Origin of the sequence: Candidatus Planktophila versatilis, from assembly GCF_002288345.1 — a bacterium.
Classification (GTDB): domain Bacteria; phylum Actinomycetota; class Actinomycetes; order Nanopelagicales; family Nanopelagicaceae; genus Planktophila; species Planktophila versatilis_A.
On record NZ_CP016781.1, the window covers coordinates 453,332 to 510,876 of the forward strand.

56 protein-coding genes (2 of these 56 running past the window's edge) are annotated in these 57,545 nt (G+C 49.4%); 37 read left to right on the top strand and 19 right to left on the bottom strand.

Annotation, left to right across the window (positions count from 1 at the left end; all coding sequences use genetic code 11):
• Nucleotides 1-661, bottom strand: partial view of an undecaprenyl-diphosphate phosphatase gene (locus tag A1sIIB142_RS02330; RefSeq protein ID WP_420021874.1) — the 5' portion only. Its footprint begins 155 nt before the window's first position; 661 of the gene's 816 nt are visible here — the first part of the coding sequence; the start codon lies at nucleotides 659-661; the stop codon falls past the left edge of the window.
• 13 nt (nucleotides 662-674) lie between these two features.
• Nucleotides 675-1,550, bottom strand: coding sequence for a DMT family transporter (locus A1sIIB142_RS02335; RefSeq protein WP_095693512.1), 876 nt, complete (start codon nucleotides 1,548-1,550; stop codon nucleotides 675-677).
• Between the two features lie 176 nt (nucleotides 1,551-1,726).
• Between A1sIIB142_RS02335 and A1sIIB142_RS02340 the strand changes: the two genes are divergently transcribed.
• The 3 genes from A1sIIB142_RS02340 to A1sIIB142_RS02350 are packed head-to-tail and all read left to right on the top strand — an operon-like array spanning nucleotide 1,727 to nucleotide 4,652.
• On the top strand, nucleotides 1,727-2,752 hold the full coding sequence (locus tag A1sIIB142_RS02340; protein ID WP_095693513.1) for a 6-phosphofructokinase: 1,026 nt from the start codon (nucleotides 1,727-1,729) through the stop codon (nucleotides 2,750-2,752).
• Between the two features lie 42 nt (nucleotides 2,753-2,794).
• Nucleotides 2,795-4,147: a class II 3-deoxy-7-phosphoheptulonate synthase gene (locus tag A1sIIB142_RS02345; RefSeq protein WP_095693514.1), complete on the top strand. Its 1,353-nt coding sequence runs from the start codon at nucleotides 2,795-2,797 to the stop codon at nucleotides 4,145-4,147.
• Between the two features lie 10 nt (nucleotides 4,148-4,157).
• Nucleotides 4,158-4,652, top strand: a complete 495-nt coding sequence (locus tag A1sIIB142_RS02350) for a methylated-DNA--[protein]-cysteine S-methyltransferase (RefSeq protein ID WP_190283285.1) — start codon at nucleotides 4,158-4,160, stop codon at nucleotides 4,650-4,652.
• On the opposite strand, the gene A1sIIB142_RS02355 is transcribed toward A1sIIB142_RS02350, so the two are convergent.
• The 9 genes from A1sIIB142_RS02355 to A1sIIB142_RS02395 all read right to left on the bottom strand — a co-directional run bounded on the left by A1sIIB142_RS02355 (nucleotide 4,626) and on the right by A1sIIB142_RS02395 (nucleotide 13,915).
• Entirely contained in the window at nucleotides 4,626-5,663 is a 1,038-nt protein-coding gene (locus A1sIIB142_RS02355) for a threonine aldolase family protein (protein WP_095693515.1), read from the bottom strand. The two genes, A1sIIB142_RS02350 and A1sIIB142_RS02355, sit on opposite strands and share 27 nt — an antisense overlap.
• 2 nt (nucleotides 5,664-5,665) lie before the next feature.
• Nucleotides 5,666-6,526 (bottom strand): DMT family transporter, encoded by an 861-nt coding sequence (locus A1sIIB142_RS02360; RefSeq protein ID WP_095693516.1) that lies wholly within the window; start codon nucleotides 6,524-6,526, stop codon nucleotides 5,666-5,668.
• The gene (locus A1sIIB142_RS02365) at nucleotides 6,523-7,374 is read right to left on the bottom strand and encodes a deoxyribonuclease IV (RefSeq protein ID WP_095684582.1); all 852 of its coding nucleotides are present in this window, start codon (nucleotides 7,372-7,374) and stop codon (nucleotides 6,523-6,525) included. Before A1sIIB142_RS02365 ends, A1sIIB142_RS02360 begins: the two co-directional genes overlap by 4 nt.
• 4 nt (nucleotides 7,375-7,378) lie before the next feature.
• Complete coding sequence (pknB, locus tag A1sIIB142_RS02370; RefSeq protein ID WP_095693517.1) at nucleotides 7,379-9,265, bottom strand: Stk1 family PASTA domain-containing Ser/Thr kinase; 1,887 nt, start codon at nucleotides 9,263-9,265, stop codon at nucleotides 7,379-7,381.
• 10 nt (nucleotides 9,266-9,275) lie between these two features.
• Nucleotides 9,276-9,812: a uridine kinase family protein gene (locus A1sIIB142_RS02375; RefSeq protein WP_095693518.1), complete on the bottom strand. Its 537-nt coding sequence runs from the start codon at nucleotides 9,810-9,812 to the stop codon at nucleotides 9,276-9,278.
• Nucleotides 9,778-10,368, bottom strand: coding sequence for a nicotinamide riboside transporter PnuC (pnuC, locus tag A1sIIB142_RS02380; RefSeq protein WP_095693519.1), 591 nt, complete (start codon nucleotides 10,366-10,368; stop codon nucleotides 9,778-9,780). The genes A1sIIB142_RS02375 and pnuC overlap by 35 nt, the downstream gene beginning before the upstream one ends.
• Nucleotides 10,369-10,466: 98 nt before the next feature.
• Nucleotides 10,467-11,345 carry a phytoene/squalene synthase family protein gene (locus A1sIIB142_RS02385; protein WP_095693520.1) on the bottom strand — a complete coding sequence of 293 codons (879 nt, stop codon included), beginning with the start codon at nucleotides 11,343-11,345 and terminating at the stop codon, nucleotides 10,467-10,469.
• Nucleotides 11,346-12,830 (bottom strand): phytoene desaturase family protein, encoded by a 1,485-nt coding sequence (gene crtI, locus A1sIIB142_RS02390; RefSeq protein WP_095693521.1) that lies wholly within the window; start codon nucleotides 12,828-12,830, stop codon nucleotides 11,346-11,348.
• The gene (locus tag A1sIIB142_RS02395) at nucleotides 12,830-13,915 is read right to left on the bottom strand and encodes a polyprenyl synthetase family protein (RefSeq protein ID WP_095693522.1); all 1,086 of its coding nucleotides are present in this window, start codon (nucleotides 13,913-13,915) and stop codon (nucleotides 12,830-12,832) included. The genes crtI and A1sIIB142_RS02395 overlap by 1 nt, the downstream gene beginning before the upstream one ends.
• A gap of 22 nt (nucleotides 13,916-13,937) precedes the next feature.
• Between A1sIIB142_RS02395 and metF the strand changes: the two genes are divergently transcribed.
• Entirely contained in the window at nucleotides 13,938-14,807 is an 870-nt protein-coding gene (metF, locus tag A1sIIB142_RS02400) for a methylenetetrahydrofolate reductase [NAD(P)H] (RefSeq protein WP_095693523.1), read from the top strand.
• Nucleotides 14,804-15,430 (top strand): CDP-alcohol phosphatidyltransferase family protein, encoded by a 627-nt coding sequence (locus A1sIIB142_RS02405; protein WP_095693524.1) that lies wholly within the window; start codon nucleotides 14,804-14,806, stop codon nucleotides 15,428-15,430. Before metF ends, A1sIIB142_RS02405 begins: the two co-directional genes overlap by 4 nt.
• On the opposite strand, the gene A1sIIB142_RS02410 is transcribed toward A1sIIB142_RS02405, so the two are convergent.
• From A1sIIB142_RS02410 to A1sIIB142_RS02425, 4 genes are read right to left on the bottom strand one after another with little or no spacing between them, the layout of a single operon-like run.
• Nucleotides 15,427-16,935: a phytoene desaturase family protein gene (locus A1sIIB142_RS02410; RefSeq protein WP_095693525.1), complete on the bottom strand. Its 1,509-nt coding sequence runs from the start codon at nucleotides 16,933-16,935 to the stop codon at nucleotides 15,427-15,429. The two genes, A1sIIB142_RS02405 and A1sIIB142_RS02410, sit on opposite strands and share 4 nt — an antisense overlap.
• Nucleotides 16,932-18,005, bottom strand: coding sequence for a glycosyltransferase family 2 protein (locus A1sIIB142_RS02415; RefSeq protein ID WP_095693526.1), 1,074 nt, complete (start codon nucleotides 18,003-18,005; stop codon nucleotides 16,932-16,934). Before A1sIIB142_RS02415 ends, A1sIIB142_RS02410 begins: the two co-directional genes overlap by 4 nt.
• 6 nt (nucleotides 18,006-18,011) lie before the next feature.
• Nucleotides 18,012-18,818: a carotenoid biosynthesis protein gene (locus A1sIIB142_RS02420; protein WP_095693527.1), complete on the bottom strand. Its 807-nt coding sequence runs from the start codon at nucleotides 18,816-18,818 to the stop codon at nucleotides 18,012-18,014.
• Nucleotides 18,819-18,832: 14 nt separating this feature from the next.
• The gene (locus A1sIIB142_RS02425; RefSeq protein ID WP_095694130.1) at nucleotides 18,833-19,531 is read right to left on the bottom strand and encodes a spheroidene monooxygenase; all 699 of its coding nucleotides are present in this window, start codon (nucleotides 19,529-19,531) and stop codon (nucleotides 18,833-18,835) included.
• 22 nt (nucleotides 19,532-19,553) lie between these two features.
• Between A1sIIB142_RS02425 and A1sIIB142_RS02430 the strand changes: the two genes are divergently transcribed.
• Together A1sIIB142_RS02430 and A1sIIB142_RS02435 are read left to right on the top strand one after the other, a co-directional pair.
• Nucleotides 19,554-20,219, top strand: coding sequence for an aquaporin (locus tag A1sIIB142_RS02430; RefSeq protein WP_095693528.1), 666 nt, complete (start codon nucleotides 19,554-19,556; stop codon nucleotides 20,217-20,219).
• A complete protein-coding gene (locus A1sIIB142_RS02435; RefSeq protein WP_095693529.1) occupies nucleotides 20,220-20,618 on the top strand; it encodes an arsenate reductase ArsC in 399 nt (132 codons plus the stop codon).
• On the opposite strand, the gene A1sIIB142_RS02440 is transcribed toward A1sIIB142_RS02435, so the two are convergent.
• Nucleotides 20,615-21,103, bottom strand: coding sequence for a YbaK/EbsC family protein (locus A1sIIB142_RS02440; protein ID WP_095693530.1), 489 nt, complete (start codon nucleotides 21,101-21,103; stop codon nucleotides 20,615-20,617). The genes A1sIIB142_RS02435 and A1sIIB142_RS02440 overlap by 4 nt on opposite strands.
• A 29-nt stretch (nucleotides 21,104-21,132) precedes the next feature.
• On the opposite strand from A1sIIB142_RS02440, the gene A1sIIB142_RS06575 reads away from it, so the two are divergent.
• Nucleotides 21,133-21,282: a hypothetical protein gene (locus A1sIIB142_RS06575; protein ID WP_190283287.1), complete on the top strand. Its 150-nt coding sequence runs from the start codon at nucleotides 21,133-21,135 to the stop codon at nucleotides 21,280-21,282.
• Here the strand turns inward: A1sIIB142_RS06575 and A1sIIB142_RS02445 are convergent.
• Nucleotides 21,279-22,019: a sulfite exporter TauE/SafE family protein gene (locus A1sIIB142_RS02445; RefSeq protein WP_095693531.1), complete on the bottom strand. Its 741-nt coding sequence runs from the start codon at nucleotides 22,017-22,019 to the stop codon at nucleotides 21,279-21,281. The genes A1sIIB142_RS06575 and A1sIIB142_RS02445 overlap by 4 nt on opposite strands.
• A gap of 72 nt (nucleotides 22,020-22,091) precedes the next feature.
• Complete coding sequence (locus A1sIIB142_RS02450; protein ID WP_095693532.1) at nucleotides 22,092-22,514, bottom strand: DoxX family protein; 423 nt, start codon at nucleotides 22,512-22,514, stop codon at nucleotides 22,092-22,094.
• Between the two features lie 193 nt (nucleotides 22,515-22,707).
• On the opposite strand from A1sIIB142_RS02450, the gene A1sIIB142_RS02455 reads away from it, so the two are divergent.
• The 21 genes from A1sIIB142_RS02455 to A1sIIB142_RS02555 all read left to right on the top strand — a co-directional run bounded on the left by A1sIIB142_RS02455 (nucleotide 22,708) and on the right by A1sIIB142_RS02555 (nucleotide 44,797).
• Nucleotides 22,708-22,986, top strand: coding sequence for a DUF6504 family protein (locus A1sIIB142_RS02455; protein ID WP_095674681.1), 279 nt, complete (start codon nucleotides 22,708-22,710; stop codon nucleotides 22,984-22,986).
• A 2-nt stretch (nucleotides 22,987-22,988) separates the two neighbouring features.
• Nucleotides 22,989-26,225, top strand: a complete 3,237-nt coding sequence (locus tag A1sIIB142_RS02460) for a DNA polymerase III subunit alpha (RefSeq protein WP_095693533.1) — start codon at nucleotides 22,989-22,991, stop codon at nucleotides 26,223-26,225.
• Nucleotides 26,222-27,412, top strand: a complete 1,191-nt coding sequence (dinB, locus tag A1sIIB142_RS02465) for a DNA polymerase IV (RefSeq protein ID WP_095693534.1) — start codon at nucleotides 26,222-26,224, stop codon at nucleotides 27,410-27,412. The genes A1sIIB142_RS02460 and dinB overlap by 4 nt, the downstream gene beginning before the upstream one ends.
• A 36-nt stretch (nucleotides 27,413-27,448) precedes the next feature.
• A complete protein-coding gene (locus A1sIIB142_RS02470) occupies nucleotides 27,449-27,796 on the top strand; it encodes a DUF3040 domain-containing protein (protein ID WP_095693535.1) in 348 nt (115 codons plus the stop codon).
• A 192-nt stretch (nucleotides 27,797-27,988) separates the two neighbouring features.
• Nucleotides 27,989-28,420, top strand: coding sequence for a division/cell wall cluster transcriptional repressor MraZ (mraZ, locus tag A1sIIB142_RS02475; protein WP_095674685.1), 432 nt, complete (start codon nucleotides 27,989-27,991; stop codon nucleotides 28,418-28,420).
• Between the two features lie 201 nt (nucleotides 28,421-28,621).
• Nucleotides 28,622-29,563, top strand: a complete 942-nt coding sequence (rsmH, locus tag A1sIIB142_RS02480; RefSeq protein ID WP_095693536.1) for a 16S rRNA (cytosine(1402)-N(4))-methyltransferase RsmH — start codon at nucleotides 28,622-28,624, stop codon at nucleotides 29,561-29,563.
• Nucleotides 29,563-29,973 (top strand): cell division protein FtsL, encoded by a 411-nt coding sequence (ftsL, locus tag A1sIIB142_RS02485; RefSeq protein ID WP_095674686.1) that lies wholly within the window; start codon nucleotides 29,563-29,565, stop codon nucleotides 29,971-29,973. Before rsmH ends, ftsL begins: the two co-directional genes overlap by 1 nt.
• Nucleotides 29,966-31,771, top strand: coding sequence for a peptidoglycan D,D-transpeptidase FtsI family protein (locus tag A1sIIB142_RS02490; protein ID WP_095693537.1), 1,806 nt, complete (start codon nucleotides 29,966-29,968; stop codon nucleotides 31,769-31,771). The genes ftsL and A1sIIB142_RS02490 overlap by 8 nt, the downstream gene beginning before the upstream one ends.
• A 38-nt stretch (nucleotides 31,772-31,809) precedes the next feature.
• On the top strand, nucleotides 31,810-33,267 hold the full coding sequence (locus tag A1sIIB142_RS02495) for a UDP-N-acetylmuramoyl-L-alanyl-D-glutamate--2,6-diaminopimelate ligase (RefSeq protein WP_236849867.1): 1,458 nt from the start codon (nucleotides 31,810-31,812) through the stop codon (nucleotides 33,265-33,267).
• Nucleotides 33,264-34,643 (top strand): UDP-N-acetylmuramoyl-tripeptide--D-alanyl-D-alanine ligase, encoded by a 1,380-nt coding sequence (locus A1sIIB142_RS02500; protein WP_095693539.1) that lies wholly within the window; start codon nucleotides 33,264-33,266, stop codon nucleotides 34,641-34,643. The genes A1sIIB142_RS02495 and A1sIIB142_RS02500 overlap by 4 nt, the downstream gene beginning before the upstream one ends.
• Complete coding sequence (mraY, locus tag A1sIIB142_RS02505) at nucleotides 34,640-35,698, top strand: phospho-N-acetylmuramoyl-pentapeptide-transferase (protein WP_095693540.1); 1,059 nt, start codon at nucleotides 34,640-34,642, stop codon at nucleotides 35,696-35,698. Before A1sIIB142_RS02500 ends, mraY begins: the two co-directional genes overlap by 4 nt.
• Nucleotides 35,699-35,711: 13 nt before the next feature.
• Entirely contained in the window at nucleotides 35,712-37,109 is a 1,398-nt protein-coding gene (gene murD, locus A1sIIB142_RS02510) for a UDP-N-acetylmuramoyl-L-alanine--D-glutamate ligase (RefSeq protein ID WP_095693541.1), read from the top strand.
• A complete protein-coding gene (gene ftsW / locus A1sIIB142_RS02515) occupies nucleotides 37,099-38,262 on the top strand; it encodes a putative lipid II flippase FtsW (protein ID WP_095674692.1) in 1,164 nt (387 codons plus the stop codon). Before murD ends, ftsW begins: the two co-directional genes overlap by 11 nt.
• A complete protein-coding gene (locus tag A1sIIB142_RS02520) occupies nucleotides 38,259-39,341 on the top strand; it encodes a UDP-N-acetylglucosamine--N-acetylmuramyl-(pentapeptide) pyrophosphoryl-undecaprenol N-acetylglucosamine transferase (protein ID WP_095693542.1) in 1,083 nt (360 codons plus the stop codon). The genes ftsW and A1sIIB142_RS02520 overlap by 4 nt, the downstream gene beginning before the upstream one ends.
• Nucleotides 39,342-40,715 (top strand): UDP-N-acetylmuramate--L-alanine ligase, encoded by a 1,374-nt coding sequence (gene murC / locus A1sIIB142_RS02525; protein WP_095693543.1) that lies wholly within the window; start codon nucleotides 39,342-39,344, stop codon nucleotides 40,713-40,715.
• Nucleotides 40,708-41,379, top strand: a complete 672-nt coding sequence (locus tag A1sIIB142_RS02530) for a cell division protein FtsQ/DivIB (protein ID WP_095693544.1) — start codon at nucleotides 40,708-40,710, stop codon at nucleotides 41,377-41,379. The genes murC and A1sIIB142_RS02530 overlap by 8 nt, the downstream gene beginning before the upstream one ends.
• A 179-nt stretch (nucleotides 41,380-41,558) precedes the next feature.
• A complete protein-coding gene (gene ftsZ / locus A1sIIB142_RS02535) occupies nucleotides 41,559-42,689 on the top strand; it encodes a cell division protein FtsZ (protein WP_095693545.1) in 1,131 nt (376 codons plus the stop codon).
• Between the two features lie 31 nt (nucleotides 42,690-42,720).
• A complete protein-coding gene (gene pgeF / locus A1sIIB142_RS02540; RefSeq protein ID WP_095693546.1) occupies nucleotides 42,721-43,383 on the top strand; it encodes a peptidoglycan editing factor PgeF in 663 nt (220 codons plus the stop codon).
• Nucleotides 43,380-44,027: a YggS family pyridoxal phosphate-dependent enzyme gene (locus tag A1sIIB142_RS02545; protein WP_095693547.1), complete on the top strand. Its 648-nt coding sequence runs from the start codon at nucleotides 43,380-43,382 to the stop codon at nucleotides 44,025-44,027. Before pgeF ends, A1sIIB142_RS02545 begins: the two co-directional genes overlap by 4 nt.
• A gap of 9 nt (nucleotides 44,028-44,036) precedes the next feature.
• A complete protein-coding gene (locus A1sIIB142_RS02550; RefSeq protein WP_095693548.1) occupies nucleotides 44,037-44,504 on the top strand; it encodes a cell division protein SepF in 468 nt (155 codons plus the stop codon).
• Nucleotides 44,505-44,515: 11 nt separating this feature from the next.
• On the top strand, nucleotides 44,516-44,797 hold the full coding sequence (locus A1sIIB142_RS02555; RefSeq protein WP_095693549.1) for a YggT family protein: 282 nt from the start codon (nucleotides 44,516-44,518) through the stop codon (nucleotides 44,795-44,797).
• A gap of 13 nt (nucleotides 44,798-44,810) precedes the next feature.
• Here A1sIIB142_RS02555 and ileS read toward each other — a convergent pair whose 3' ends face one another.
• Nucleotides 44,811-47,927 carry an isoleucine--tRNA ligase gene (gene ileS, locus A1sIIB142_RS02560; RefSeq protein ID WP_095693550.1) on the bottom strand — a complete coding sequence of 1,039 codons (3,117 nt, stop codon included), beginning with the start codon at nucleotides 47,925-47,927 and terminating at the stop codon, nucleotides 44,811-44,813.
• A 275-nt stretch (nucleotides 47,928-48,202) separates the two neighbouring features.
• Here ileS and A1sIIB142_RS02565 point away from each other — a divergent pair, with 275 nt between their 5' ends.
• The 8 genes in view from A1sIIB142_RS02565 to hisH are tightly spaced (at most 52 nt apart) and all read left to right on the top strand, a layout consistent with a single transcriptional unit that may run on beyond the window.
• Nucleotides 48,203-49,000, top strand: a complete 798-nt coding sequence (locus A1sIIB142_RS02565; RefSeq protein ID WP_095694131.1) for a TraR/DksA family transcriptional regulator — start codon at nucleotides 48,203-48,205, stop codon at nucleotides 48,998-49,000.
• Between the two features lies 1 nt (nucleotide 49,001).
• The gene (locus A1sIIB142_RS02570; RefSeq protein ID WP_095693551.1) at nucleotides 49,002-49,466 is read left to right on the top strand and encodes a signal peptidase II; all 465 of its coding nucleotides are present in this window, start codon (nucleotides 49,002-49,004) and stop codon (nucleotides 49,464-49,466) included.
• A gap of 6 nt (nucleotides 49,467-49,472) precedes the next feature.
• Complete coding sequence (locus tag A1sIIB142_RS02575) at nucleotides 49,473-50,411, top strand: RluA family pseudouridine synthase (protein WP_095693552.1); 939 nt, start codon at nucleotides 49,473-49,475, stop codon at nucleotides 50,409-50,411.
• Nucleotides 50,412-50,430: 19 nt separating this feature from the next.
• Nucleotides 50,431-53,964 carry a DNA polymerase III subunit alpha gene (gene dnaE / locus A1sIIB142_RS02580; protein ID WP_095693553.1) on the top strand — a complete coding sequence of 1,178 codons (3,534 nt, stop codon included), beginning with the start codon at nucleotides 50,431-50,433 and terminating at the stop codon, nucleotides 53,962-53,964.
• Between the two features lie 52 nt (nucleotides 53,965-54,016).
• The gene (gene hisD, locus A1sIIB142_RS02585) at nucleotides 54,017-55,324 is read left to right on the top strand and encodes a histidinol dehydrogenase (protein ID WP_095693554.1); all 1,308 of its coding nucleotides are present in this window, start codon (nucleotides 54,017-54,019) and stop codon (nucleotides 55,322-55,324) included.
• Nucleotides 55,324-56,418, top strand: a complete 1,095-nt coding sequence (locus A1sIIB142_RS02590) for a histidinol-phosphate transaminase (RefSeq protein ID WP_095693555.1) — start codon at nucleotides 55,324-55,326, stop codon at nucleotides 56,416-56,418. The genes hisD and A1sIIB142_RS02590 overlap by 1 nt, the downstream gene beginning before the upstream one ends.
• Entirely contained in the window at nucleotides 56,415-56,999 is a 585-nt protein-coding gene (gene hisB, locus A1sIIB142_RS02595; protein ID WP_095684621.1) for an imidazoleglycerol-phosphate dehydratase HisB, read from the top strand. Before A1sIIB142_RS02590 ends, hisB begins: the two co-directional genes overlap by 4 nt.
• A 4-nt stretch (nucleotides 57,000-57,003) precedes the next feature.
• A protein-coding gene (hisH, locus tag A1sIIB142_RS02600; protein ID WP_223299214.1) for an imidazole glycerol phosphate synthase subunit HisH crosses the window boundary here: on the top strand, nucleotides 57,004-57,545 show its 5' portion. Its footprint extends 52 nt past the window's final position; the window shows 542 of its 594 coding nt (coding positions 1-542); its start codon is at nucleotides 57,004-57,006; its stop codon lies beyond the right edge, outside the window.

Genomic DNA, 57,545 nt, shown 5'->3' on the forward strand with positions numbered 1-57,545 from the left:
CGGCCAAGATCTCTGGCATGGAATAGGCCGAGACCGTTGAATCTCCCATGGCAGCTCTTAATTCATAGAGTCCACTTCCGAATACCGCCGGAATTGCGAGCAAGAATGAGTAGCGCAGAGCAGCTTCGCGTTTGTATCCAAGAAATCTACCGAGGGCAATCGTTGCACCAGAGCGGGAAACACCGGGAATAAGTGCAAGAGATTGAGCGAATCCGTATGCCAAACCATCTTTGATGTTAAGTGATTCCAGTGTTTTCTCACGCTTACCAATATGGTCGGCGTAACCCAGGATCAGTCCGAAGAGAATCAACGAGATCGCTACCACCCAGAGTGAACGGAAATGGTTGGTGATGTAATCCTGTCCGAGATAGCCAAGGATTGCGATGGGGAGCGAACCGATAATGATGAGTGTTCCTAGTCGAGCCTCCGGTGAACCATCACGAGTTACCCAAGCGCGGATAATTCGCGCGATATCTTTTCTAAAGTAGAGCAGCACTGCCAGCTCGGTACCAATCTGGGAGATTGCAGTAAATGCCGCCCCGGGATCACTGGCATTGGGCAAGAATTCACCGACGATGCGTAGATGCGCACTAGAGGAGACTGGAATGAATTCAGTTAATCCCTGAACTAATCCAAGAAAGAGCGCTTCCAGCATTGTCACAGTATGGCGTTAACTACGCCGTTGCTCGCTTCCGGCTCGCTAAGTAAGAACCAATCAGAACTAAAGGAAGGCCGAGTGCCATTCCCGTTGTGAAGGGTTCATTAAGAATGATGACGCCGAGCACGACAGCGAATGCAGTATTGAGATACGTCACCAGCGATGCGCGAGCTACACCAATGATGGCCGAAAGAGTAAAGAAGGCCACAAATGCTGCGCCTGTGGAAAGAATGCCAAGACCGATAACGGAATTTACTGCCCCCATTGAAATCTCATGCGCTGGCCATTGCACCACAGTGAATGGAAGATAGAAGAGAGCGGAAATCGCCATGGCAAGACCGTTGATTGCGATTCCAGAAACTCCGGGTAGCGCTGTTTGCACCATCATCACAGCGTATGAGTATCCAACTGCAGCAATCAACACCATGAATATTGAGAGCGCGTCAGCTCCACCTTTGATGCTTTCAATTCCTACAACTGCAACCAAACCAATAAATCCGAGGAGGATTCCCATCAGTCGAGTGCGATGCCAGACAGTCTTATCGCCACGCATCGAAGCAAAGATGGTCGCCCAGATTGGAACCGAGGCAATGAGTAATCCCGCTAGCCCAGAGGAAATCTTTTGTTCTGCGGTGCCGATAAGTATCCAGGGGCCAATCATTTCTAGCAGCGCATAGGGTGCGACGTATTTGATCCCTCGAATTGCTGGCATCAGCGCCTTCTGTTTGATGGCAATGGGAATCAAAATGGCTGCACCAATTGCAGTTCGAAGAAAGACAACAATCGCTGGAGTAAATCCATTATCCGGATCCACTGCAACCTTAATAAACAGGTACGGAATACCCCACAAGAATCCAACTAGTACAAAGAGGAACCAGCCGCGACGTGAAATTTATTAACCGTCCTCTCCATTAGCCTGGGTACCTGCCGGCGCATCCATGCCTACCAAGCGGTAAGTACAGGGCTATGGCGCCAATGGCACAGGTGAAAGGTTAGACTGTGCCAGTCAATGATGACTACCATTTAACCTTTTCTTACTTGAAATAACAGATGATTTTGGAGCATGTCATGCGTATTGGAATTCTTACTGGTGGTGGAGATTGCCCAGGACTTAACGGCGTCATTCGTGGAGTTGTAACAAAGGGAATTAAAGAGTACGGATATGAATTCGTAGGTTTCCGTGATGGTTGGAAAGGCCCGCTTGAGGCGCTGACTATGCCGCTAGATCTAGCAACAGTGAAACCCATTCTTGCCAAGGGTGGGACCATTCTTGGGTCATCACGTACCAATCCTTTTAAGATTGAAAATGGCGTTGAACGCATTAAGCAAAATCTTGCAGACCAAGGCATCGATGTTCTGATTGCAATTGGCGGCGAGGACACACTCGGTGTGGCAACAAAGCTTGATGCCCTTGGAGTAAAAGTAATCGGAGTTCCAAAGACGATTGATAACGACCTGAACAATACCGATTTCACATTTGGATTTGATACATCAGTAAATATTGCGATGGAGGCAATTGATCGCCTGCACACCACGGCTGAATCACATCACCGCCCGCTCATTGTTGAGGTCATGGGCCGTCACGCAGGCTGGATTGCACTGCATTCCGGAATCGCTGGCGATGCTGCCTGTATCTTGATTCCAGAAGTTAAGTTCTCAGTCGATAAAGTCTGTGAATATGTGAAGTCACGTTTTGCAACTGGCACAGCTCCCATCATTGTTATCGCAGAAGGTGCTATCCCGCAAGATGGGGACATGATTACCAAAGACCAGCCACTTGATGCATTTGGCCACGTTCAACTCTCTGGAATTGGTGATTGGCTTGCTAAAGAGATTGAGATAAAAACTGGCTATCAAACTCGTTGCACAGTTCTGGGTCACATCCAGCGCGGTGGAACTCCTTCGGCATTTGACCGAGTTCTTAGCTCGCGATTTGGACTTGAAGCAATTACGGCAGTCCATGACGGAGATTTCGGAAAGATGATGGCGCTGCATGGTACAAAGATTGCGCGCGTGCCATTGGCATCGGCAACTGATGTCCTTAAGACCGTTCCCTTCGAGCGCTATGAGGAGATCACTTCGTTCTTTGGCTAATCTCGCTCCGAGATTGCAACTGAACGCTCTACGATTATGCCTATGAACTCTTCCTCAAAGCTGGATAACCTCTTTGACCCCACGCTAGTTGCTGCGCAGCAACCTAATTGGCCTGGTGGCAAAGATGGCGCGCCACTTGCTAAGGCGGTTGCTGATCTCAAAGCGTTACCGCCACTTGTCTTTGCTGGTGAGTGCGATGATCTAAAAGCAAAGATTGCCGAGGCTGCAGCAGGTCGTGCATTCTGGTTGCAAGGTGGAGATTGTGCAGAGACATTTGCCTCAGCCACGGCAGATTCCATTCGTAATCGAATTAAGACAATCTTGCAGATGGCTGCGGTATTGCAGTATTACTCAAGTTTGCCGGTAATCAAGGTTGGACGCATGGCTGGACAGTTTGCCAAGCCACGCTCTAACGACCTGGAAACTCGTGGTGATGTAACTCTTCCGGCGTACCGAGGAGATGCGGTGAACGATATTGAGTTCACCGAAAGTTCTCGCACACCAGATCCGCAACGTTTGGTGCGCGTCTATAACACCTCTGCCGCAACACTGAACTTGGTTCGAGCATTTACGCGTGGTGGATTTGCCGACCTTCGTCAGGTGCATGAATGGAATAAGGGATTTATCCGCGATTCAAAGTTCGGTGAGAAGTACGAACAGATGGCTACTGAAATTGGCCGAGCACTTGCCTTCATGGCATCTGCCGGTGTTGATCCGGAGCAATTTAAGGCCGTAGATTTCTATGCCAGCCATGAAGCACTCATCATCGAATACGAGAAGGCGTTGACGCGTATTGATTCACGAACAGAGCTACCGTATGACGTTTCTGGGCACTTCATCTGGATCGGTGAGCGCACAAGGCAACTAGATGGTGCACATGTTGATTTCGCATCTAAGGTGCGCAATCCAATCGGAGTGAAGTTGGGGCCGAAATCAACTGTGGAAGATGCGCTAGCGCTGATCGCCAAACTCAACCCCGATGATGAACCAGGGCGCATTACCTTTATTACGCGCATGGGCGCTAAGACCATCCGCGAAGTACTTCCCAAACTTGTCGAAGGCGTTACTAAAAGCGGAGCACAAGTGCTCTGGGTCTGTGATCCCATGCATGGCAATACCTTTGAATCAAAGAATGGCTATAAGACCCGTAACTTTGAAGATGTACTAGATGAAGTGCGTGGCTTCTTCGAGGTGCATAAGAAGCTTGGCACCCACCCAGGTGGAATTCATATCGAACTCACGGGTGATGATGTCACCGAGTGTCTTGGCGGGGGCAATGAGGTCTCGGAAAAGGATCTCGAGTCGCGCTATGAGACAGCGTGCGACCCACGCCTGAATCATTCGCAGTCACTTGAACTCTCATTTTTGGTTGCCGAAATGTTACGCGACCGCTAACTTTGCCAAGGTGAGCCTGCTTCTCTCCACTTTCCAAACCCCGATCGGAACTCTCAATCTCATCGCCGATGAGCATGTGGTGCTGGCCGCTAATTTATCGAGCGTGAAGGCGCTCAAGGAAAGTTTGAGTCAAGAAGACTCGGTGCGGGAAATCACTAGCGTGAAGAAGATTCCAGTCATCACTGATTTGCTCACCGATTACTTTGATGGCGATATCGCTGCCTTAAGTGCAATACATGTGCGTCAATCGGGTGGTCATTTTTCACAAGAGGCATGGAAGGCGATGAAGAAGATTCGCCCCGGCCAAGTCATTTCCTATGCCGAGCTTGCGATTCGGGCCGGAAGTTCAGCTGCGATTCGGGCAGCGGGAAGTGCATGTGCCAAGAATGCAATTGTGCTGGTGGTGCCGTGTCACCGAATAGTTAAGACCGGGGGATCACTCGGTAATTATGCCTACGGTTTAGATAAGAAAGAGTGGCTACTTCGCCACGAGGGCGCGCTGTAATATTGCAATTGCTTCATCGCATTGCCCATCACTGACATCCAAATGAGTGACAAGACGTGCGTAATGTTTACCAAGTGCGCTAATCCATAACCCAGCTTCGCGGCAGCGGGTGTTTAATTCGGCCGCTGTCATGCCCATACCAACAAGGTCTAGTCCCACAATGTTTGTATGCACGTTATCTGGATGCACAAGCGATGGATTAATTGCATGCATCGCGCGGGCAATCTTCTTCGCCTTGGTGTGATCGTCGCCAAGCCGAGTGATGTTCTGATCTAGTGCGTAATGGCCGGCAGCGGCGATGATTCCTACTTGTCGCATTCCAGCGCCATAGCGCTTGCGCCAGATGCGCGCCTCTGCCACTCGTGCCTTGGTTGAAAGCATGAGTGAACCAATCGGGGCACCTAAGCCTTTGGAGAGGCAGACGCTAATAGTGTCAAAGTGCTTTCCGTATTCGAGTAGTGAAACTCCGGATGCGACATGGGCATTCCAGATGCGGGCACCATCTAAGTGCATAGAAATTCCACGAGCACGCGCGGCTCGAGCCAGAACTGCAATCTCATCAATGGGTTGAATCGTTCCGCCACCAAAGTTGTGGGTGTTCTCAATTGCGATAGCAGTCGTTGATACTAAATATGGACCAGCATTTTCATGAGCGATCGCAAGTGGATCCTCTGCCCGCAATATGCCATGTGTGGACTGCCAGGAGCGAGTAGTGATTCCGCTAAATGTTGCAGCGGCTCCGAGCTCGGCGCGCACGATATGAGAACTAGTTTCGGTCAGCAACTCTTCGCCAGGTTTAACTAAGGTGCGAATTGCTAATTGATTTGCAAGTGAACCAGTGGGGCTAAATAGACCGGCCTCGTGACCAAAGAGTGCGGCAACGCGTTCTTCTAGTGAATTAACGGTGGGATCATCGCCGTACACATCATCACCGACAGCAGCGCCAGCCATTGCAGCTCGCATCCCAGTGCTGGGCGCCGTGACGGTATCTGAACGTAGATCAATTGCCATCTTTAGGCCTCCTTAAGCACAATCATAAACATGGCGGCGAAGACTAGAACACCACCAAATAATGTGCGTAGTGAGAGGGATTCACCACCGAAAATCACGGCAAAGAGGGCGGCAAAGACAACTTCCATGGTCAAAATAACGGCGACTTTGGTAGCTGATATATGTGCCTGCGACCAAGTCTGCACAACAAAGGCGACGGCTGTGCAAATGATGGCGGTGAAGAGAACGACATACCAACCATTGCGATCTGGAGGTGCTTCATAACCTTGAATAAGTGAGATGAAACCTGTTGCTAGCGCACACGTTGCAAGTTGCACGATGGTCATGGCATAGACATCGAGTCCATTGCTCCATTTACTTAAGGCGATGATGTGAGCGGCAAAGGCAATGGCGCATAAGAAGACTAAGAACTCGCCATAGCCAAGGTTCCACCCTTTAAGTGAGAGTAGAGCCAGACCCACGGTGGCAAGGAGAACGCATCCCCAGGTGAAGGCAGTGATTCGCACACGTAGAACGAGTGCGGCAATCACTGGTGTGGCAACAACATAGAGCCCGGTTATAAATCCGGTAACGGCGGCGCCGGTAAGTGCCAGACCTAGCGTTTGCAAAATGTATCCGGCTGCTAGAAAAAGACCTGCGATAAATCCTTTCCACAGTATTTCCCGGTTAATTGATTGAATGACAGTGGGTTTTAGTAAGAACATGGCAATGACGGCAACTAGAAAACGAGTGAAGAGGAAGCTGTTCACACTTTGGCGCTCAATCGCATCTTTCATAACCACAAAGGCAAGGCCCCATGCTGCAGAAACTAGGAGCAACGCCCAAGGCGCCAAACGCATCTTTAGCGCATGCGAAGAACTCATCCCCGCAACTTCTTTAGCAGTGCAATTTCAGCACCGTGCTCGGGCTCCATTCCTGGAGTTTCAAGAATCAGGGGAGCGTTGGCAACAGCTGGGTGATGTAAGAGTTCTTTAAATGGGTCAACGCCGATAAATCCTTCACCAATATTTTGGTGGCGATCTTTCAGGGCCCCACACACATCCATTGAGTCATTGGCGTGAATGAGTTGAATACGTTCGATGCCAGCAACTTCAACTAAGAGATCCAACGTTTCTTTCATCCCACCCTTTTTTGCAATGTCATGGCCTGCGGCAAAGACGTGGCAGGTATCTAGACAAATTCCGACTTTTGGATGGTATTCAAGGGCCTTTAAATAGTATTCAAGATCTTCAAGGCGCTTTACTAGCGATTGCCCCTGCCCGGCGGTGGGTTCTAGCAGCAGGTATGGCGCATCATCTGAGAGCGCCTCAAGAATTGGCATCATGCCTTTATTAATCTGCTTCCACGCTTTATCAATAAAGTCTTCATTAACTGCCGAGCCGGTATGAACCACCACACCTAACGCGCCAATCTCCTTACCGCGCTTGAGCGAGTACTCAGTTGATGCCAATGAATTCTTATAGGTGCCTTCGGTAGGCGAACCTAGATTGATCAGAAATGGTGCATGCACATACGTTTCAAGATCAAGTGCCGCCGCTTTTTCTCGGAAGATGGCATCTGCTTCGTGGTTTGTTTCCGGCATCGCCCAACCACGAGGATTAGATGTGAAGACTTGAATAGCTTCAGCGCCAGTAAGTTCGGCATAGGCGATAGAACGCTTAGCCATTCCGCCAGATGTGGGGGTGTGGGCGCCGATACGAGGTTTCTTCACCGGCTCACCCTACTGTGATGGTTACAGTACTGCCACGTTTAACCTTCGTGCCTACCTTCGGTGAAACAGAAGTGACTTTCTTTACCGCTTTTTTGCCAATCTTCTTCACAACAACTTTGAGTTCGAGATCTTTCAGGCTTTGAATCGCTAGCGATTCCTCGATGGAGAAGACATTAGGAATATATGCAAATTGTGAACCTTTAGATACGACGAGCTCAATCTCTGCACCTTTGTTAACGCTCTTCCCACCTTCGGGCTTTTGCGAGATAACTTCACCGGCAAGTCGCAACTCACTAAAGCCGTAGATTGAACTCACCATGAAACCAGCTTCGGTAAGTTCATTGAGGGCTTGATCTGCACTCTTGCCCACATATGATGCAATTGCAATTTGCTCAATTCCTCTAGAGATGCGAATAGTAATTGCGGTGCCACGCTTTACCTTCTCGCCAGAACTTGGCACCGAGCCAATCACATAACCCTTGGGAACGGTGAGGTTAAATTCTTCAATATTTGGTTGTAGCGACAGTGGTAGTTTTTTCACTAAATTCGCAGCAGCTTTTGGAGTCAGACCAGCTAGTTGTGGAATCGCATAACGCTCTGGTCCTTTAGAGATAACGAGGTCAACAATTCCGCCTTGATCAATGCGTCCGCCGCCTTCGGGAGAAGATTCAATAACTCGCTCTGCGCCAATCTCTTCGCTAAATCGTTTTTCGGTAACGACAAAGGTGAGCCCGAGTGGGTCAAGTGCGGCGCGTACTTCATCTTGGGTCGCACCCACGGTGGAGGGAACAACAACGCGGGAACCTGGCCCAATCAGGGCATACCAACCGAATATTCCAAGTGCGACTGCCAACCCGAGTGCGATAAATCTATTTCGCTTTACTCGTTTACTTATCTTTTTCCGCTTTTCCACTTGGGCCGTTGTTTCCTGGGCTTTTGGAACTGGAATCGCAGCGGTAATTTCGCGCACTCGCTTGCGCAGTGATTTAGGTTCCTTCTTCGGGCGCATCGGTGCAATGGGGATATCTAATTCAAGACTCAGCTGGTTCTTCTTGGGATTTAAAGCGCTGAGCTCTTCAAAAAATGCTCCAGCATCGCGCGGACGCTCGTCAGGGTTAGCACTGGTTGCCCGGTAGATCAGTTCATCCAGTGCCTTGGGAACGTTATCCAAGACTGAACTTATCTTTGGCACTCGGTTATTGACATGCATATATGCCACTTGAATAGGAGCATCACCTTCAAATGGCTTATCTCCAGTAAACATCTCAAATGCCGTGATGCCAATGGAATACACATCACTTCGGGCATCTGCGATGCCACGTTGCACTTGCTCTGGCGATAAGTAGGAAACGCTGCCGAGAATCACACTTGATTCAGCCGTCATTGTTCCGCCCAGTAGTGGCCCCTTTGCCAGACCAAAATCTGCAATCTTGATGCGACCTTCTTTGGAGATCAAGATATTTTCAGGCTTAATATCACGGTGAACAATGCCAATTTTATGGGCAGCAGCAAGAGCGCTTAAGACTGGTGATAGAAATTTGATGCCATCATCTATCGATAACTTGCCACGTTCATTGAGGTATTCCCGAAGGGTGTGACCTTCGATGAGCTCCATGACAAGAAATACTGCTGGTGTTCCATTTTGGTTCCAGCCCTGGTCTTGAACGGCGACAATATTGGGATGTGTTAATGATGCGGCAGCTTTTGCTTCGCGAATAAAACGTTCCACAAATTGCTCATCTTGGGCAAGGTGTGGATGCATGATCTTGACTGCCACTTTGCGATCAAGTCTGGTATCTACCGCCTCATAGATGCTTGCCATTCCACCGTTGGCCAGCTGGCGGATGAGTTGATAACGCCCATCGATAAGCTCGCCGGTCAGGTCAGACATAAGACAAATTCTAGGTAGTGAGTATGAAATCCGCGGCGTTCTGCGTACCTTCGAGGTGAAAGTGTTGCTCCTGCAGTGTGAGCCACTTCTCCATCGGAACTCTTATTGATTCGCCATCGCGCGCGATAACCCGCGCCAAACCTTGCTTATCGTTGATATCTATCCAGATTAAGGCAGCGAGTGAAGAGCGGATAGAACCTTGCCCGCTTCCCACACCTTCTAAAATCAATAATTGCGTGCGCGGCACTTCTTTTGCTTCATCGAATTTTGCCTCACTCCAGTTGTAGGAAGAATAGGAAATATTCTCTGATTTCTTATGTAATCCGACGATATTCGATAGGACTGATGAGAAATCTTCATCGAGTGCGCCATCCCAGCCATCGTAGAGATCATCCATATGAATCACGGTGGTGGAAAGTGATGTGGAAAATGCGAGTGCCAGGTTTTGTGCAAGGGTGGTTTTGCCACCACCTGCCGGCCCATCGATTGCAATGATGGGTTGTGCTACACCTTTACAGAGATCTAGTAGCGCGGCGGTGAGCTCCATACCAACTGCTCCATCCCAGTGCTGCCATGATTGTAAAGAGTACATAGAGCAACGTTGTAAAGAGTAACCCTTGTGAGGCATAGAGGGCGACGTATCCAGCATCGACTACCAGCCAGAGCGGCCAGGTCTCATACTTTTGATAGACCATCAGCATTTGCGCGGCAAAACTTCCAAAGAAGAGAATGGCATCAACGTAAGTAGAGGCTGCTCCCAAAGACTTAAGTACTGGGCCAAGTGCCAGAGTGGAAATCAAAATCGCAGCCAGGATATAGAGGCGATAAGAGTTCTTTACTGGTCCTGGTTTAGCACCGGTTGGTTCCCAGCCAAACCAGCCAATGATGGCTGCTGCAATAAAAATCAGTTGTAGAGCGGCACTGGCATAGAGTTCATACTGCAGAAAGAAGACGCCATATAAAACGCTACTTGCCGCCCACCATGGCCAGGTAACTCGCTTTCGAGTAATGCCCAGTGCGACGCCGATGAATGAGACTAGGGAAGCGATGAATTCGAGATAAGAGACGTCATATCCCCATGCGGTAAATAGAGTTGAAAACAAGATACACCTGCCATTTCTAGATCCGCATTACCGGACCAGTCAGACGGTCGACTTCAATGAAGTCCTCTCAGCCACCTTGGCTCCCGTGCGTGCAAACTCTAACCGATACGAGCCACAATTGCCTGCAAAAAAGCAAGGCCAGCTACTTTGGCACGGCGAGCTGTGGATGTCTTGGCCCGCCTATTAAATATGTCATAGCCAATGGCTTCGACTTCATCGACGATGCCGCAGTAGAGCTCACTGGCGGCACGAATACATGGGCGAGACTCCTTATCCAAGTATGAGATTCCCACCTGTGACTCTGCTTGCAATTGGCGCACGCGCGCGATTTGAAACTTAAGTGCTGCAACAATCTCGGGCGTTAACTTTCTACGTTCTAACATCTCTCTATCAACACCGAATTGCGCAAGTTCTTGCAAGGGTAGATATACCCGGCCGCGGTCAAGATCCTCACTCACATCACGGATGAAGTTAGCAAGCTGGAATGCAATCCCTAACTTCTTGGCCGCTTCAAATGCTCGCTCATCGGAATAGCCAAGGATGGGAACCATCTCAAGGCCGATGACGGCGGCAGAGCCATAGACATATTCAAGTAAGTCTTCATATGTTTGGTAGTGCGTGACGGTTAAGTCCATCTCCATCGAGTGTAAGAAATCCACGAAGTGCTGATGGGGAATAGCAAACTTTTTAGCCGTATCTACTAAGGCTCTGCCAATGTGATCAGTGGAGCGCCCTGCCGCTAAATCATTTAATACACCGGTACTCCAACTGCGAAGCGCGTCCGCCTTCTCTTGGGGCGTGAGCGTTGATGCTAGATCATCGACAATTTCATCGGCATAACGGGCAAAGCCATAGAGGGCGTGCACGTATGGTCGCTTGTTCTTGGGAAGTAGTAGCGTCGCTAGGTAATACGTCTTGCCATGCAGCGAGTTCAGGCGCTTGCATTCAAGGTAAGACGCTTGGAGCAACGCATCCATTTACTTGACCGGACCCACAATGCGTTCGGCGGCAAGGCGACCTGAGATGAGAACCATCGGAACTCCCACACCTGGTTGGGTGCCACTGCCGGCAAAGACGACGTTTTCAAAACCGGCGGCAATATTGCGAGGTCTAAATGGACCGGTTTGGAAGAAGGTATGTGCGCTAGCAAATGGTGCACCCTGCTCCATACCTTGTCTCTGCCAATCAAGTGGGGTTGTCATTACTTCGGTTTCAATGGCAGCGCCAAAGCCGGTATAGCCACGCTCTTCTAAAGTCTTAATCATGGAGTCGCGGTAAGGCCCGGACTGTTTGTTCCAATCGATATCTGCAGTCAAGTTAGGAGTTGGAAATAAAACGTAATACGACTGCTTGCCAGCTGGTGCCAAGCTGGGGTCGTCATGAGATGGCACTGTGACAAGCACAGATGGATCAGACATCAACTGCTTCTTCTTAATCAATTCATCGAAGACGCCATCCCAAGATTTACCAAAGTGAATATTGTGGTGGGCAATATGGTCATATTTCTTGGAAGAGCCCACAAGGAGGGTGGCACATGATGGTGAGTACTTCAGACGCTTGATATTTAGTGGTGTCTTGCCAAGTAGCTCGCGCCACACCACCGGCAGATCTGGGTTCATCACAACTACATCGCACTCAATGCGCTCACCGGTATTGGTAAGTACCGCTTTCACGCGACCATTCTGCTTATCAAGTAAGGTCACTGTGGTGTTGTATTTAAATTCAACGCCGTGCTTAGTTGCCGCAGCTGCTAGTGCTCGAGGAACTGCGTGCATTCCACCCTTAGGAAAGAAGACACCGTTGACTGAGTCCATATAGGCAATGACGGCATAAATTGCTAAGGCCTGCTGCGGACTTACACCGGCATACATGGCCTGGAATGAGTAGACCTTTTGCAGACGAGGATCTTTCAGAAATTGATTTACCTTTGGTTGCAGACGTTTGAAGCCACCGAGTGCGATAAGCCGAGCCAGGTTAGGTGTGAGTAAGTTCAGGGGAGAGTCAATATTTCTATCAATAAAGTCATTCATTTCATACTTATATAGCTTGGTGACAAAATCAACGTAACGACGATAGCCAAGTGCTTCTTCGGCAGAGACTTTGGTGCGAATCTCTTCTTCCATCTGCGCGGTGTTGGCATGGACATCAATTTGTGAACCATCGGCATAGAAGGCGCGGTATAACGGAGAAAGTGGCATTAGCTCAAGCCAATCCTTCATATCTTCACCAACGCATGAGAAGGCATCTTGAATCAGGGATGGCATTGTTAACACAGATGGCCCGGTATCAAATGAGTATCCATCTTTTTTAAGCAGACCATTTCGTCCACCAGGCACAGATTCACGTTCAATAACGGTGACTTTTCGCCCGGCGCCAGCAAGTCGCATCGCTGCGCTGAGGCCAGCTAAACCGGCTCCGACAACAACAACATGATCGGTAGGGCCTTTTACACGTGCAACCATTAGTGACTCCTGCGGATAGCGCTATCGGCAAGTGCCAATAGAAAAGGTTGAGCATCTGCGGCAATGGCAGATGATTGAGCTGCAATCTTTGATTCTGTCGCCAAGCCGTCGATGAGCTTTTCAACCTCTGCCACGGCGCCAGTTTCAGTGATGATGGTACGCAACTCCTCGATTCGCTGCACGGTGAGAGTTGGGTTGCCCAGGTCACGTTGCAATTCTCGCCGAGCTGGTGCACTGGCTTTTTCTAGCGTCATCGCCATCAATACCGTGCGTTTTCCTTCGCGTAAATCATCACCGGCCGGCTTTCCGGTCACATCAGGATTACCAAAGATTCCCAATAAGTCATCGCGCAATTGGAAGGCTTCTCCGAGTGGCAGCCCGTATGCCGAAAGAACATTGAGCAGTTGGCCGTGTTCACTCTGTGCCGGGCTTGCAATCACTGCGCCCAGGTGAAGCGGGCGCTCGATGGTGTATTTGCCAGATTTATACCGAGCAATACGTAGCGAACGTGCAACGCTAAATTCTTTCTCTCCGGCTTCTCGCACATCGAGATACTGACCGGCCATTAATTCAATGCGCATCTCATCGTGAATCAGCAGCGCCGCCAGCAAGCTCTCGTGCGATAACCCTGCGTTATGTAACATGTGATCAGACCAGACCAAAGCCAAGTCGCCAAGTAACACTGCAGCTGCTGCGCCAAATTGTTCTGGAACTCCCGCCATAGATCCTTGTCTGTGTAGTGATTCAAAGTGGCGATGTATGGCAGGTTTTCCACGGCGGGTATCTGATCCGTCCATGAGGTCATCATGAATAAGTGCGCATGCTTGCAAGAGTTCTAGGCTGGCCATTGCACGAATATCTGTGCGAGTGGGCGTAGCGCCGGCGGCCATAAAGCCGGCGTAAGCAAAGAGCGGACGAAGTCGCTTGCCACCTTCGAGTAGATAATCTTCGAGTGCATCGCAGACCGGAATTAACTCAGATGCGATGCTGGTCAGGTAGTCGCGCTGTTCTGCCAGGTAGTGGGTGAGCTCTTCCTTGACGGCGCTGCGCACGCTATCGATACTTGAAGTGAGCTCTTTATCCACGGCGCAACGATACTCTGAGGCAGTGGAGAAAAGCAGCGTGCGAAGTGGAGTTACGTACTCCTTTGAATTTTTCCCGCCTAAGGATGTCGAAGGTGAAGCGCGGCTCTGGTCGGCGATGTCGCAACTGGAATCAATATCCCCAGACTTTATCTCTGTGACCTATGGTGCAGGTGGAAGTACGCGAGATCGCACCATTCGCATCACTTCTGAAATCACTGCGCGAACACATATTCCCACCGTTGCACACTTAACCTGTGTGGGCTCAACGCGCGATGAGCTAGGTGAAATTCTTGGAAAATATCGCGATGCTGAAATCACAAGCATTTTGGCGCTGCGTGGTGATCCCACCGGTGGACCGCGAGCACCATGGGTTCCCACGCAAGGCGGACTCAATCACGCAGATGAATTAGTCACCATGGCAGCTGAGTTCGGTGGATTCACAATCGGTGTTGCAGCATTTCCTGATGGCCATCCGAGTTCTCTTGGAGATATTGATAAAGATATTGAAGTCTTACTTGAAAAGCAGCGACGCGGTGCAACATTTGCAACCACGCAATTCTTCTTTGAAGTAGATAAATGGAAAGCGCTGGTCGATAAGTTAGCGGCCAAAGGTTCCAGCCTTCCCATCATTGCTGGCATCTTGCCGGTGACAAATGTGAAACAACTTAACCGGATGGCAGAATTGGGTGGAACACCAATTCCTTCATCCATTGCAGAGCGCTTTGCAGCAGTAGAAAATAGCCCAGAAGATGTCAGTAAATTAGGTGTGGAGATAGCCACAAATCTCTGCCATCAATTACTAGAAAGTGGAGCACCAGGACTTCACTTCTACACAATGAATTCATCAACTGCTACCCGTGAGATTTATGCACAGATTAAAGATGAACGATGAGTGCACTGACTGAGCAAGAATTCAAAGAGCGCTGGAGCGCTCTTCATGGGGGAGCGGCGATTAAAGGCGCAGTTGCTGGCTGGCTCAGCTTTTCCTATCAAGTTGCACGCGTATGTACGGCGCTGAAGTTCACCCCAAATTTCTTAACTCTCCTTGGACTCGCAACTGCTGTTGCGATGGCATTTTCAACAAGTGCTGGCATAGCACTAGTTCTTCTTGTCGTCTCACTATTCTTCGATGGCATCGATGGAAGTGTCGCCATTGTGCAGGGGCGCGAAAGTAAGTGGGGCGCAGTTCTTGATTCCATTGCTGATCGCATCTCGGAAGCGTGTTGGCTCTACTTTGGTTGGACTGTGGGAATTCCGGCCTGGGCAGCAATTCTGATGTGGACGATTGCATCAACCCAGGAATATGCCCGGGCGCGACTTGCCTCCCTTGGCCACTCTGAAGTTGGAGTTGTTACGGCAACAGAGCGTCCGGTGCGAGCAATCTTCCTGGCACTTGTTCTAATTATTTTTATCCTAGATATTCCAGGAGTTACTTACATTTCCTACGCCTTCATACTTCTTCTTCTGGTCAGCTTCGTGCAAGTAATGAGATTTGCCAAGAAGACCTTGTCTTAATCGAGAATTGCGTTAGCAACTATTTCGGCGCTTAACCCAACTAGTGGCAAGCCGCCACCAGGATGGGCAGAGCCACCAACTAGATAGAGCCCTTTAATAGGAGAACGATTTTTCGCTCGCGAGAATGCTGAACGCGCTCCATTACTTGAACTTCCATAGATTGAACCACCTGGTGCATGCACGCTCTCTTGTAAATCAAGTGGGGTGCGAATTTCAAGAACTTCTAGCCGCTCACGCACCGCAATTCCAGTAGCCTCAATCTGATTGATGATTGAGTGGGCATAGCGTTGGTTAAATTCAGCATCACTCCAATCGAAACCACCTTCGTAGGGGTCATGTCGTGGTGCATTAACTAAGACAAACCAGGCTTCGTGTCCAGCATCTTTAACCATCAGCGGATCTCGTGGGGCGCAGATATAGATAGTAGGTTTTTCAACGGGAGTTTTGCTGGTGAAGATTGATTCAAATTCGAGATCGTAATTTTCAGGAAAGAGAATTGTGTGGTGAGCAAGTGGTTCAGCTGTACTCGGTTTGAGCCCCAAGAGCAGTGAAAATCCAGCAAGGGACGGCTCTGATTTTGCGAGCTGCTTACGAATCTTTACCACTTTATTTGTCGGTGCCATCAGGTTGTTATAGACAAATTGGGCATCAGCATTTGCCACAACGCGATCAAATTCTTCATGATGGCCCTGGACCACAACGCCTGTGACAGTACCCGACTTAGTTGTGATTTCATCAACGTAGGTATTTAGGCGAATAGTGACTCCAAGTTTTTCACAGCGTTCTGTAATCTTTTCAGAGAGCGTGCCAACGCCACCTTTTACATGCCAAGCACCAAAAGCCTCTTCTACAAATGCGATAGTGGAAAGCACAGCCGGTGCCACCCGTGGATCTGAGCCGCTATATGTTGCATAGCGATCCATGATCTTGGCCAAATAGGGATTGCGAATTCCGATTCCACGCAGTGATTTCCAGGGGGCAATCGTCTTGAGATCGCGCATTAACCTGGGTCTTTTAAGTAATGAGAGCGGAGATTTCAACTCTGATTCCACGAATGGTCCACGCGAGACATCCCACATCGCCTCTGCTTGGCGCATGAGCGCATCCCATTCAAGGGCAGCTTCTTCTCCAAGTGATTCAGAAATTGCGGCCAGAGTTTTCTTGCGAGAAAGATTAGAAAATTTCACACTCTTGCCATCATGGAAGCGGTAATCAAAGGAAGGATTTACTTCTTCAATCTCAAGAACGCGCCCCATGACATCTCCGGTGCGCTGAAAGAAATCACGATATACAGCTGGCAGAGTCAGAAGTGAGGGCCCGGTATCAAATGCATAGCGGCCAATCCATTCAGTTCGGCACTTTCCGCCAGTGCGATTGGAGCTTTCAAAGATTGTGACGAGATGACCTGCCTTTGCTAAGCGAGCTGCCGTGCAAAGTCCGCCGATACCTGCGCCCACAACTGCAATGCGTTCAGGCTGTTTTACCTTTCCTACGTGTCCGGTCATACGGTGCGACCTTTCCACTGAATACTTCCGCGCTTGGCCCAAGAGTAAGCGATGAGATAGAGAAGAAGCGCCGCAGATAGTGGATGCAAGAGTGCGTAGAGCGGATTAGAACGAGCACGAATAGCGCTGAGTGCTCTCGTTAATGCAATGCAGAAGAATGCGATCCAGCCAATGAAGTAGCCATCGAGTATGAGAAGCAGTGGTGCTAGACCGGTTGCTGCAATAAATAGCGAAGCAACAATGGCGCCGAGTGCGCCACCGAATGCTTTGTGAAGAGATTTGCCGTAGCCCTGGCGAATCTCATCAAAGCTTGTATACATGCGCGTGTGTGAAATCCCGGAACCTTCAGTCACTACGCCTGAAAACCCGGCGGTAATCAGTGATCTAGCTAGTTCTACATCATCAAGAATCTTGGCTGAGACAGATGTAAAGCCATCAATTGCACTCAAAGCTTTGGCGCGGATAAGAAAGAACTGTCCATTAGAAACCGCGGTACTTCGATGTGGGACTTTTTCGGCCAGGCGCAGAATGACAGTGCTCATCCAAGACCAGTGCAGTAGAGGCTGAATCAATTTTTCACTGAAAGTGCCTGCGATTTGGCGCGGATATGGTGAAATAAAATCTAGTGATAGATCTTGGAGTTGATTGACCGCACGCGAAATGGCATCGGGTTCTAATCGCACATCGGCATCGAGGCAGATAATGACTTCACCTGTGCTTCTTGCAAAACCAGTGTGGAGGGCAGAGACTTTACCGAGCCAACCTTCGCGTGGCCCATCGGCTTCAATCACAGAAAACCGAGAATCCGCACCGATTGCTGCTTTGAGCACCTCAGCTGTGTTATCAGTTGATAGATCATTAATGATGATTACTTCAAGCTGGGCAACACCTTTTTGTGCCACTAGCGCTGCAACACACGGGCCGATATTGGCCTGCTCATTGCGTACAGGCAGCAGCACGGTTACTGGCGTGGAAACCGCCGCCTTATTGCGAGGAATTCGAATGGTAAAGAAGTTAAAGAGTGCGATGAGCAAGATGAGATAACACAGGACAAAGAGTGCAAAGCGCATCAGAGGCTAATCTTTATTACCGAGCCAGCTGGAGAAGAAGTACGGCGTAAGAATCACTCCCATCACAAATCCAGCGAAGACGGCCAAGCCTGGGCGATCAAAGAAGAAGAGATTGCCGATGAACCCTGAGAACCAAGTCCAAATCAATAGCGCATCGACAGCAACAAGTGAAGCGCTCTCTTTGCGTCGCTCGCGCGGCAGAATCAGATGCAAAATTCCGGTTATGACTAACCCGGAAAGTAACCAACCAAAGGCATTGGAAAGTGGAACATCGGGTGTGAAGGGCACGTGTGCACCAGGTACTTCCCACGTCCAACGACCGGCGGCAACCATCTGTGGATCAAGAAATAAATCCCAGGCCATCAGAAGTGCCCCACCGTAGATAAATACCCAGTGGGTTGTGACTCGACGCGCTGCTATGAGTGCTGGATGCACCATCATTAACCAGGCAAAGGGAACAACGAGTGGAACACCAAAGAGTGCAACACCTAAAGATGAGTCATATTCATAAGTACCAAAGGGCCACCCAGTATGTAAGCCAAGGGATTCTATTCCTAGGCCGAAGAGAAATACCGCTGGCACATATCGTGAGGAGTATTTGAATCCATAAGAGAGATGACCATGCAAAATCATGGCCAGGGCCCCGGCATAGACAGTTGCGATTGTGACAATACGAAGTGCTTCACCGCCGATGAGCGGATAGGAAATCTGCAGAGCAATAGTGAGTGCAACGAGTGAGTAAAGGAAGTTGCGAGTTTTCGGGGAGACTCCGCCACGGCGTCTGCGACGTGGGTTGTAATGGCGGATCGACATGGGTCAAGTCTGCCTTACTTATGGGTAATCGAAGAAATCTCACCTCGAAGTTCCAGGACTTCAAAGCGGGCAAAGAGTTCTTCGCTATACCAATCAATATCTTTAGTCTGTGCTATCGCCTTTTGATGTGCGGCGCCCTTATATGCAAAATCTCGCAGGGCAGATGCGGATTCCCATAGTGAGAAAGTCCCTTGTAATCCGATAGGTGCTTCGCCAATTCCTATGGCAGCAATAAAGCCTGGGGATTGATGCAAATCAGTGACAACAGGAGGTACTGATTTCCAAAAAATGAAGTTCTTACTCCACTTAATGCGCGCACGTGTAATCGCAGCAATCTTTGCATCAGCGTTTAGTTGTGGCGCTGTGAAATCAAATGGGTTCTGCTTCGCCCACAGCCCGTGTGATGACAGAGGAGTGAGCACTGCGCGAAATTCAGAAGTCGAACGGCTGCGCCAGGCATTAATCATTGAAGATTGATCAAAGGTGGGGAGCTGGTCTTTTTTAATTACGACCACCATGCCCCAGCGATAGAGATTTGCATCATTGGGTGTAAATGTTTCACCGCTGCCGGTGCCCAGCATCTTGGCAAATGAAATTCCGGTGAACAATCGCGCGCGCAGAGCGTGGCTTGCCATGCTCATAAAGGCGAAAGGGATACTCTTACTTTTGACGGTAAAGAAGTAAGCGACCGTGACTCTCTCATCGCTACTCATAGGCAAAGGATACCCAGCATCCATGTTGAGCAGAAAGTTAACCAGTGAATTTCTAGGCACAGCCACCCTGATTGCCACAGTTGTGGGTTCTGGAGCGATGGCCACAGCGCTAAGCAACGATGTTGGAATCCAGTTGCTGATTAACACCATCGCAACTGTCTTTGTCCTCTACATCCTAATCACCTTACTTGGCCCCATCAGTGGCGCCCACTTCAACCCTGTTGTTACTGGAGTTGATTTTTTCACCAAGAAAATCAAGGGCAAAGAGTTTTCGCTATACATCATTGCGCAACTGGCAGGTGCTGCAGTTGGAGCAATAGTTGCCAATCTGATGTTTGAGTATTCTGCAATTTATATTTCAGAAAAAGAGCGCACCGGTGCCCATCTGCTGCTCGGTGAAGTCATTGCCACAGCGGGTCTGATATTAATTATTCACTTAGCGCTCAAGCAGAAGGAAGATAAGAAAATTGCCCGCTTGGTTGCCGCCTGGATCGGAGCTGCCTACTTCTTCACCTCCTCAACCTCCTTTGCCAATCCAGCGGCGGTCTTTGGCCGCATGTTCTCAGATACCTTCTCTGGAATAGCACCTAAGTCAGCGCCGCTATTTGTACTGGCCGAAATTATCGGCGGCCTGCTCGGATACCTAGGATTTAAAGCACTCACCTCTAAAGCTAAGTCAGGAAAATAAATGAGTAAGCCAAGTGTTCTCTTTGTCTGCGTTCACAATGCAGGTCGTTCCCAGATGGCAGCGGGTTTTATGCGCGAGCTCGGCCAAGGTCGTGTTGAAGTACTCTCTGCCGGCTCTGCGCCAAAAGATTCCATCAACCCAGTCGCAGTTGCAGCGATGGCTGAAATCGGAATTGATATTGCCAATAACACTCCCAAGATTCTTACACCAGAAGCGGTGCAACAATCAGATGCCGTGATCACTATGGGCTGCGGTGATTCCTGCCCTTACTACCCAGGTAAGCGTTATGAAGATTGGGTACTTGATGACCCTGCCGGACAAGGAATTGAATCTGTGCGCGTGATTCGTGATGACATTAAGGGGCGAGTAGAGAAGTTACTTGCGGAGTTACTCGCTTAATTGCCAACGACCATTGGCTGTGCGCCGGTGCAGGTAATGAGCTCTGCATAAGTGGTTGGGTAAACCGCATGCGGATGGCCGGCAGCAGCCCAGACGATGTCGTAATCGTTTAACGCTTCATCAATAAGGATTATTTCTGGCTTGGAAATCCACCCTAATGGGCTCACGCCGCCGACTGAATAACCGGAAACTTCCTTCACATAATTAGCATCTGCGCGGCCTAGTTCTGTAATTCTTAAATTCTTAGCAACCAACTCGGTATCAACGCGATGACGGCCACTAGTGATGATTAGAAGTGGATTGCCGGATGGAAGTTTGAAGATTAGCGATGATGCAATTTGGCCAACTTCTATGCCAAGACCATTGGCAGCATCGATAGCGGTGCGCGCAGTTTCAGCAAGGATATTTACCTCACCTTTCACACCGAGCTTTGTGGCTGCTTCCTGAAACCTTTTAACTGCAGCCTTCTCCAGAATTCCATCCATAGGTGAACTTTATGAGATAGCGTCGCCATATGTCTTTGGGTGCTCTGACTATTTATCAGCGGGGGATTCGGGCTCGTAATGCGCTCTGGGCATCATTTTTCCTCCTTGGCTTTGCCAGTCGCGCTATTTTTGTCGTTGCCGTACAAGTTAAATACATCAAGGTGCGCGAACTTAATTAAATCCAAGTAGTAATCACGGTAAAGGTTGCCAGGGCAAAGAGCAGGTAGGCAAAGGATGCGCGCAGGACTTTAGGGTTGGTGCGATGGGCCTGCGATGATGCAATTTGGGCAACAACAATGGCGGCAGCCCCAATAAAGATTGGGATATGCCACTGCACATCGTTCCACTGATCTGGGCGGCCCAAGAAGGCGGTGAGTGAGTTGATGCAGATAATAAAAAGTGCGGTTCCGGCAGCGACTACTTGCGGTGTTCCAAAGAAGAGCACGAGTACTGGTAGCGCTATGAATCCGCCGCCTATTCCGAAGAGTCCGGTAATGGAGCCAATAACTAGTGACATCACTATGAGCACTGGTATGGGCATGCGCTTTTGTTCTTCAAGTTTTGGTGGGCGCAACATAGAAGCACCGGCAACTACCAGCACAACAGCTAATCCAGAAGTAATAAATGCATCAGGTAATTTATCTGCAATCGATGAGAAGCCGAGGTTGGTAATGAGCCCGAACGCCCAGATTACTAAGGCATCGCGATAGAGCACCTGCTTCTTGCGTGCTTTCGGAATGACACCGGACGCAGCTGCCAGAAAGACTACTGCGATTGCAGCCGTGGTTGCTTCGTTCGGGTCAAAGCCAAAGCCATAGATGAGAATCGGCACAGCGAGCATTGCTCCACCTGCGCCAACAAAGCCAAGTACTGCGCCAATAAATGATCCAGCAATGAGGGCTCCGAGGATTTCCATAGCCGCATCTTTCCATGAGAATGCGAAAGCCCCCACGATTTCTCGCAGGGGCTTTCGTGAATTACTGGCTAATTAGAAGTTGAAGAATGCAAGATTTCCGACGCTTGGTCCCAAATCTGTCACTGTTCCCCATGCGATGAGAGCGAAGAGGATAAGTGAAGCTCCGGCAAGTGCGATGTCCTTGTTAAAGGCGATCATTTCGTTCTGCTTCGCTGTTGGATCAGTCTCTTTCCAGAAGTTATGGAATATTACTGCGGCCAGGATGAGCGTGATTGCGAGCAAGAGCGCGCCAAGGTCTACCCAGAATCCGGCTGCGATGTAGATACCGCCAAGCAGGAAGAAGAGACCAGAAATCATTACTCCGAGCTTTGCAGCCGGTAGCTTCTTGTACTGGGCATAACCTGTCATCGCTTCAAGCTTTGCAAAGTGAGCGATACCTGATGTCACAAAGATAAATGCGAAGAGGATTCGCCCGATTACTAGAACTGCGTTCAATTGATTCTCCTAAAAGTGGGGGTGGGTCTTACTGCTAAGAGTAGTTGAAATTTCAACTATATTTCGCCGCGCCACGCATGATCGGGCTGCCTAGTTGAGCGTGAATCGAGGGGGAGTTGCCCTTGTCAGAGCTCTGGACTACTTTTCGAACATCTGTTCGAATATCCACAGGTACCAGGGGAAGTAGTAAAAGATGGCAGCAGAAGTAGTAAGGCCGCACGAGGTCCTATCCGATGGTGGGCTCACACCCATTGAATTCACCTTTAAAGGTAAGCGTTTTCGTATCCATGCAGTTTTATCTAGATGGTGTGAAGCAGGCGGATGGTGGAATCGCATTAGCGATGGAAAGTTTCGCCCCGATGATCAAGCGCGCGCACTCTGGACGGTGGAGGCGGCGCCGATTGGCGCGCTGACAACCTTCCAACTCGAACGCGATGAGACAACGGGTCAATGGATTATTAGAGCTATCTAACCATGAGCTTTATTCACTTACGCACAGCAAGTGCCTATTCATTTAAATATGGCACTACTCAACCACGCGATCTTGTTGCTCGCGCATCTGAATTCGAGATGCCCGCTTTGGCACTAACAGATCGCGATGGCCTAGCTGGCGCGATCCGTTTTACTAAGGCGTGTGTAGCTCATGGCATCGCACCGATTATCGGAATCAACCTGCCGATCTATCTGGGCGATACATCGGGTGTCTTACCGCGCGTCACAATCTTGGCGCATGGCGATGGGGGATGGCGCAGTTTGGTGCGCTTGATGACCGGCATACATATGAATACCGATAGTCGAAAGCCGGTACTCAAACCCGAGCTCCTTGAAAAATTTAGCCAGTACACATCTCAGCTGCATCTGCTTCATGGCCCGGAATCACCGGTATCGCAGGCGATTGCCGCCCATCGCTTTGATAGCGCCCTTGATATCTTTAATCAGACCCGCGATCTCTTTGCTGACCATGCCATCGAATGCGTCTCGCACTTGGTGGCCGGTAATGGACCGCGCTCTACCGTGCACGCAGCGCGCAGTCTTATCTTTGCCCGCGATAACGATATTGATGCGGTGATTACCAACGCTGTGCGGATGCGTGATCGCGCTGATGGTCCGGTTGCTGATGTCTTAGATTGCGCTCGCCAATTAGTGCCGCTGCATCCACGCAATGTTGAACGTCGAAATGCGGAAGCCTATTTAAAGAGCAGCGATGAAATGATTGCACTCGCTGCTGAAATCGCACGCGCAGCAGGTGAGCGCACGCCACGTTTACTACTTAAAACAACGCGTCAGTGGGCCGAACGCGCAGTCTTATCACCACATCGCGATATTGGGTTAGGTGCCATTCATCTACCGGAAGCCCATGTTGTGGGCGCTGATTCACCTGCTGCAATGCGCACACTTTTGCGTACTCGCGCTGAAGCAGGAATCAATTGGCGCTATCACGATGGCGTCACCATCGCAAAGGCGCGGGCACGTCTTGATGATGAACTGGCAACAGTTGCAACGCTGGGATATGAGTCTTACTTTCTTACCGTTGCCGATATCACCGATATGGCGCGCGCTGCCGATATTCGGGTGGCAGCACGTGGCAGTGGCGCCGGTTCATTGATCTGTCACCTACTTGGAATCTCTGGCGTTGATCCGATGCAACATGGGCTACTCATGGAGCGTTTTTGTTCACCGCTGCGCCGGGCGCTACCTGATATTGATATTGATGTTGAATCTGCAAGACGCCTTGAAATTTATGAGATGGTCTTTAAACGTTATGGCGCCCAGGATTGGAGTAAGCCAGGTGCTCTTTCGCGGTGTGCCACAGTTGCCATGGTTGATACCTACCGCGCCCGCCATGCAATTCGCGATGCCGGAGCGGCGCTGGGCATGCCGGCGATTGAGATTGATTTATTGGCAAAGTCGATGCCGCATATTCGAGCCGGCAATATTGATGCCGCGCTGAACTCGCTACCTGAGTTAAAGAATATGAATACATCGGCGCCTTTAACTCGGGCAACGATTGCTCTCGCTGCCCGCCTTGATGGTCTGCCGCGCCACCTTGCCATGCATCCATGCGCGATGGTCTTATCTGATGCAGCTTTCCTTGACCGGGCACCGATACAACTCAACGCTGGTGGCTTTCCGATGGTGGAATTTGATAAAGATGATGTGGAAGATATTGGTTTACTTAAGCTCGATATCTTGGGCGTGCGGATGCAATCGGCTATCGCACACGCCGTGCATGAAATTAAACGAATTGAAGATACCGAAATAGATATCGATGCCGTGCCACTCGATGATGCCGATACCTATAACCTGATTCAATCAACGCGCACACTCGGTATCTTTCAAGTAGAGAGCCCCGGGCAACGCGAACTTGTGGGCAAGTTAGAGCCACGCACATTTAGCGATCTGATTATCGATATCTCACTCTTTCGACCAGGGCCGGTCAAAAGTGACATGATCCGCCCATTTCTTGAAGCCAGACATGGCTTTACTCCGGCACGCATCATTGATCCCGACTTGCTTCCCATCTTGTCGGAAACTGAAGGTGTTGTGGTCTTTCACGAACAGGTAATTTCAATCATCTCGGTCATGACTGGTATTTCACTTGCCGCCGCTGATGAGAAACGTAGGGCTTTGGGGGATAGGAGCGGTCAACAAGAAGTCTGCGACTGGTTCTTTCCTGCTGCAACCCAGCGCGGATATGAGTTACAGGTCATCACTGAAATCTGGGAAGTATTGCGCGCCTTTGCATCCTTTGGTTTCTGTAAAGCACATGCGGCTGCCTTCGCCCTGCCCACCTATCAATCAGCCTGGCTTAAAACCCATCACCCAGCTGCATTTATGGCTGGGGTCTTAACGCACGACCCCGGTATGTATCCCAAGCGACTCATGCTCGATGAAGTGCGCCAGTTAGGTGTGGGTATCGCACCGCTTGATATCAATAAATCAGCTGCTGATTACCACGTGGAGCGCACCCTCGATGGTGATGCAATCCGAATCGCTTTCGCTACCGTTGCTGGAATTTCTGCAAAAGAAATTGCATCCATTATTGCTGGTCAGCCCTATATCGATCTCGCCGATTTCTACCGCAGATCTGGCGCCTCAACTCCAGTGATTGAAAACCTTATTCTCACTGGGGCTTTTGATTCGGTGCACAGCAATCAACGCGATCTGCTGCTGCACTTTAGCGATCTTCAGAAATCTCCCGTCACCCACCTTCCTGGTTCCCAACTCACCTTTGGTTTCGCACCACCTGCACTGGAGAGCAGTGGTCTGGCACCTATGAATGCAGCTGAGAAAGTTCGTAGTGAGATCAAGCATCTGGGTATGGATGTCACCGAACATATGCTTAGCTTTTATGCGCCATTTCTTAACGCAATTGGGGCGGTGAAATCATCGGATTTACTTTCCTTGCGTTCGAAGTCTTCGGTACTTGTGGCTGGCGTGAAAGTTGCTTTACAAACTCCGCCGGTGCGCTCTGGTCGCCGCGTTATCTTTCTTACCTTAGATGATGGCTATGGCTGCAGTGATTCCACCTTCTTTCCTGATGCGCAAGTCGATCACGCATCTACCTTGTATTCGACATCGCTGCTTTTGGTGCGTGGGCAAACTCGGCGCACAGGTGCACGTGGCATATCAATACGGGCAACAGCGGTGTGGGACTTAAGCCTGGCCTACGAAAAATGGCGCGTGCATAGAGATAGTGTGGCGATATGAGTGAAGAGCTGGTGCAAGCAACAATCTTGCATGTAGATATGGATGCGTTCTATGCATCTGTGGCTGAGCTCGATAACCCGCAATATAAAGGTAAAGCCCTTGTTGTTGGCGCTGGTGTGCGGGGCGTAGTTCTTTCGGCAAACTATGAAGCGCGTAAATTCGGTATTCGCGCTGCTATGCCGGTGGGACGAGCAAAGCGCATGGCTCCTCATGCCATCTTTATCGCACCAGAGCATCATCGCTATGCCGAAATTTCAGAGCGAGTGATGACGATATTTAACTCCTTCACACCCCTTGTTGAACCCATCTCACTTGATGAAGCATTTCTTGATGTGACAGGTGCGCAGAAATTATTTGGTGATGGACGCGAGATTGCCGCCAAGATTCGGGCGCAGGTAGAGCAGGAAGAGGGAATTACCTGTTCGGTGGGAATTGCACAATCTAAATTTATTGCAAAGCTAGCATCGCAACACTGCAAACCTAATGGCATGCTAGAAATCAAATCAGATCGAATCTTGGAGTTTTTACATCCACTTCCGGTGCGGGCGCTATGGGGAGTGGGCCCTAAGACAGCTGAATCACTGGATCGACTTGGGCTACATACTGTTGCCGATATCGCCAATACTCCGCGCTCCACTCTCGTGCGAGCCCTCGGAGATGCCACCGGTGAATCACTCTATGAACTTGCCTGGGGTCGTGATTATCGAAATGTGATTCCAGATGAGCCAGAGAAAAGTATTGGCAATGAAGAAACTTTTGCCCGCGATATTGATAGCCCGGAAGAGATATTGGCGGAGTTCTTGCGCATGGCAGAGAAGGCAACGGCGCGTTTGCGAGAGCGCGGCTTATTTGCCAAGACCGTGACGATGAAGATTAAGTTTGCAGATTTCACAACACTCAGCCGAGCCAAGACTTTACCTATCGGAATCGATGGCACACATGAGACCTATGAAATTGTGAAGAAGTTATATCTAGCCCTTAACAATGAAGGTGCACGGATTCGCCTGGTTGGGGTCTCACTGAGTAATTTGCTTGATGAGGCACCGGTGCAGCTAGAACTTGGAGCGCGCGAGCGCGGGTGGCGCGATGCCGATACCGCTATCGATAAGGCGAAAGCCCGTTTTGGCGGGGGCAGCGTGCGCCCAGGACGGCTGATTACGGGGGATTCTGGCGATAGTGAGGCGTAAGTAGCGCAAGAAAAAGAAGTGTTCTACAGTGTGTATATGTCTTTATCTGATCGTGAGCGCCGCTTATTGGCCGAGATGGAAGCTGCCCTAGCAACTGATGACCCAGGGCTAGAGTCAAAGTTGGCTGGCTCCACCATGACTGCTACCAAGCCTCGCCTTCTGCTCGCACTGGCCCTGGTCGTTCTAGGCATTGGCGTCATATTTGCCGGCCTGATCTCAAAGACCACCCCAGTGGGAGTAGTGGGCTTTCTGATCTCCCTCACCGGAGTCCTTACCCTGGTTCGCTCCCTTGGCGCTGTGGCAAAAGGCGCCCCACGTGCTAAAACTTCCCGTAAATCACTTTCCCAGCGGTTAGATGAGCGTTGGGAACAACGAGATCTCTAAGTAAGCGCCATACCTCACCAGCCCTGACCCTACGGTCGGGGCTTTTTTACGCCCATTTTCAGCCCAACTTGAAAGGGGAGGGGGAGGGAAAATAATGGCAGAAAGTGGTGATAAAAGGGGGAAAGTGGTGTAAAGTGGGGAATTGAGCGGGAATTTCACGCTTACGCCACTTGGGGAAGGGGTTCGATAGCGATGTTTCTCGGTACTCACGAACCACGCCTTGATGAAAAAGGACGGCTGATCCTTCCCGCCAAATTCCGGGAAGAGCTCTCACCAGGTCTAGTCATTACTAAGGGTCAAGAGCGATGCCTCTATGTATTTCCCGCAACTGAATTCGCAACGATTACCGAGACCTTGCGGCAAGCACCTGTGACTGCAAAGAGCGCTCGCGATTACCAACGCGTGATGTTTGCCGGCGCCCACGATGAAATTCCTGATCGCCAAGGTCGCGTGACGATTCCACAAGGACTTCGCACCTATGCCGGTCTTGAAAAAGAGTGCGTAGTAATTGGCGCCAATACCCGCGTTGAAATTTGGGATAGCGCTGCTTGGAATGAATACCTCGCTGATCGCGAAAAGAGTTTTGCTGATGTTTCTGAAGAAGTTTTTCCGGGACTTTTTTAAAACATCAGCAAAAAATATTTATAACTGAATAAGAAGTTCACAACTAAATAGAGCGCTCATTTGTGGCCACCGCCGACCTCTCCTTACCAGTTGGGCCGGCAGCGACGTCCCTTCCCCGGCGTCGCTATCGCAATAGATCCGTCGGCCGGCGGTGACCAGAACTGAGCGCTTAGCTAGAGACATCTGAGAACGGGGGAGAAGATGCAACACATTTCTGTAATGCGCGATCGTTGCGTAGAACTCCTTGCCCCTGCAATTGAAAAATCAGAGAACCCAGTTGTTATCGATGCAACTCTTGGTTTAGGTGGACACACTGAGGCGCTTTTAGCGAGATTTAAAAATCTCACCGTCATCGGTATTGACCGAGATGAAATCGCGCTGGGTCGAGCGACAGAAAGACTTACCCCATATGCAGATCGATTAAAGACTGCCCATTGCGTCTTTGATGAAATTTCTGCAGTAGCAAAAAGCTTTGGTTTTAGCCATATCAATGGCGCCCTCTTTGATTTAGGGGTTTCCTCCATTCAACTTGATGAATCAGAACGTGGTTTTTCCTACTCCCAAGATGCCCCTCTTGATATGCGTATGGATCGCAGTCAAGGAATTACCGCATCTGAAATCGTTAATACCTACGAGCCAGGCAAATTAGTTCACATTCTTCGCGCCTACGGGGAAGAGAAGTTTGCAACCCGCATCGTTGAAAACATTGTCAAAGCCCGCGCCAAAGCGCCCTTAAATTCAACGACTGAACTTGCCACGCTAGTAAAAGAGAGCATTCCGGCCGCCACTAGGCGCACCGGTGGGAATCCAGCAAAGCGCACCTTTCAGGCCCTACGTATTGAAGCAAATGATGAACTTGGAGCAATTTCGCGCGCTCTTCCCGATGCCCTTGATTTATTAATGGTCGGCGGACGCTTAGTTGTGATGTCGTTCCAATCGCTGGAAGATCGCATCGTAAAAGAGATTTTTGCCGAAGCATCAACATCTAAGAGTCCGCGCAATCTTCCAATCGAACTTCCGGAATACGCGGCCAAATTCTCACTTGTCTTTCGTTCAAGTCAGACCCCGTCGGAGGAAGAGCTAGCGAGCAATCCACGCTCTGCTTCAGTTCGTCTTCGCGCAATAGAACGGGTGGCTGCCTAATGTCACTAGCAACTGCCCGCGCGCTATTGCCTTCGCGCACACCGGCTAAGAATCGTAAACCGGTGGGGGAGCGAACTGCCGATGTCATTCTTGGGCTATTTCCTGATGTGAATAGCGGAGCACGCGCTACTCAGAAATACTTTGCCAAGTTTCTGACAATTGTCAGCTTAGTTGGATTTCTTGCACTACTTGGAATCAATACCTTGCTCGCGCAAGATGCCTTTACGCTCTCGAATCTTAAATATGAAGCTAAACAGTTGGCAGATCAACGAGATGCGATTAATCGCGCTATCGATTCACATGCGGCGCCAGAAAATCTTGCTGCCGCTGCCACGCTGCTTGGGATGCGCCCATCTGAGACACCGGTATTCCTAGATCTCACTCCTGCGGTGGGTGCAACCAATGGGTAATCTGCGCCTGGCTCATTCAAGGATTGCCATCCTTGTTACTGTCATCTTTGGCGTGCTTATCCTCTTTGCCTGCCAGCTTGTTCGCGTGCAAGTGATTCAAGCCAATGCATATCAGGCAAAAGCTGCGAATGAGATGCAATCCACGAGAGTCATACCTGCCCCCCGTGGTGAAATCACCGATGTTAACGGAATTGGCTTTGCTCGTAGCGTCTCTGCTATCAATATTGTGGTTGACCAAACTCAGATTACCGATCCGGCCCGGGTCGCAGCATTTGTTGCTCCGATTTTAAATCTACCGGCCGAAGATATTCAAAGCAGCATTACGGGTACTCGAAAGTATTCAATTGTGCTTAAGAATGCGCGTCCAGCGCTCTGGGATCAACTCACAGAAGAGCTCTATAACTACAACAAAACACTCGCGGGCAAGGAACTTGAGAATCGAATCATTGGTTTCTTTCCAGAACGTGTATTCATTCGCGAATATCCATCCGGTTCCCTGGTCTCATCACTGATCGGTTTTGTGCGCGCCGATGGCATTGGCGCATCAGGACTGGAATCAGGGCAGAACTCATTGATTACCGGCACCGATGGTCGTTACTCCTATGCGCGTGGGTATGGTGCTGAAATTCCGGGTTCGCAGCGCGAACTAGTCGCGGCCAAATCAGGAACCAATATTCGTCTCACAATTGATCGTGATGTTCAGTGGGTTGCAGCCGAAGCTATTGCGACAGCGGTAAAGGATTCGGCGGCGTCGAATGGAACGGTCATCGTGATGGATCCAAAAACGGGTGAAATTATTGCCCATGCAACTGCACCCACCTTTAATCCCAATAATACAAAAAGCGTTGAACTCTCACTGATGCGAAATCCATCAGTACAAGATGTGTATGAGCCGGGCTCGACTGGCAAAGTAATGACGATGGCAGCAGCACTTGAAGAGAAAACAGTTTCGCCCACAACAGTCTTTACCGTGCCTTACATGCTTAGACGTGGTGGTGAGGCATTTCATGACCATGAAAAACATCCCATTCAACATCTGACTACTTCCGGAATTCTTGCCGTCTCTAGCAATACTGGAACTATTCAGGTGGGTGAAACTCTCAGCCACGATACTTTATATAGCTATTTGCGAAAGTTTGGAATTGGATCAAAGACTGGTTCTGGACTTCCGGGTGAATCAGCTGGCCTCTTACGTCCCGTCTCGGATTGGTCCAGAACAACAGCTCCCACAGTTGCTTTCGGTCAAGGGTATTCACTGACAGCAATGCAAGCGACGAGTGTCTTTGCCACTATTGCAAATAATGGAGTTCGTGTTTCTCCCACAGTGATTGCTGGAACAAGTGATGCATCAGGACACTTCACGCCAGCTGCCAATAGAAGTTCCACGCGAGTGATCAGTGAAGACACAGCGGTAAAGCTACGAATCATGATGGAGAGCGTTGTCTCAGCCAAAGGTACGGCGCCGAGTGCGGCTATTCCTGGTTATCGAGTGGCTGGTAAGACAGGAACAGCAAACCGATACGACCCAAACACTGGTCGCTACAGCGGTTACACCGCATCTTTTATTGGATTCGCACCAGCAGATGCTCCTCGATATGTCATCAGTGTTACTTTGCAGGATCCCAAGAATGGCCACTGGGGCGGATCACTTGGTGGACCAGTATTTAAGAAGGTAATGACTTTCGCATTGCAATCAGAAAATGTTGCACCCACTGGAACCAAGGTGCTGCCGGTGGCGCTGACTAAATCAGAGCTGGCACGAGCTCGCGTCACACAGATTGCGACGAAAACCCAATGATTCGCCCGCTTACAAATTTCTCCCTCAACCTATCTGAGGTGGCGCAACTTGTAAGCGCTGAAAATACCGAGGCAATCAAGAAATTAGCTGCAGGTATTGAAATCACAGGAGTAGTGCACTCTGATTCCGAAGTTGAAGCTGGAGATATCTTCTTAGCAATTCCAGGAACAAAGGTGCATGGGGCAAGCTTCATCGCAGCAGCTGTTGCTCGGGGAGCAGTTGCAGTTGTTACTGATCTAGCTGGCGCAGCCCTCACAAGCGCCCTGCCTACCTTGGTAGTAAAAGATGTTCGCAGCGCTGGCGCCATGATTGCCTCATCTTTATATAAAGATCCCACTCGGGACTTAGCCACTATCGGCATCACCGGCACCAACGGCAAGACCACGGTATCTACCTTGCTCTATCAACTCTTTGCAGGTGCCGGGCGCGAGACAGGACTTATTGGCACGATTGAAACCAGGATTGGATCTGAAGTTCTCAAAAGTGTGAGAACTACGCCGGAGGCACCTGAATTACAAGCGCTAGCTGCGGTGATGCGGGAGCGACATATGCGAGCGATAGTGATGGAGGTTTCCAGCCACGCGCTATCCATGAATCGTGTGAAAGCTTCTCACTTTGCAATCGTTGGTTTTACTAATCTCTCGCAAGATCATCTTGATTTTCATAAGGATATGGAATCTTATTTCGCAGCTAAGGCAAAGCTATTTACGTATGAGTATGCTGATCTTGGTTTTATCAATATTGATAATGAGTATGGCGCAAGACTGGCGGCGCAGTGCGAAATCCCAGTTGTCACACTTTCGCGAACCAATAGCGCTGCCCAATGGCATTTCACTGCGATTCACACCATTGCATCAGGAGCTGAGATCAGTATCAGAGGTAACGGTGGAATTCTGATTGAGAGTAAAACTTCCTTACTCGGTGGATATAACTTAGATAATCTATTGATGGCAGTTGCCATTGCCCACGAATCTGGAATTGATCCTGTTGAAATCGCTGCACTGATTCCTGCTCTTACCGGAGCCCCCGGCAGAGTGGAACCTATTTCACTAGGACAGAATTTCACCGCACTGGTGGATTATGCGCATTCACCTGATGCGGTTGAGAAAGTACTTGCAGCAGCGCGCGAATTCACAAGTGGGAAAGTGATTGCAGTATTAGGTTGTGGTGGAGATCGAGATGCCACCAAGCGCCCTCTGATGGGGCAGGCACTTGCCAGCGGTAGTGATGTGGCAATCTTTACTAGCGATAATCCACGTAGCGAGAGTTCAACAGAGATTTTGCGCCAGATGACAGCGAAGGTGGATATCAAAGAGCCATCAAAGATTATTGAAGATCGCTTAGCTGCTATTTCCTATGCGGTGAACCTGGCTTCTGTTGGGGATACTGTGTTGATTCTGGGTAAAGGTCACGAAGTGGGTCAGGAAGTCGCTGGCGTTATTACTCCATTTGATGATCGACTCACGCTGGCGCAAGCGATTGAGGCTAAAAAATGATTCCTATGCAAGGGTTGAAAATCGCAGAAATTGTCGGTGGCACATTCTATGGTGATGATGTCACGGTCACACAGGCACCTGTCATTAATTCTGGGAAAGCGATTACGGGTTCCATCTTTCTTGCAATTAAGGGTGAGAATGCGGACGGCCATGATTTTGTGGAAGATGCACGTGCACACGGTGCGGTGCTCACGCTAGGAAGCAAGGCAGTACCTGGTCCTCACATTATTGTTGATGACGTCATTGTCGCAGTGGGAAAATTGGCGCACCATGTTCGCATGCAACTGCCGAACTTGACTGTTATTGGAATTACTGGCTCACAAGGAAAAACAACGACAAAGGAGTTACTGGCATCAGTACTTTCCAATGTTGCCAAGACGGTTGCCCCATCTGGAAATTTCAACAATGACTTGGGAATGCCAATTTCATTATTAGAGTGCACGGAAGAGACTCGATATTGTGTTGTGGAGATGGGTGCGCGCCACGAAGGTGATATCGCGAAGTTAGCTGCCATCGCCGTACCCAATATTGGGGTTGTTCTTAAAGTTGGCTCTGCCCATAAAGGTGAATTTGGCTCAGTTGAAATGATTGCGCGAACTAAGTCAGAGTTAATCTCGGCTTTAGCACCGAGCGCCGTTGCAATTTTAGGAACTTATGATGAGTTCACGCCCAAGATGGCGGCGCTTCATAGCGGAAAGACTTCTTACTTTGGCGAAAAAAGTAACTGTGATATTCGTGCCACAGATATTGAATTCCGCGAAGGCAGAGCTCATTTTGATTTAGTTACACCGGAGGGCAGAACCGCGGTAGGACTACGTATCGTTGGCTTGCACCAAGTTGCCAACGCGCTTGCCGTTGCAGCTGTTGCCACCGAACTCGGACTCTCACTTGATCAGATTGCTGGTGGGTTATCAACGGCAGAATCTGGTGCTAAATGGCGGATGGAGATTATTGAACTTCCGCAATTGCTTTTGATTAACGATGCCTATAACGCCAGTCCAGAGTCCATGGTTGCAGCCCTGGGCACATTAGCTCTCTTTGCCCAAGAACGCGGGGGAGAGTCATGGGCATTCTTGGGAAAGATGCACGAGCTCGGCGAGTCATCCCAATCTGACCATGCCGCTATTGGCACCCTTGCCTCTGAGCTTGGAATTGACCATCTGGTCTGTGTCAATGCACCGGAGTATGCAAGCTCAGCAGAAAATGGATCTCACACCACAATCCATTTATGTGCGAGCAAAGATGAGGCGAGTGATATTGCGCGCAACCTCAACCAAGGTGATGTGGTCTTAGTCAAGGCGTCTCGTTCCGAGAAACTTGAAGAGTTAGCGCAATTGATTTCGGTGCAATGGAGTGAAGGGATGGTTGCAGAGTGAAACTTATTTTGGTCGCTGGCGCCCTCGCACTCTTCTTCTCTCTCTTTGGTACTCCCGTATTGATCAAAGCACTTGCCCGACGTGGCTATGGGCAAATAATTAGAGATGACGGTCCAACTACCCACCACACTAAACGTGGCACACCCACTATGGGCGGCATCATCATTATTTTTTCCGCGCTCATTTCATACTTACTTGCCCACTTAGTACTGGGAAGCACGATCTCAGTTTCAGCAGTTCTTATCCTCGGTCTGGTTGTGGCACTTGGACTCGTTGGTTTTCTCGATGACTACATGAAAGTCGCGAGACAGAATTCAGCTGGAATATCAGGTAAGGCAAAGATTTTTGGCCAAGTATTTTTTGCTTCCATCTTTGGATTTCTCGGAACTCATTTTCCTGATAAAGATGGCCTGACTCCTATCTCACTTAATCTCTCGACCCTGCGCGATACCAGCATTTCACTCGGTCCAATTCTGGTTGTTGTGTGGATTGCATTTATGGTGACCGCTACAAGTAACGGAGTCAATCTCACCGATGGCCTTGATGGTCTTGCAAGCGGTGCATCTGTGATGACCTTCCTTGCTTTCATACTTATTGGAGTGTGGGAGTTTGGGCAAAGTTGCGCGGTAGCGGTAACAGCTAATTGTTATAACGTTCGAGACCCACTTGACCTCGCAGTTCTTGCTGCCGCATTTGCAGGTGCCTGTACCGGATTCCTGTGGTGGAATGCATCACCGGCCAAGATCTTTATGGGTGACACCGGCTCACTGGCACTCGGTGGAGCACTGGCCGGGATGGCTGCTTCACTACGTGTAGAACTTCTCTTAATTCCACTTGGCGGAATCTTTGTCATCATCACACTCTCAGTTGCACTTCAAGTTATCTACTTCAAAGCAACTGGTGGAAAACGCTTATTTAAGATGGCTCCGTTGCAACACCATTTCGAATTGCTGGGTTGGGGTGAAGTCACAATCGTGCTGCGATTCTGGATTATTGCTGGCTTGAGCGTGGCGCTCGGACTTGGACTCTTTTATACCCAGTGGGTTGCCGGATAAATACCAGGTAGCTATGCCACAGAATTTATATGCCGAATTATCTGACAAGCGCATCCTGGTAGCAGGGGCAGGTGTCACAGGAGTTGCTGCAGCGCGTGCACTGATCAAGCGTGGCGCGCAGGTAAAAGTCACGGATGAAAAGGTTCGAGAGTTGGAAGGTTTTGAGCTGCTTGCACTAGCTGATGTAGAAATTTCAGAGTTTGATTTACTACTTCTTTCTCCAGGCTGGCGCGAAGATCATCCGCTGGTGAGCTCTGCCCGAAAAAAAGAAGTTCCCATCATTAATGAGATTGACCTCGCCTGGAGCCTTAAAGGCCCTACTCAAAAATGGATTGGCCTGACCGGAACAAATGGCAAGACATCAACGGTAGAACTCACCGCACACATGATTCGTTCCGGCGGAGTTTCTGCTCTCGCCTGCGGAAATGTAGGAACAACCGTGATTGAAGCTGTTGAATCCCCAGAAAAGTATGAGTTCCTGGTTCTCGAACTTTCATCTTTCCAGCTGCATTGGTTAGAAGATGCGCATTTCGTCTCGGTAGCAATTCTTAATATTGCCGAAGATCACGTTGATTGGCATGGAAGCCTTGATGCCTATGCTGCAGATAAATTCTCTCTTCTAGAAAAGAGCAATACTGCGATTCTTAATGCAGAAGATGGACGGGTAGTTACACATAGTGCGCACTGGCAGGGGCGGAAGGTATTTTTCTCACTGGATACTCCGGCGCCAGGTGAAATCGGAATCGTGGAAGAACTCCTTGTTGATCGCGCCTTTGTGGCAGATGCCCAAGAAGCGGCCATGTTCTGCGAACTCGCTGAAGTATTGCCTACCGTTCCGCATAATGTTTCCAATGCTCTTGCGGCTGCAGGGCTAGCAAGAACTGCTGGTATCGATCACGAGAAGATTCGGGCAGCGATTACGACATTTAGACCAGGACGACATCGCATTGAAACTGTTTTAGAGAAAGATCGCATTACCTGGATTAATGATTCAAAGGCTACAAACCCACACGCAGCAGCTGCCTCTATCATGTCAGCACTTTCGGTGATCTGGGTTGCTGGTGGGTTGGCGAAGGGAGCAGCGATGGGAGATCTCATCGAGCGAGTCAAGAGTCGGGTTCGCATTGCCATTCTTATTGGCGCCGACCGTGAATTAATTGCAGCAGAGTTGCGTTCACACGCCCCACAGATTGAAATCATCCTGATTGATGCACCTGCTCACTATCAAATTGGTGCACCTGATAACTCTCTTTTGGAGTCGGTAGTCAGAAGCGCGCGCGATAAGGCGCTGCCAGGGGACACGGTTCTCCTTGCACCTGCGTGCGCGTCTATGGATCAATTTCTCTCCTACGCCGATCGTGGAGATAGATTTACCCAAGCAGTTAAGAAGGTAGTTGAAAATGGCAACTAAGACACGTGAAACTTTCTTAGCCAAACCCGTCAATCATTTATACATGCTATTGGTGAGCGCCGGCGCACTTAGTTTCTTAGGGCTAGTGATGGTTTTTTCTGCCTCATCAATCCATGCACTTGATACGCGTGGAACTGCGCTAGCCATAGTTATACGGCAATTCGTATTTTTGCTCTTAGCACTTCCGCTAGCAGCCTATCTTGCAAAGTTAAGCGCTCAGCAATGGAATGCATTCGGCAAACTTGGATTTATCCTCTCCATTGCAATTCTCATGATTCTCTTGATTCCTGGAGTTGGTAGGACGGTCAATGGAAATACGAACTGGATTGATTTCAAATACTTTGATGTGCAGCCAAGTGAAATTGCGAAATTCTTTATGATTCTATGGGCGAGCCATCAATTGGCTCGGCGAGAGCAAAGTGGCAAGTTTGATACTCATGTTCTGAAGTTGATTGCCCCCGCCTTCTGTTTCATTCTCTTCTTAGTGATGCTAGGCAGGGACTTGGGAACTGCCTCGGTCATTGCCGTGATTTTGGCTGGGTTACTATTTGTTTCAGGAATCAGATTGCGAGTTTTCGGCACTATCTGCGTAATTGGTGCCATGATATTTGCAGCACTTGTCGTAACATCGAGCTATCGCATGCAGAGATTCTTAGTCTTTCTGGATCCATTTGCACCAGAAGATTACAAAGATCTCGGATGGCAGCCAGCCCACAGTTTGCTCGGACTTGCCAGTGGTGGACTCTTCGGTGTCGGTCTCGGTGGCAGTCGTCAAAAATGGGGAAACCTTCCCGAGGCACATACAGATTTCATCTTCTCGGTCATCGGTGAAGAGTTAGGACTTGTTGGGACACTGGGAGTTCTCGTACTGATTGCAACTTTGATTTACTCTATTTTTAGAATTGGATTACGCGCACAAGATCCGATGACTCGATATGCATGTGCTGGAATCGGTGTGTGGATTGCAGTGCAATCATTTTTGAATATTGGTTCGGCAACAAGCCTTCTTCCGGTCGTAGGAGTCACACTGCCGCTCGTCTCCTACGGTGGTTCGGCACTCGTTGCAACAATTTGTGCCCTGGGCTTTGTGGCCGGTGCGGCTCTGCGCGATCCTGAAGTGCGAAGAGAAATTGTAAAGAAGCGCCAGAAGTGACTCACATTCTCTTTGCCGGTGGTGGCACCGCAGGACATATCGAACCTGCTCTCGCCGTTGCTCGTCAGTGGAAATCAATACACCCCCAAGACCGTATCGATTTCCTGGGCACTTCTACTGGGCTAGAGACGAGACTGATTCCAGAGGCAGGATTTAACCTGCTACTCATCACCAAAGTTCGCATCGCACGTTCACTCGCGCCTTCATTAATTCTGGCACCGCTGACGCTGATCAAATCTATTGCGCAGTGCCTGACACATCTGCGCGGTGTTGACCTCCTTGTTGGATTTGGTGGATATGTTTCCGGGCCGGCATACATTGCGGCAGCGCTCAGGCGCGTTCCCATTGTTATTCATGAAGCAAATGCCAAGCCCGGTATGGCTAATCGCTTAGGTGCACTTTTTACAAAGCACACTGCTGTTGCTTACCCTGTCACTACTGGTTCACTTGCGCATTCACTTATCGTGGGCCTGCCGCTGAAAGAAAATATTGCGCTGGCATTTTCACGCGCCGAGCAAAATTGGGCTGGTGCGCGAGCAGCGGCTAAATCCGCCCTCGGCTTCGATGGGCAGAAGCCGCTGATATTTGTCTTTGGCGGCTCTCAAGGATCGGCTGCTATCAATAGCGTGATCACTGAATCTAAAGGCGAGCTGGCAGTGCGAGGAATTCAAATTTTGCATGGCGCTGGCGGCTCAGCCGAAATCATGTCATCGGATGAGAACTACCAAGTTCACCCCTACATTTCCGATATGGCAACAGCGTATTTAGCAGCTGATCTCATTATTTCTCGAAGCGGCGCTGTGACATGTGCTGAGGTGGGCACCTTAGGAAAGTTTGCGCTCTTTATTCCGCTGCCAGTAGGTAATGGTGAACAGCGACTGAATGCCGCAGAGTTAGTCAGTAGCGCTCGAGCAGAAATTTGTGATCAAAGAGAGTTCACATCTAGTTGGCTCATCAGAAATATCGAGCGACTTCTGGCAAAGAGCGCCCAGTGCCAAGCAAGTGGCTCCGCGAAAGATATGCAGGCAGCTGCAAAGATTGCATCACTGATGGAATTTGTGCTGGCGGGAGGAAAGTAAGTGCACTCCCTACACGGTAAGAAGATTCACTTCATTGGAATTGGTGGTTCTGGCATGAGTGGGCTGGCGCGCATCGCCCTCTCTGATGGAATTGCCGTCAGTGGCTCAGATTCCAAAGATTCCACTGTGCTCAGCGCCCTGGTTGCTCTGGGCGCCACCGTGTATTCACAGCATGCAGCTGAAAACGTTGTGGGAGCTGATGTGGTGATCTATTCAACGGCTATCTCATCTACTAATCCTGAGATGTCATATGCAGTGGAGCGATCCATCCCAATCCTTACCCGAGCGCAAGCACTAGCTCAACTCATGGTTGGCACAAAGAGCATTGCAGTTGCCGGAACACACGGGAAAACCACGACCTCATCGATGTTGACCGTTGCCTTGCAGGCATGCGGAAGCGATCCATCATTTGCCATTGGTGGCACCTTGATGGCATCGGGTGCCAATGCACATAGAGGCACGGGTCAATATTTTGTTGCCGAAGCAGATGAATCTGATGGGTCATTTATTGAATACAAACCACTGTCAGCAATTGTTACTAATATTGAACACGATCACGTTGACTTCTTTCACACCCCGCAAGAGGTAACAACTGCCTTCGCCAACTTTGCTGCCACCATTTCACTTGGCGGATTTCTTGTTTACTGCGCCGATGATGAGGGTGCTCGCAAGCTAGGTGCGCAATCACACCCTTTCACCACCGTCTCTTATGGCGAAGCTGAAGGTGCTGACCTTCGCCTTGATCAGATTTCACTTCTGCCGATGGGATCCAGCGCTCGAGTTATTTGGCATGGTCGCACTGTGGGAACACTGGAGTTGCAGGTTCCGGGCCATCACAATGTGCTCAACGCAGCCGCATGTATTGCAATGGGGCTCAGCCTGGGCGAGCCTATTCACCAACTACTAGCTGGCCTTCATAGTTTCCGTGGTGCTGGGCGCCGCTTTGAACTCAAAGCCACCGAACATGGAATTCGGATTATTGATGATTACGGCCACCATCCGACTGAAATATCTGTGACCTTAGATGCGGCGCGCAGATATGCAGGTGATGGACGTGTGCTTGTTATCTTCCAACCACATCGCTATTCCCGCACTCAGGCTTTCCTCAATGAATTCGCAACCTCACTTGATAAGGCTGATGATGTCACGTTGCTAGAAATCTACGCCGCAAGTGAGAAACCAATCCCTGGAATTTCGGCAGAGCTGATTGCCGAGAAGATGCAACATGGACACTTCATCCCAAATTTTGCACTGGCTGCAGAGCGGATGATCGAGTTAGCCAAACCTGGAGATGTAATCATCACCCTGGGAGCCGGGGACGTTAATTCGTTAGCTCCCATCATCGCCGAAGGGCTGAACAAGCGCTTTGCCTAGAGTTAATCGATTCTCACTTATCGCAGCGACGCTGCTGCTAATTTTTGCTGGTCTGATCTATCTCTTTGCATGGTCTTCGGTATTTACCGCCAAGAGCATTGTCATATCTGGGGCGCCAACTGTGGAATCAAAGAAATTAGTTCTTATGACATCCGGTGTTCTGGTTGGGCAAAAAATCGCACGCATCGAACCGCGTTCGGTTGCTCAACGCTTGAGTGCGCTGACTTGGATTCGTGATGTGCAAGTCTCACGGAATTGGATCAGTGGCGATGTGGGAATTGCAATTGAGCCTCGAAAACCCAGTGCATACTTTGCTGGCAAAACCATTGACTCCACCGGGACGATATTTCTGCTCCCCGGATTTAAGGGAGCAGATCTGCCCTATGTATCTGCCTCTACGCCAGCCCTTGGAGTCGATGCCATCGCCCTCTTTCGCTCTCTTCCACAAACATTTCGGAGCAGGATAATTTCCCTATCGGCACGTAATGAATCCAACTTCTCCATGCGCCTTGCATATCAGGGCAGAGAGCTGGCGGTGAAGTGGGGCGCTAACGAGAAAAACGCCTTGAAGGTTCAAGTATTTAACGCCTTGGTGAAACTGCCTGAGAACAAGAATCTTCGTAGAGTAGATCTTTCGGCTGCACATGCACCTATTGTTAAATAGCGATGAGTGATCAATCTTTTTTACATTGATTTCTGCTAAAAATGTATCAATGTGTAGTTGAGAAAATAGTTCGTGGCGGTCTTTGATTACTACTACCTAACGCCATACCTTCAGCGCAAAGATAAAGAGAAGAAATGTAAGTCTCAAGTCGAGGTTTACAGTTCGCAAGGGGGACTCACGTGGCTGCACCACAGAATTACTTAGCTGTCATCAAAGTTGTCGGTATCGGTGGCGGTGGAGTAAATGCAATTAACCGAATGATTGATGTCGGTTTAAAAGGCGTTGAGTTCATTGCAATTAATACAGATGCGCAACACTTGTTAATGAGTGATGCCGATGTGAAATTAGATATCGGTCGCGCATCAACAAAAGGTTTGGGAGCAGGCGCTGCTCCAGAAAAAGGTCGACAAGCAGCAATCGATCACACCGAAGAGATTGAAGAAATTCTTCGCGGTGCAGACATGGTCTTCGTTACCGCTGGTGAAGGTGGTGGCACCGGAACTGGTGGCGCACCCATCGTTGCAAAGATTGCGCGCGATCTCGGAGCACTCACCATTGGTGTTGTCACAAAACCATTCTCATTCGAAGGAAAGATTCGTTCCCGTCAAGCAGATGAAGGAATCGAGCTACTTCGCGAACAAGTCGATACTCTTATTGTTATTCCAAATGATCGACTCCTTGCAATTTCTGATCGTTCCATTACAGCAGTGGATGCATTTAAGAGCGCGGATCAAGTTCTGCTTTCAGGTGTTCAAGGAATTACCGAGATCATCACACAGCCAGGTTTAATTAACCTCGACTTTGCCGATGTGAAGACAGTGATGACTGATGCTGGATCTGCATTAATGGGAATTGGTTCTGCGCGCGGTGAAAACCGAGCAACCAGAGCTGCTGAATTAGCAATCTCAAGTCCACTTCTTGAGGCTTCAATTGATGGAGCGATGGGAGTTCTCCTATCTGTTGCAGGCGGCTCTGACCTCGGTCTCTTTGAAATTAACGAAGCATGTGAATTAGTACAGAGCGCGGCGCATCCAGAGGCACGAATCATCTTCGGAACCACAATTGATGACGCCCTCGGTGATGAAGTACGCATCACTGTTATTGCCGCTGGTTTTGCAGGCGGGGAACCAACAAAGGTTCAGATGCCGGTTATTAACGCATCGACTTTGGGCGGAGTAGCTGATCCCATTCCTTCTAATGATCCGCTCTCTGTCGCACTTGATCTCGACTCATCTAGTCCACGTAAGCGCGTAACCTTTGAAGAACTGATTGCAGAAGATGAGATAGATGTACCAGATTTTATGAAGTAGGCCAGAGGCTCATCGCCATGAAATCGGCTCTATGAATTACCGCTTTACCAATCGCACCGGAGGCGCAAGCACCGGTGCTTTTGCGTCTGCCAATCTTGGTTTCCATGTGGGAGATGACCCTGATCATGTCACTGCCAATCGCGCGCGGTTGTCTAAAGAGTTTGGCCCAGTGGCTTTTATGACACAAGTGCACGGTGATCGAGTAGCAGTTGTGGAAGATGTCAGCGATCTAGACCCCACAGCCGATGCTTTGGTTACTGGAATCCCGGGCATAACGCTGGCAGTGCAAGTAGCAGATTGCATTCCACTCTTGCTCATCTCCTCGCAATCAGTTGCCGCAGTTCATGTTGGAAGAAAGGGACTTGTGAATGGAGTAACGCTGCGCGCGCTAGAAGTGATGCGAGACATGGGAGCGCGTGATATTCGAGCAGTCTTAGGACCTGCAATCTGTGGCGTGTGTTATGAAGTTTCAGAAGACATCTTCACAGAGGTGACTGCGCTCCACCCTGCTGCTGCATCAAGAAGCGCGCAAGGTAATCACGCTCTTGATTTACCGGCTGCCCTTGTCAAAGTACTTCAGGGCCAGAAGATTGCAGTTGAAATTGCGGGTGGGTGCACCGTAGAAAGTAGTGAGCTTTTTTCATACCGTCGAGATGGAGTGACGGGACGCCAGGCTGGGTTGGTCTGGCTATGAACCGTCGCGATGAGATAGCTGTGAATTTGGCGGAGCTTCAGGGCAAAATTACCCGTCCTGATATCACGCTGATCGCTGTGACAAAGACTTATCCGGTAAGTGATGTGCAGATTTTGCATGAGTTAGGTGTGAGAAATTTTGGCGAGAATCGGAACGAAGAAGGGTTGGAAAAAGCTGCTCAAGTAGAGGGGCGATGGCATTTTCAGGGAGAGATTCAAAGCCGCAAGCTACGAGATATTGCACGGTGGGCAGATGTCATTCATTCACTCGATGATGCATCTCACGCCACGAAGCTAAATTCGGTGACTGAAAAAGAGATCGATGTTTTTCTGCAGCTTTCACTCGATGGCGACCCGGCACGAGGGGGAGTAAGGGCTTCAGAGCTTGCCGCCCTTGGCGCACATCTGCACACTTTGCCGAATGTGAATCTGGTCGGATTGATGTGTGTGCTGCCACTTGGCGTCGAAGCGCGGATTGGCTTCACCGAAGTTGCAAAAATCCATCGTGATTTTCAAGGTGAATTTCCCGGCGCACAATCGCTATCGGCTGGAATGTCGGGCGACTTTGAAATTGCCATTGATTGCGGTGCGACACATATACGCGTGGGTAGCCAAATCCTCGGGATGCGCCCGCCCCACGGGTAACCTATTCACATGTCAGCACTCAATAAAATGATGGGCTTCCTTGGCCTGGTCGATACCGAGCAAGAGGGCGCAATCGCAGAAGTTCCATCACGTCCTGCTGCCCCACGTGCGCAACGCGAACGCACAGGCGTCACAGTTCTTGGTTCACATAGCGTTTCTCATTCAGCAAGTCAGCCGGCAATGATGGAAGAGTCAGCTGCTCATTACAACATTGTCACTTTGCAGCCACGTTCATATTCAGAGGCTCGCAAAGTCGGCGAGTACTACCGTGAAGGTAATCCGGTCATCATCAATTTAGATGACATGGAAGAGAGTGAACGCAAGCGCCTTGTTGATTTCTCAAGTGGACTGGTCTTTGGACTTCATGGCCGCATTGAGCGAATTAGCCTAAAAGTTTTCTTGCTCTCACCTGCAAATGTGAATGTGAGCAACGAAGATAAAACCGCTGCGCAAGCAAGTTTCTTCAACCAGAGCTGAGGTTATTTTCTATGATTACCTCATTACTGCTGCAAATAATCGGTCTGTTTAAGTTTGCCCTCTTCGCCCGAATCATCATTGATTACGTCAGAATGTTTAAGCGCGACTGGCGCCCATCGCCATTTCTCTCATCAATATTTGAAGTGATTTATTCGGTTACCGATCCACCGATGAAGTTCGTCCAACGCTTCGTACCGCCACTTCGTGTGGGCGGAATAGCACTTGATCTCTCCTTTATCGTGATCTTGATTGCACTCAGCTTGCTTCAGCGAGTAATTCTTATAGTTCTGTAGTTTTTTTCGAATACTAAGCTTTACTCAGCTCGACATTGACACCGAGTTCACTCTCAATAGTTGCAATAGTGGAATCTTCCGTCATGGACAGTGCGAGAACCTCATCTGAGATATGTGCGATATTGGAGTTAATTGTTGCAACCATTTCGGCAGGTGCGTTCCACTTGACGTAAATCCGGTCAGAGATATCAAATCCATCACTCTTTCTGCGCTCTTGAATGAGCCGAATTACTTCGCGCACATGACCGGCGGCAATCAGCTCGGGGCTAAGTGCTAGGTCGAGGGCAACGCTCTCGCCATCGTGGCTAGCGACCATCCATCCGCTCTTTGGTACTTCAGTAATGACTAGGTCATCTAGATCCAGTGCGAACTGACCAACTTCTGCCGATCCAGAACTCCGCAACTGCTTTACAAGTGCGGTGGCATCGGTTGCGCTAATAAGTTTGGCGACATCCTGAACTGCCTTTCCATATTTAGCACCGAGTGATTTGAAGTTAGCCTTAACAGAGATATCCACCAGATCCCCATCAGCATCGGCGATATCTTCCAGGTTAATCACATTGAGCTCATCAGAGATTTGCTCTTTCATATCGGTAGGCAACTGGGCCCAACCTTGGGCAGAGATTAAAGCGCGCTGGAGCGGCTGGCGAATTTTGATTCCAGATTCAGCGCGCGCTGAGCGGCCTAGTTCAACAACACGACGAGTCATTGCCACATGAGCATTGAGTGAGCGATCGATAAGTTTTGGATTAGAGATAGGGAAATCTGTGAGGTGGACAGAATCTGAAACATTGGTATCGGCAACTCGCACTAGCTCCTGCCACGCATGTTCAGTAATGAAGGGAACCATCGGTGCAAGTAGTTGCGTTAAGGTCACCAAGCATTCGTGCAGAGTGGCAAGAGCTGCCGCATCACCATCCCAGAAACGTCGACGTGATCTGCGCACATACCAGTTAGATAAATCATCAATAAAGCGCGCTAGCACTTTACCGGCGGCCTGTGAATCAAAATCGTTATATGCAGAGTCAACTTCTGCGATGAGAGCATGGAGTTCACTGATAATCCAACGATCCATCAGTGAACGATCTTTTAGGGCCGGGCTCTGGGACAGTTCGAATTTAGATGCCTCGGCATAGAGGGCGTGGAATGAGATTGTGTTCCAGTAGGTAAGTAGAGTTTTTCTGACCACATCAGATATCGCATCGTGTCCCACACGGCGGGCAGACCATGGCGAACCAGCTGCCAACATGTACCAACGGACCGCATCGGCGCCATGTTGATCCATCAGCGACATTGGCTCCAGCACATTGCCAACATGCTTACTCATCTTGCGACCATCTTTATCAAGAATATGGCCCAGACAGAGAACGCTCTTATATGAACTTTGATCAAAGACCAGCGTTCCAATCGTCATCAGGGTGTAGAACCAACCGCGAGTTTGATCAATAGCCTCGCAAATGAAATCTGCTGGGTAGGCAGCCTTGAACTTCTCAACTGAGCCAGCCTTATGTGGATACCCCCACTGCGCAAAGGGCATCGCACCTGAGTCATACCAACAATCGATGACCTCGGGAACGCGGTTCATGACCGATGCGCACTCACTGCAGGCAAATGAAATGTCATCTACGAAGGGGCGGTGTGGATCTAAGTTACTCAACTCTTGACCGGCAAGTTCGCCCAACTCCTTCAAGGAATCAACGCAGACTTCATGCTTATTTTCACAACGCCAAATGGGCAGTGGAGTTCCCCAATAGCGGTTGCGTGAAAGAGCCCAGTCGATATTGTTATTAAGCCAATCACCGTAGCGACCAGTTTTAATGGTCTCTGGATGCCAATCAGTCTTAGCATTTTCACGAATCAATTCATCTTTAATGGAAGTCGTGCGGATATACCAAGAGGGCTGTGCGTAATAAATCAGCGCGGTGTGACAGCGCCAGCAATGTGGGTACTCATGCTCATATGGTTGGTGCTTATAGAGCGCCCCACTTGCTTTGAGCTCTTTTACCAATGGCTTGTCAGCATCTTTAAAGAACATGCCACCGACTACTGCAACCTCAGGTAAGAAAGTTCCATCTGGTGCGATGGGATTTACTACCGGCAATCCGTAGGAACGGCAGACCAATAAGTCATCGGCGCCAAATGCGGGGGATTGATGCACCAGACCGGTGCCATCCTGGGTTGTGACATAAGTAGCTAGAACAACAAAATGAGAATCTGGAATATCAACGTAGGTAAATGGACGGGTATATGTGGTGCGCTCTAGATCTGCGCCCTTGATTGTCTTGAGAATCTCGTGTTGACCAGCAACGACCGAGAGCAATGGCTCGGCAACTACCAACACTTCACTGACATCATCAACAGTAGCTTTAACTACAACGTAATCAACATCTGGGTGCACGGCAATTGCGGTATTAGATACCAACGTCCAGGGCGTAGTTGTCCAGACAAGTAGCGATGCCTTTAGATCAGAGAGTTCACCCGATGTGATGGGAAAGCGCACATAGACAGATGGATCAACCACAGTTTCGTAACCTTGCGAGAGCTCGTGATCAGAGAGCCCAGTTCCACAACGTGGGCAATAAGGTGCTACTCGATGGTCTTGAACAAGCAGGCCCTTCTTCCAAATTTCCTTAAGGCTCCACCACACAGATTCAACATATTCAGGTGCCATCGTCCAATATGCTTCATCGAAATCAACCCAGAAACCCATTCGCTCGGTCATCTGCGTAAATGCACCTACGTGTCGAGTTACTGATTCACGACACTTATCGTTAAATGGTGCGATTCCGTACTTTTCAATATCGCCTTTTCCTGCAAAGCCAAGTTCTTTCTCCACTGCAATTTCTACCGGTAGGCCATGACAATCCCAGCCTGCTTTACGGGTGACGTATCTACCTTTCATGGTTTGATAACGAGGAAATACATCTTTAAATACTCGAGCTTCAATGTGGTGAGTTCCGGGCATTCCATTGGCTGTCGGTGGACCTTCATAAAACGTCCAAGGTTCTTCACCCGCGCGAGATGCGGTGCTCTTTTCAAAGATTTCGTTATCACGCCAGAATTTCAGGATTGAGTGCTCCATTGCGGGCAGATCAATCTGGGCGCCGATAGCGCGAAATGGTGATGACATAAAAAATCCCCCAAGAAGTAAAGAACTCTTGGAGGGACGAACTGCGCACAGTTCGCGGTACCACCCGCCTTGTACTGACCGCCATGATGCGGGCAATACCTCTTTATTAGCTCACATCGGCTGGTTCTACCTCGCCCTTTTGGGGCGAATCTTCCAGCGTGCTCCCGAGGTGATCGCCTCTTCAACGCACTTTTCCTGCAAGGTATTACGACTGTAAGTCTAAACCATGCGTGGCAAAGTTGGTTACGAAGAGAAAAAAGCATAGGGTGCGCGGCGTGCCAGGTAAAAAAGTAGCAAAGAAGGCGACCAAGAAGGCTGTCGCCAAGAAGGCTCCTGCGAAAAAAGCAAGCAAGAAGTCGCCTGCAAAGAAGACTGCTGCGAAGAAAGCACCGGCCAAGAAAGTTGCAGCTAAGAAAGTTGCTGCAAAGAAGGCACCGGCAAAGAAAGCAGCGGCAAAGAAGGCAGCTGCACACAAAGCACCTGGTCGCCCATTTCCATCGAAAATTGGTAAGACAACTCTGACGGTAGATGAGAAATCACAGACTGTTTCAGTTGCAACAGTGATGGCACCAACAACCGCACCGGTTGTTGAAGAACGTCGCTTAGTGATGCCGCCACCACCACGCCCAGAAAAAAGTGGAAAGAAGGTTGCACCACTTAAGCCAATCAAGGCCGCACCTACGCCAGTTCTTGCAGCTGCGGGTGAAGCGCCATGGAGTGCGGCAGAACTTAAGATCGTGAAGGCCGAGATTTCAAAAGATCTAGAGCGTTATCGTAAAGAACTCACAAGAGTTGAAGAAGAGATGAATGAATTGATTTCAGATTCTGGAGAAGGCGCTGGAGATGACCAAGCTGATTCCGGAACAAAGACTTTCGAGCGCGAACATGAGATGTCACTAGTTAGCAATGCAAGAGACATGGTCTTACAGACCGAACGCGCACTAGAACGAATTGAAAATAAGACCTATGGACTCTGTGAAGATTGCGGCGCCGCTATTGGTAAACCTCGCCTACAAGTTTTCCCCCGCGCAACTTTGTGCATGATCTGCAAGCAGAAGGAAGAGCGGCGCTAAGGTGCGCCGGATATTTCTCACCGCGTGGACCATCTGGCTCTTTGATTTTGCGACAAAGCAATGGGCAATTTCAGCGCTAGAAGTTGAACCCAAGAAAATTCTAGGTTCATTTCTACAACTTTCATTGGTGAAAAATCCGGGCGCAGCATTTGGCTTTGCTACTGGCCTCACACTCCTGTACTCAATCTTGGCAGTTGTTGTAGTTGCAACAATTGTCTACTTCGCTCGCGCGATTTCATCTCGAGGGTGGCAGCTCACAGCAGGACTACTACTGGGTGGAGTCATGGGAAATCTCGCAGATCGCGCCTTTCGTGAGCCAGCCTTCTTTCGTGGACATGTCATTGATTGGATCGAACTACCGAATTGGCCGGTCTTTAACATTGCCGACTGCGCAATCGTGATTGCGGCAGCTATTGCATTCGTTTTGAGCGTCAGAAATGTTCCACCGATTACACCAGTAAGGTAGTCACATATGAGTAGAGAGTTAAGAACGCTGAGTGTGCCTGAAGGCGTAGCGGGCGAGCGAATTGATAGCGCCCTGACGCGAGTTCTCGGTCTTTCGCGCACATCAGTAGTGAAGTTACTCGAAGATGGTGATATCAAATCAGATGGATGCGCTATGCAAAAATCTGATCGAGTTACCGCAGGACAAGTCATTGAAGTTCTTCTGCCGGCACCGCTTAATCAAGACCCTATTCCACTGACCCCACTTGAAGGTCTTACCGTTGTGTATAACGATGATGACATTGTTGTTATCGACAAACCGGTTGGCTGCGCGGCCCACCCCAGCCCTGGTTGGATGGGTCCCACAGTTGTTGGTGCACTGATGGCTGCTGGTTACACAATTTCGACATCAGGCCCCGCAGAGCGCGCAGGTGTGGTGCATCGTCTCGATGCCGGCACATCTGGGCTCATGATTATTGCCAAGACAGATGCCGCGTATTTAAAGTTAAAAGAGATGTTTCGCGATCATGATGTTGAAAAAACTTATCACGCACTTGTGCAAGGACATATGGATCCCTCATCTGGAACTATCGATGCCCCGATTGATAGACATCCCAAGGAAGATCATCGCTTTGCCGTTGTTGCAACCGGTAAAGAGAGCATCACGCACTATCAAGTTATTGAGTATTACCGCTCTGTCTCATTAGTGAAGGTGGAGTTAGAGACTGGGCGCACACATCAAATTCGAGTTCATTTCTCGGCGCTAAACCATCCACTTGTCGGTGACACTACTTACGGCGCAGATCCAGTGTTGGGTAAAAAAATGAAGATGTCTCGACCTTGGCTTCACGCTTTAGAGCTTCGCTTTAACCACCCGATTACAGGTGTGGCACTTGAGTTAGTTGCGCCATACCCACCCGACCTACAGGCCTCTTTGGCGTTGCTATCCGAGGCAGTTCTGCCTTAGGCGCTAATGTTGCGCCACCATGTCATCTGAAGATTTTTCAGCTTCACGGGCATCGACGAAAGACTCGTTTGTACATCTACATGTACATACCGAGTACTCGATGCTCGATGGTGCCGCGCGCGTCGGTGATCTCGTTAATGAGGTAGCTCGCCAAGAAATGCCGGCCATTGCAATGACAGATCATGGCAATGTATTCGGTGCTTTTGATTTCTATAAGCAAGCAACTAAAGCAGGCGTCAAACCGATTATTGGAATTGAAGCTTACGTTGCACCTGAATCACGATTTGATAAGAAGCGCGTTCAGTGGGCCGATGGCGGCGAAGATGATGTCTCTGGCGGCGGGGCATATACGCATATGACGATTTTGGCTGAGAACAATCAGGGGCTAGCCAATCTTTTTAAGCTCTCTTCTCTTGCCTCACTAGAAGGTTATTACTACAAGCCCCGGATGGATCGCGAGCTGATCTCCAGATATGCCGATGGACTGATAGCAACAACGGGCTGCCCGGGTGGAGAAATCCAAACGCGTCTGCGTATGGGAAATTACAAAGAGGCGCTATGTGCGGCCAGTGATTATCGAGATATTTTCGGTGCCAATAATTTCTTTCTAGAAGTAATGGACCACCATATTGATATTGAGTCTCGCGTCAAAGCTGATCTACTTAAACTGGGCAAAGAACTTAAATTGCCACTGCTTGCAACGAATGACCTGCATTACACATTTCATGAAGACGCCGCAGCCCATGAAGCTCTGCTCTGTGTGCAATCTGGTTCTACCCTGGCTGATCCCAAGCGATTCAAATTTGAAAATGATGAGTTCTATCTAAAAACCCCGGCCCAGATGCGCGAACTCTTTAAGGAGATTCCAGAGTCATGCGATAACACCTTGCTCATCGCTGAGCGTTGTAATGTGAAACTACGCGAAGATGAGAACCTCCTGCCTGCCTTTGCTGTGCCGCAAGCAGAGACGGAAGATTCTTGGCTGCGCAAAGAAGCAGAACGCGGATTGCATGAACGTATGAAAGGTAAGGCAACACCAGAGCACGTCACGCGCTTACATTACGAACTCGATGTCATGATCAAGATGGGTTTTCCTGGTTACTTTCTCGTCGTTGCAGATCTTGTCGCACATGCCAAGAAAGTCGGAATTAGAGTTGGTCCAGGACGAGGCTCGGCCGCAGGTTCACTTGTGGCTTATGCACTCGGCATTACTGGTCTTGATCCGATTGAGCACGGACTTTTATTCGAGCGCTTTCTGAATCCAGAGCGAATCTCAATGCCCGATATCGATCTCGACTTTGATGAACGTCGTCGCTCAGAAATGATTCGCTATGCAACTGAAAAATATGGTGAAGACCGTGTTGCTCAGATCATTACCTACGGAACTATTAAATCAAAGCAATCGCTCAAGGATTCAACGCGAGTTCTGGGATACCCATATGCCATCGGTGAAAAACTCACTAAGGCACTTCCACCATCGGTGATGGGTAAAGACATCACTCTCTCTGGCGTATTCGATAGTAAAGATGCTAGATACGGAGAAGCGGGGGAGTTTAGACAACTCTACGAAACAGATCCTGACTCCAAGCGAGTGGTAGATCTTGCTAAAGGTCTAGAAGGCCTGAAACGACAATGGGGCGTACACGCAGCTGGCGTTATTCTCTCGCGCGAGCCTTTATTAGATGTGATTCCTATTCATCGCCGCGAAGCAGACGGTGCCATCATTACTCAATTCGATATGGGAGCTTGTGAATCTACTGGGCTGCTTAAAATGGATTTCTTGGGACTTCGCAACCTTTCGGTATTAGATGACGCCCTACTTAACATTAAAGCCAATCAAAATATTGATGTAGTTCTTGAAGACTTACCACTGCATGATAAGAAGACCTTCGAACTTCTCTCACGTGGTGACACATTAGGTGTATTCCAACTCGATGGTGGCCCGATGCGAGCACTTCTTCGCAGTATGGCCCCCGATTCCTTTGCTGATATTTCAGCTGTGATTGCACTCTATCGACCAGGGCCAATGGGTGAGAATGCGCATAATAACTATGCCGATCGAAAGAATTCACGGAAACCTGTTGAACCAATTCATCCTGAGTTAAATCTTCCGCTACAGGAAATTCTTGGCGATACCTATGGTCTGATTGTTTATCAAGAGCAGGTAATGGCAATTGCACAAAAGGTGGCGGGCTTTACCTTAGGTCGCGCAGATCTATTGCGTAAGGCAATGGGTAAGAAGAATAAAGAGATTCTAGATAAGGAGTACATTCCATTTGAAGCAGGAATGAAATCCAACGGTTTTTCCGAAGCTGCAATACAACGGCTATGGGAAGTGTTGATCCCCTTCTCTGACTACGCATTTAACCGAGCGCATAGTGCGGGCTATGGTGTGGTCTCGTTCTGGACTGCCTACTTAAAGGCAAATTACCCGACTGAATATATGGCGGCGCTTCTGACAAGTGTGCGCGATGATAAAGATAAGTCAGCGCTCTATCTCTCGGAATGCCGGCGCATGGGTATTAAGGTCTTGCCGCCAGATGTCAATGAATCAGATGCCGAGTACACACCACGTGGTGTGGATATTCGCTTTGGCTTAGCTGCGATCCGCAACGTTGGTGAAGGAGTAGTTGCCTCGATTAAAACTGCCCGCGCTACAAAGGGGGCATTTACTTCCTTCGGGGACTTCCTGGCAAAAGTTGATGCCAATGTGTGCAATAAAAAGACCATTGAATCATTGGTTAAGGCCGGTGCATTTGATTCCTTAGGCCATCCGCGTAAGGGCTTGATGGCTATCCATCTTGAAGCCATCGACTCTGTCATTGAAACAAAACGGGCGGAGGCAATCGGTCAATTTGATTTATTCGGCGGTGATTCAATTTCACAAGTAGCAAGTATGGATATCGAGATTCCATCGACGGAATGGGACAAGTCCACGCTACTCACCTTTGAACGAGAGATGCTTGGTCTCTACGTATCTGATCATCCGCTGCTTGGGGTGGAGCACGTGCTTCGTTCACACACAGATATGACTATTAGCGAACTGCTGGATGAAAGTCCGGCCGATGGCGTTGTGACCATCGGTGGATTAATCACCGGCATTCAACGAAAAGTTTCTCGCCAAGGTGCATCATGGGCGGTAGTCAATGTGGAAGATCTAGAAGGAGCTATTGAAGTTCTCTTCTTCTCAAATACATATAATCAATATGCACTCTCTCTCACCGAGGATCGTGTTGTAGTTGTTAAGGGTCGCTTCTCGCGCACTGATGAACAAGTCAGATTTACCGCCCTGGAAATGAAGATGCCAGATATTTCCGGAGCACCAACAGGGCCATTACTTATCACCTTGCCAGCAACGCAAGTCACACCTCCGATTGTCGAGCGAATTAAAGAGATCCTGCGTTCTCATCCTGGAAAACGTGAAGTCCATCTGCACGTGGTCGATCAGCAGAAGACCACCACTCTTAAAATTGACGCGCTAGTAACATCATCGCCAAGTTTGAGCGCCGACCTCAAAGCAATTTTGGGGCCGGAATGCCTGGTCCGGATTTAAGGAATCGGTAATCACGTCACGTGATGCAGCGCTAACAAAGTAGAATGAGGGCGTGATTCGCACCCTTGATTTGCGTGGAAAGAGCCTTGATAAGGCTGGCTATCAACGCCTGCTTCCACGGGCGACGCTAGATGTGGCACAAGCAATGGTTGCAGTCGAACCGATTTTAAAGCGCGTTCGCGAGGGTAGCGAAGCAGACCTGATTGCACTTGCGCAAGAATTCGATGGCGTAAGGCCAGCATCAATCAGAGTTCCACAATCAGCGCTAGATGACGCACTTGCCCAATTAGATCCGGCAGTTCGCACTGCGCTAGAAGTTTCTGCCGCGCGCATTCGCATAGTGCACAACGATCAGATTCGCACAGATTCCAAGACCACTGTTGTCGATGGTGGTGTCGTCACTGAAAAATGGGTACCGGTTGATCGCGTGGGGCTCTATGTTCCAGGTGGGCGCGCGGTCTATCCAAGTAGTGTGATGATGAATGTGATTCCGGCCCAGATTGCAAAAGTTTCTAGTATCGCTGTTGCTTCACCGCCACAGAAAGAGTTCGGTGGCCTGCCACACCCAACAATTCTTGCAACGTGCGCGCTCCTTGGAATCACGGAAGTTTATGCAGTCGGAGGAGCGCAAGCGATTGCACTTTTCGGCTATGGAATGAAAGATCTCTGTGCCAAATGTGATTTAGTCACTGGACCAGGAAATATTTATGTCGCCGCTGCCAAGCGCGCACTTCGCGGAATCATCGGTATCGATTCAGAGGCCGGTCCTACTGAGATTGCTATCTTGGCTGATGAAACTGCAATTGCAGCAGAAGTTGCCGCAGACCTGATTAGCCAAGCTGAACACGATGTGATTGCCGCTGCAGTATTAGTGACCACATCAGAATCACTTGCTGCAGATGTGATTGCCGAGCTAAAGGTGCGAGTGGCAAAGACGAAACACGCAGAGCGCATAAGAACTGCGTTATCAGGAATTCAGTCGGCGATAGCAATTGTTGATTCAATCGAACAGGGTCTGGATGTTGTCAACGCCTATGCGGCCGAACACTTAGAGATTCAGACAAAAAATGCGGGTGTCGATGCGTTGCAGATTCGCAATGCTGGCGCGGTATTTATCGGTCGCTTCTCACCAGTATCACTCGGTGATTACTCGGCAGGCTCTAACCATGTATTGCCTACTGGGGGATGCGCCTGTCACAGCAGTGGACTTTCGGTGCAAACTTTCTTACGAGGGTTACATTTCATCGAGTATGACCAGAAAGCATTTACAGATATTGCAAGTACTGTGATTACTCTTGCCGAAGCTGAAGATCTTCCGGCACATGGTGAAGCGATGACTGCTCGATTGGAAAATTTGTGATGAGTCAAGATTGGCCGTCGTGGTTGCCCTTGCGCGGTAATCTGCGCGAGCTCTCAGCTTACGGTGCACCGCAATTACCCGCCGATGCGGTCTTAAATACCAATGAAAATCCATACGCGCCATCACCTGAACTGGCGCAGGCAATTGCCGCGCGAGTGTTAACTGTTGCAAGTACCTTAAATCGCTATCCAGATCGTGATGCACTATCTCTGCGCACCAAGTTGGCAGAGTTTGTAAATTCTCTTTCTGCAACCTCTTTCACATCTAAAAATATTTGGGCTGCTAACGGCAGCAACGAAATTATTCAATCACTCTTTTTAGCCTTCGGTGGGGGGTCAGCTATCGGCTTTACTCCTTCTTATTCGATGCACCCCCTCATTGCTCGTGTGTGTCAGGTTGCGTGGACAAATGGTTCTCGCAGAGCTGATTACTCACTTGATATTGATAGCGCAGTTGCTCAGATTCAAAGCTCAAAGCCTTCCTTAACTTTTATTACAACTCCCAATAATCCAACCGGATCTGCAGTCACCTTCGATGAAATCGAGAAGTTAGCTATCAACTCACCTGGATTGCTTGTTGTAGATGAGGCCTATGCAGAGTTCTCAGATGAAGCATCTGCGGTAACTTTGATTGAGAAATATCCACATGTGGTCGTCATTCGCACAATGAGCAAGGCTTTTTCATTTGCCGGTGCGCGCGTGGGATATCTAGTTGCCCACCCATCGGTGATCGATGCCATGTTTTTAGTTCGTTTGCCGTATCACCTGAGCGCTCTGACTCAAGCGGCCGCTGAGGTGGCCCTTGATTTCAGCACCGAACTATTGGCGACAGTGGATCAACTTCGCAGCGCTCGAAATCAGATGGCGCAGGAGTTAGAAGAATTGGGACTCACCGTCCTTCCAAGCAGCGCCAACTTCCTGCTCTTCACCGGTTTTGAGCAGTCATCGCCCGAACTCTGGCAGGCACTGCTTGATAGAGGAGTTCTCATTAGAGATGTGGGATTATTGGGCTACCTAAGAGTCACCATTGGCAATGTGGCCGAAAATAAGAAATTTATAGATTCACTATCGGCATGTCTAGGAGTAGAAATATGAGAACAGCACGCGTTGAACGCACTACGAAAGAATCGAGTGTTCTAGTTGAACTTAACCTCGATGGCTCTGGTGAGATCTCAGTAGATACCGGCGTTCCCTTCTTCGATCACATGCTTTCACAGCTCGGAAAACATTCTGGATTTAATCTCACCGTGAAGACATCAGGTGATGTCGATGTTGATTCACACCACACTGTGGAAGATACCTCTCTCGCTTTTGGTCAGGCTCTTCGCGAGGCGCTAGGTGATAAAGCTGGCATCCGACGTTTTGGTGATGCGATGGTTCCACTCGATGAGGTTCTGGTTCAGGCAGCTGTGGATCTTTCGGGACGTCCATATTTAGTGCACCGTCAACCAGAAATTGTTGAACTAATTGGAACATTTGATACCACACTGGGTAAGCACATTTGGGAATCCATTGTTGCAGAGGCTCGAATTGCACTGCACGTGCGAGTTCTTGAAGGGCGCAACGCCCACCACGTTTTCGAGGCACAATTTAAAGCAGTGGCACGCGCACTACGCGATGCCGTTGCAATTGATCCACGAGTTGCAGGGATTCCTTCAACAAAGGGATCTCTCTAGCTTCGTGATTGCAATTCTCGATTACGGCTCTGGAAACCTTCGCTCAGCTCAACGAGCCTTTGAAACATCCGGTAAAGAAGTTCTTATTACCTCTGATTACGAAACTGCCCTCAATGCTGAAGGCTTAGTCGTTCCGGGTGTGGGTGCATTTGCTGCCTGCATGCAAGGACTTCTCAAGGTCCGCGGAGATCAGATTGTGCGCGAACGTTTTGCGGCAAAGCGTCCAACTCTTGGAATTTGTGTTGGTATGCAGATTCTTTTTGCACGCGGCATTGAACATGGCGAGCATGCGGGAGTTGGAATGTGGGGCGCCACTGTTGAAAAACTCAACGCACCGATATTGCCGCATATGGGATGGAATACCGTCCGTCCTGCTGCAGGTAGCACGCTCTTTGCAGGAGTTGAAGATCAATCATTTTATTTCGTGCACTCATATGCAGCGAAAGAATCGGTGAGAGTGATGTCCACCCTTGCCCATCATGGTGAGGATTTCATTGCCGCCATAGAAGATGGCGCGCTGAGCGCTACCCAATTTCACCCAGAAAA

What these genes read in the sequence shown, in the direction of transcription:
- A1sIIB142_RS02415 (WP_095693526.1), bottom strand. Translation starts at nt 18,005, where the DNA reads ATGCGCTTTGCACTCTTTGTCCTGTGTTATCTCATCTTGCTCATCGCA.
- A1sIIB142_RS02355 (WP_095693515.1), bottom strand. Translation starts at nt 5,663, where the DNA reads ATGGCAATTGATCTACGTTCAGATACCGTCACGGCGCCCAGCACTGGG.
- A1sIIB142_RS02360 (WP_095693516.1), bottom strand. Translation starts at nt 6,526, where the DNA reads ATGAGTTCTTCGCATGCGCTAAAGATGCGTTTGGCGCCTTGGGCGTTG.
- dinB (WP_095693534.1), top strand. Translation starts at nt 26,222, where the DNA reads ATGAGTGAAGAGCTGGTGCAAGCAACAATCTTGCATGTAGATATGGAT.
- pknB (WP_095693517.1), bottom strand. Translation starts at nt 9,265, where the DNA reads ATGTCTGACCTGACCGGCGAGCTTATCGATGGGCGTTATCAACTCATC.
- A1sIIB142_RS02375 (WP_095693518.1), bottom strand. Translation starts at nt 9,812, where the DNA reads ATGGAGCTCACCGCCGCGCTACTAGATCTCTGTAAAGGTGTAGCACAA.
- crtI (WP_095693521.1), bottom strand. Translation starts at nt 12,830, where the DNA reads ATGGTTGCACGTGTAAAAGGCCCTACCGATCATGTTGTTGTTGTCGGA.
- murD (WP_095693541.1), top strand. Translation starts at nt 35,712, where the DNA reads ATGCCACAGAATTTATATGCCGAATTATCTGACAAGCGCATCCTGGTA.
- A1sIIB142_RS02445 (WP_095693531.1), bottom strand. Translation starts at nt 22,019, where the DNA reads ATGGAAATCCTCGGAGCCCTCATTGCTGGATCATTTATTGGCGCAGTA.
- A1sIIB142_RS02385 (WP_095693520.1), bottom strand. Translation starts at nt 11,345, where the DNA reads ATGGATGCGTTGCTCCAAGCGTCTTACCTTGAATGCAAGCGCCTGAAC.
- A1sIIB142_RS02405 (WP_095693524.1), top strand. Translation starts at nt 14,804, where the DNA reads ATGAGTGCACTGACTGAGCAAGAATTCAAAGAGCGCTGGAGCGCTCTT.
- A1sIIB142_RS02410 (WP_095693525.1), bottom strand. Translation starts at nt 16,935, where the DNA reads ATGACCGGACACGTAGGAAAGGTAAAACAGCCTGAACGCATTGCAGTT.
- hisB (WP_095684621.1), top strand. Translation starts at nt 56,415, where the DNA reads ATGAGAACAGCACGCGTTGAACGCACTACGAAAGAATCGAGTGTTCTA.
- ftsL (WP_095674686.1), top strand. Translation starts at nt 29,563, where the DNA reads ATGTCACTAGCAACTGCCCGCGCGCTATTGCCTTCGCGCACACCGGCT.
- A1sIIB142_RS02490 (WP_095693537.1), top strand. Translation starts at nt 29,966, where the DNA reads ATGGGTAATCTGCGCCTGGCTCATTCAAGGATTGCCATCCTTGTTACT.
- A1sIIB142_RS02545 (WP_095693547.1), top strand. Translation starts at nt 43,380, where the DNA reads ATGAACCGTCGCGATGAGATAGCTGTGAATTTGGCGGAGCTTCAGGGC.
- A1sIIB142_RS02420 (WP_095693527.1), bottom strand. Translation starts at nt 18,818, where the DNA reads ATGTCGATCCGCCATTACAACCCACGTCGCAGACGCCGTGGCGGAGTC.
- mraZ (WP_095674685.1), top strand. Translation starts at nt 27,989, where the DNA reads ATGTTTCTCGGTACTCACGAACCACGCCTTGATGAAAAAGGACGGCTG.
- A1sIIB142_RS02555 (WP_095693549.1), top strand. Translation starts at nt 44,516, where the DNA reads ATGATTACCTCATTACTGCTGCAAATAATCGGTCTGTTTAAGTTTGCC.
- A1sIIB142_RS02590 (WP_095693555.1), top strand. Translation starts at nt 55,324, where the DNA reads ATGAGTCAAGATTGGCCGTCGTGGTTGCCCTTGCGCGGTAATCTGCGC.
- A1sIIB142_RS02435 (WP_095693529.1), top strand. Translation starts at nt 20,220, where the DNA reads ATGAGTAAGCCAAGTGTTCTCTTTGTCTGCGTTCACAATGCAGGTCGT.
- ftsW (WP_095674692.1), top strand. Translation starts at nt 37,099, where the DNA reads ATGGCAACTAAGACACGTGAAACTTTCTTAGCCAAACCCGTCAATCAT.
- A1sIIB142_RS02430 (WP_095693528.1), top strand. Translation starts at nt 19,554, where the DNA reads ATGTTGAGCAGAAAGTTAACCAGTGAATTTCTAGGCACAGCCACCCTG.
- A1sIIB142_RS02575 (WP_095693552.1), top strand. Translation starts at nt 49,473, where the DNA reads ATGAGTAGAGAGTTAAGAACGCTGAGTGTGCCTGAAGGCGTAGCGGGC.
- rsmH (WP_095693536.1), top strand. Translation starts at nt 28,622, where the DNA reads ATGCAACACATTTCTGTAATGCGCGATCGTTGCGTAGAACTCCTTGCC.
- A1sIIB142_RS06575 (WP_190283287.1), top strand. Translation starts at nt 21,133, where the DNA reads ATGTCTTTGGGTGCTCTGACTATTTATCAGCGGGGGATTCGGGCTCGT.
- A1sIIB142_RS02500 (WP_095693539.1), top strand. Translation starts at nt 33,264, where the DNA reads ATGATTCCTATGCAAGGGTTGAAAATCGCAGAAATTGTCGGTGGCACA.
- A1sIIB142_RS02440 (WP_095693530.1), bottom strand. Translation starts at nt 21,103, where the DNA reads ATGGATGGAATTCTGGAGAAGGCTGCAGTTAAAAGGTTTCAGGAAGCA.
- A1sIIB142_RS02425 (WP_095694130.1), bottom strand. Translation starts at nt 19,531, where the DNA reads ATGAGTAGCGATGAGAGAGTCACGGTCGCTTACTTCTTTACCGTCAAA.
- A1sIIB142_RS02460 (WP_095693533.1), top strand. Translation starts at nt 22,989, where the DNA reads ATGAGCTTTATTCACTTACGCACAGCAAGTGCCTATTCATTTAAATAT.
- pgeF (WP_095693546.1), top strand. Translation starts at nt 42,721, where the DNA reads ATGAATTACCGCTTTACCAATCGCACCGGAGGCGCAAGCACCGGTGCT.
- A1sIIB142_RS02470 (WP_095693535.1), top strand. Translation starts at nt 27,449, where the DNA reads ATGTCTTTATCTGATCGTGAGCGCCGCTTATTGGCCGAGATGGAAGCT.
- ileS (WP_095693550.1), bottom strand. Translation starts at nt 47,927, where the DNA reads ATGTCATCACCATTTCGCGCTATCGGCGCCCAGATTGATCTGCCCGCA.
- A1sIIB142_RS02550 (WP_095693548.1), top strand. Translation starts at nt 44,037, where the DNA reads ATGTCAGCACTCAATAAAATGATGGGCTTCCTTGGCCTGGTCGATACC.
- dnaE (WP_095693553.1), top strand. Translation starts at nt 50,431, where the DNA reads ATGTCATCTGAAGATTTTTCAGCTTCACGGGCATCGACGAAAGACTCG.
- A1sIIB142_RS02340 (WP_095693513.1), top strand. Translation starts at nt 1,727, where the DNA reads ATGCGTATTGGAATTCTTACTGGTGGTGGAGATTGCCCAGGACTTAAC.
- A1sIIB142_RS02345 (WP_095693514.1), top strand. Translation starts at nt 2,795, where the DNA reads ATGAACTCTTCCTCAAAGCTGGATAACCTCTTTGACCCCACGCTAGTT.
- A1sIIB142_RS02455 (WP_095674681.1), top strand. Translation starts at nt 22,708, where the DNA reads ATGGCAGCAGAAGTAGTAAGGCCGCACGAGGTCCTATCCGATGGTGGG.